At 44.2% G+C, this 53,614-nt stretch carries 59 protein-coding genes, 5 tRNA genes and 1 pseudogene; 10 read left to right on the top strand and 55 right to left on the bottom strand.

All coding sequences use genetic code 11. From position 1 onward, the window contains the following. The 3 genes and pseudogenes from NG821_RS12725 to NG821_RS06540 all read left to right on the top strand — a co-directional run. Positions 1 to 101 (top strand): annotated as a pseudogene (locus NG821_RS12725) (IS30 family transposase); the annotation flags it as partial. Positions 102 to 275: 174 nt separating this feature from the next. Further along, on the top strand, positions 276 to 1,142 hold the full coding sequence (locus tag NG821_RS06535) for a GLPGLI family protein (protein WP_252760860.1): 867 nt from the start codon (positions 276 to 278) through the stop codon (positions 1,140 to 1,142). A 79-nt stretch (positions 1,143 to 1,221) separates the two neighbouring features. After that, the gene (locus tag NG821_RS06540; protein ID WP_252760861.1) at positions 1,222 to 3,714 is read left to right on the top strand and encodes a TonB-dependent receptor; all 2,493 of its coding nucleotides are present in this window, start codon (positions 1,222 to 1,224) and stop codon (positions 3,712 to 3,714) included. Positions 3,715 to 4,151: 437 nt separating this feature from the next. Here NG821_RS06540 and rplQ read toward each other — a convergent pair whose 3' ends face one another. The 53 genes from rplQ to NG821_RS06805 all read right to left on the bottom strand — a co-directional run bounded on the left by rplQ (position 4,152) and on the right by NG821_RS06805 (position 43,248). Further along, positions 4,152 to 4,739, bottom strand: coding sequence for a 50S ribosomal protein L17 (gene rplQ / locus NG821_RS06545; RefSeq protein WP_252760862.1), 588 nt, complete (start codon positions 4,737 to 4,739; stop codon positions 4,152 to 4,154). Positions 4,740 to 4,805: 66 nt separating this feature from the next. Then, positions 4,806 to 5,798: a DNA-directed RNA polymerase subunit alpha gene (locus NG821_RS06550; RefSeq protein ID WP_252760863.1), complete on the bottom strand. Its 993-nt coding sequence runs from the start codon at positions 5,796 to 5,798 to the stop codon at positions 4,806 to 4,808. A gap of 16 nt (positions 5,799 to 5,814) precedes the next feature. Next, positions 5,815 to 6,420 carry a 30S ribosomal protein S4 gene (rpsD, locus tag NG821_RS06555; protein WP_252760864.1) on the bottom strand — a complete coding sequence of 202 codons (606 nt, stop codon included), beginning with the start codon at positions 6,418 to 6,420 and terminating at the stop codon, positions 5,815 to 5,817. Between the two features lie 40 nt (positions 6,421 to 6,460). After that, positions 6,461 to 6,850, bottom strand: a complete 390-nt coding sequence (rpsK, locus tag NG821_RS06560; RefSeq protein WP_252760865.1) for a 30S ribosomal protein S11 — start codon at positions 6,848 to 6,850, stop codon at positions 6,461 to 6,463. An 80-nt stretch (positions 6,851 to 6,930) separates the two neighbouring features. Continuing rightward, positions 6,931 to 7,311, bottom strand: a complete 381-nt coding sequence (gene rpsM, locus NG821_RS06565) for a 30S ribosomal protein S13 (RefSeq protein ID WP_252760866.1) — start codon at positions 7,309 to 7,311, stop codon at positions 6,931 to 6,933. Between the two features lie 95 nt (positions 7,312 to 7,406). Next, the gene (rpmJ, locus tag NG821_RS06570) at positions 7,407 to 7,523 is read right to left on the bottom strand and encodes a 50S ribosomal protein L36 (protein ID WP_252760867.1); all 117 of its coding nucleotides are present in this window, start codon (positions 7,521 to 7,523) and stop codon (positions 7,407 to 7,409) included. A gap of 22 nt (positions 7,524 to 7,545) precedes the next feature. Continuing rightward, positions 7,546 to 7,764 carry a translation initiation factor IF-1 gene (infA, locus tag NG821_RS06575; RefSeq protein ID WP_252760868.1) on the bottom strand — a complete coding sequence of 73 codons (219 nt, stop codon included), beginning with the start codon at positions 7,762 to 7,764 and terminating at the stop codon, positions 7,546 to 7,548. A gap of 101 nt (positions 7,765 to 7,865) precedes the next feature. After that, complete coding sequence (gene map, locus NG821_RS06580) at positions 7,866 to 8,690, bottom strand: type I methionyl aminopeptidase (RefSeq protein ID WP_252760869.1); 825 nt, start codon at positions 8,688 to 8,690, stop codon at positions 7,866 to 7,868. 8 nt (positions 8,691 to 8,698) lie between these two features. Further along, positions 8,699 to 10,036, bottom strand: a complete 1,338-nt coding sequence (secY, locus tag NG821_RS06585; protein ID WP_252760870.1) for a preprotein translocase subunit SecY — start codon at positions 10,034 to 10,036, stop codon at positions 8,699 to 8,701. Between the two features lie 4 nt (positions 10,037 to 10,040). After that, positions 10,041 to 10,487 (bottom strand): 50S ribosomal protein L15, encoded by a 447-nt coding sequence (rplO, locus tag NG821_RS06590; protein ID WP_252760918.1) that lies wholly within the window; start codon positions 10,485 to 10,487, stop codon positions 10,041 to 10,043. A 26-nt stretch (positions 10,488 to 10,513) separates the two neighbouring features. Beyond that, complete coding sequence (gene rpmD / locus NG821_RS06595) at positions 10,514 to 10,690, bottom strand: 50S ribosomal protein L30 (protein WP_252760871.1); 177 nt, start codon at positions 10,688 to 10,690, stop codon at positions 10,514 to 10,516. A gap of 15 nt (positions 10,691 to 10,705) precedes the next feature. Continuing rightward, the gene (rpsE, locus tag NG821_RS06600) at positions 10,706 to 11,218 is read right to left on the bottom strand and encodes a 30S ribosomal protein S5 (protein ID WP_252760872.1); all 513 of its coding nucleotides are present in this window, start codon (positions 11,216 to 11,218) and stop codon (positions 10,706 to 10,708) included. 6 nt (positions 11,219 to 11,224) lie between these two features. Further along, on the bottom strand, positions 11,225 to 11,569 hold the full coding sequence (rplR, locus tag NG821_RS06605; protein ID WP_252760873.1) for a 50S ribosomal protein L18: 345 nt from the start codon (positions 11,567 to 11,569) through the stop codon (positions 11,225 to 11,227). Between the two features lie 18 nt (positions 11,570 to 11,587). Further along, on the bottom strand, positions 11,588 to 12,160 hold the full coding sequence (gene rplF, locus NG821_RS06610; protein WP_252760874.1) for a 50S ribosomal protein L6: 573 nt from the start codon (positions 12,158 to 12,160) through the stop codon (positions 11,588 to 11,590). Positions 12,161 to 12,174: 14 nt separating this feature from the next. After that, entirely contained in the window at positions 12,175 to 12,570 is a 396-nt protein-coding gene (gene rpsH / locus NG821_RS06615; protein WP_252760875.1) for a 30S ribosomal protein S8, read from the bottom strand. Positions 12,571 to 12,639: 69 nt separating this feature from the next. Then, positions 12,640 to 12,942: a 30S ribosomal protein S14 gene (gene rpsN, locus NG821_RS06620; protein ID WP_252760876.1), complete on the bottom strand. Its 303-nt coding sequence runs from the start codon at positions 12,940 to 12,942 to the stop codon at positions 12,640 to 12,642. Between the two features lie 6 nt (positions 12,943 to 12,948). Further along, on the bottom strand, positions 12,949 to 13,503 hold the full coding sequence (gene rplE / locus NG821_RS06625) for a 50S ribosomal protein L5 (protein ID WP_252760877.1): 555 nt from the start codon (positions 13,501 to 13,503) through the stop codon (positions 12,949 to 12,951). After that, on the bottom strand, positions 13,503 to 13,820 hold the full coding sequence (gene rplX / locus NG821_RS06630; RefSeq protein WP_252760878.1) for a 50S ribosomal protein L24: 318 nt from the start codon (positions 13,818 to 13,820) through the stop codon (positions 13,503 to 13,505). The genes rplE and rplX overlap by 1 nt, the downstream gene beginning before the upstream one ends. Before the next feature lie 21 nt (positions 13,821 to 13,841). Beyond that, on the bottom strand, positions 13,842 to 14,207 hold the full coding sequence (gene rplN / locus NG821_RS06635; RefSeq protein ID WP_252760879.1) for a 50S ribosomal protein L14: 366 nt from the start codon (positions 14,205 to 14,207) through the stop codon (positions 13,842 to 13,844). Positions 14,208 to 14,209: 2 nt separating this feature from the next. Continuing rightward, the gene (gene rpsQ / locus NG821_RS06640) at positions 14,210 to 14,467 is read right to left on the bottom strand and encodes a 30S ribosomal protein S17 (protein WP_252760880.1); all 258 of its coding nucleotides are present in this window, start codon (positions 14,465 to 14,467) and stop codon (positions 14,210 to 14,212) included. Between the two features lie 8 nt (positions 14,468 to 14,475). Then, positions 14,476 to 14,673 (bottom strand): 50S ribosomal protein L29, encoded by a 198-nt coding sequence (gene rpmC, locus NG821_RS06645; RefSeq protein WP_252760881.1) that lies wholly within the window; start codon positions 14,671 to 14,673, stop codon positions 14,476 to 14,478. A 3-nt stretch (positions 14,674 to 14,676) separates the two neighbouring features. Beyond that, entirely contained in the window at positions 14,677 to 15,105 is a 429-nt protein-coding gene (gene rplP, locus NG821_RS06650) for a 50S ribosomal protein L16 (protein WP_252760882.1), read from the bottom strand. 15 nt (positions 15,106 to 15,120) lie between these two features. After that, the gene (gene rpsC / locus NG821_RS06655) at positions 15,121 to 15,852 is read right to left on the bottom strand and encodes a 30S ribosomal protein S3 (RefSeq protein ID WP_252760883.1); all 732 of its coding nucleotides are present in this window, start codon (positions 15,850 to 15,852) and stop codon (positions 15,121 to 15,123) included. A 5-nt stretch (positions 15,853 to 15,857) separates the two neighbouring features. After that, positions 15,858 to 16,265, bottom strand: a complete 408-nt coding sequence (gene rplV, locus NG821_RS06660; protein ID WP_252760884.1) for a 50S ribosomal protein L22 — start codon at positions 16,263 to 16,265, stop codon at positions 15,858 to 15,860. 37 nt (positions 16,266 to 16,302) lie between these two features. Beyond that, positions 16,303 to 16,572 (bottom strand): 30S ribosomal protein S19, encoded by a 270-nt coding sequence (gene rpsS / locus NG821_RS06665; RefSeq protein WP_252760885.1) that lies wholly within the window; start codon positions 16,570 to 16,572, stop codon positions 16,303 to 16,305. Between the two features lie 9 nt (positions 16,573 to 16,581). Further along, positions 16,582 to 17,409: a 50S ribosomal protein L2 gene (gene rplB, locus NG821_RS06670; RefSeq protein WP_252760886.1), complete on the bottom strand. Its 828-nt coding sequence runs from the start codon at positions 17,407 to 17,409 to the stop codon at positions 16,582 to 16,584. 7 nt (positions 17,410 to 17,416) lie between these two features. Beyond that, on the bottom strand, positions 17,417 to 17,710 hold the full coding sequence (gene rplW / locus NG821_RS06675; RefSeq protein ID WP_252760887.1) for a 50S ribosomal protein L23: 294 nt from the start codon (positions 17,708 to 17,710) through the stop codon (positions 17,417 to 17,419). A gap of 13 nt (positions 17,711 to 17,723) precedes the next feature. Beyond that, on the bottom strand, positions 17,724 to 18,353 hold the full coding sequence (rplD, locus tag NG821_RS06680) for a 50S ribosomal protein L4 (RefSeq protein ID WP_252760888.1): 630 nt from the start codon (positions 18,351 to 18,353) through the stop codon (positions 17,724 to 17,726). Further along, a complete protein-coding gene (rplC, locus tag NG821_RS06685; RefSeq protein ID WP_252760889.1) occupies positions 18,353 to 18,967 on the bottom strand; it encodes a 50S ribosomal protein L3 in 615 nt (204 codons plus the stop codon). Before rplC ends, rplD begins: the two co-directional genes overlap by 1 nt. Before the next feature lie 43 nt (positions 18,968 to 19,010). Beyond that, a complete protein-coding gene (rpsJ, locus tag NG821_RS06690) occupies positions 19,011 to 19,316 on the bottom strand; it encodes a 30S ribosomal protein S10 (RefSeq protein WP_252760890.1) in 306 nt (101 codons plus the stop codon). Between the two features lie 85 nt (positions 19,317 to 19,401). Continuing rightward, the gene (gene fusA, locus NG821_RS06695; protein WP_252760891.1) at positions 19,402 to 21,516 is read right to left on the bottom strand and encodes an elongation factor G; all 2,115 of its coding nucleotides are present in this window, start codon (positions 21,514 to 21,516) and stop codon (positions 19,402 to 19,404) included. Between the two features lie 24 nt (positions 21,517 to 21,540). Then, a complete protein-coding gene (gene rpsG, locus NG821_RS06700) occupies positions 21,541 to 22,020 on the bottom strand; it encodes a 30S ribosomal protein S7 (RefSeq protein ID WP_252760892.1) in 480 nt (159 codons plus the stop codon). 183 nt (positions 22,021 to 22,203) lie between these two features. Further along, positions 22,204 to 22,584, bottom strand: a complete 381-nt coding sequence (gene rpsL / locus NG821_RS06705; RefSeq protein ID WP_252760893.1) for a 30S ribosomal protein S12 — start codon at positions 22,582 to 22,584, stop codon at positions 22,204 to 22,206. A 707-nt stretch (positions 22,585 to 23,291) separates the two neighbouring features. Continuing rightward, the gene (locus tag NG821_RS06710; RefSeq protein WP_252760894.1) at positions 23,292 to 23,621 is read right to left on the bottom strand and encodes a DUF3467 domain-containing protein; all 330 of its coding nucleotides are present in this window, start codon (positions 23,619 to 23,621) and stop codon (positions 23,292 to 23,294) included. A 136-nt stretch (positions 23,622 to 23,757) separates the two neighbouring features. After that, entirely contained in the window at positions 23,758 to 28,092 is a 4,335-nt protein-coding gene (gene rpoC / locus NG821_RS06715) for a DNA-directed RNA polymerase subunit beta' (protein WP_252760895.1), read from the bottom strand. Between the two features lie 25 nt (positions 28,093 to 28,117). Beyond that, positions 28,118 to 31,927 carry a DNA-directed RNA polymerase subunit beta gene (rpoB, locus tag NG821_RS06720; RefSeq protein WP_252760896.1) on the bottom strand — a complete coding sequence of 1,270 codons (3,810 nt, stop codon included), beginning with the start codon at positions 31,925 to 31,927 and terminating at the stop codon, positions 28,118 to 28,120. A gap of 289 nt (positions 31,928 to 32,216) precedes the next feature. Further along, positions 32,217 to 32,594 (bottom strand): 50S ribosomal protein L7/L12, encoded by a 378-nt coding sequence (rplL, locus tag NG821_RS06725; protein ID WP_252760897.1) that lies wholly within the window; start codon positions 32,592 to 32,594, stop codon positions 32,217 to 32,219. A gap of 47 nt (positions 32,595 to 32,641) precedes the next feature. Then, positions 32,642 to 33,163 (bottom strand): 50S ribosomal protein L10, encoded by a 522-nt coding sequence (rplJ, locus tag NG821_RS06730; protein ID WP_252760898.1) that lies wholly within the window; start codon positions 33,161 to 33,163, stop codon positions 32,642 to 32,644. A gap of 12 nt (positions 33,164 to 33,175) precedes the next feature. Further along, the gene (gene rplA / locus NG821_RS06735; protein ID WP_252760899.1) at positions 33,176 to 33,874 is read right to left on the bottom strand and encodes a 50S ribosomal protein L1; all 699 of its coding nucleotides are present in this window, start codon (positions 33,872 to 33,874) and stop codon (positions 33,176 to 33,178) included. Between the two features lie 13 nt (positions 33,875 to 33,887). Further along, the gene (gene rplK, locus NG821_RS06740) at positions 33,888 to 34,334 is read right to left on the bottom strand and encodes a 50S ribosomal protein L11 (RefSeq protein WP_252760900.1); all 447 of its coding nucleotides are present in this window, start codon (positions 34,332 to 34,334) and stop codon (positions 33,888 to 33,890) included. Positions 34,335 to 34,444: 110 nt separating this feature from the next. Continuing rightward, positions 34,445 to 34,993, bottom strand: coding sequence for a transcription termination/antitermination protein NusG (gene nusG / locus NG821_RS06745; RefSeq protein WP_252760901.1), 549 nt, complete (start codon positions 34,991 to 34,993; stop codon positions 34,445 to 34,447). A gap of 15 nt (positions 34,994 to 35,008) precedes the next feature. Next, positions 35,009 to 35,200 (bottom strand): preprotein translocase subunit SecE, encoded by a 192-nt coding sequence (gene secE / locus NG821_RS06750; RefSeq protein ID WP_252760902.1) that lies wholly within the window; start codon positions 35,198 to 35,200, stop codon positions 35,009 to 35,011. Between the two features lie 12 nt (positions 35,201 to 35,212). Beyond that, positions 35,213 to 35,288, bottom strand: a tRNA-Trp gene (locus NG821_RS06755). A 60-nt stretch (positions 35,289 to 35,348) separates the two neighbouring features. Beyond that, on the bottom strand, positions 35,349 to 36,554 hold the full coding sequence (gene tuf / locus NG821_RS06760) for an elongation factor Tu (RefSeq protein ID WP_252760903.1): 1,206 nt from the start codon (positions 36,552 to 36,554) through the stop codon (positions 35,349 to 35,351). An 87-nt stretch (positions 36,555 to 36,641) separates the two neighbouring features. Beyond that, a tRNA-Thr gene (locus tag NG821_RS06765) sits at positions 36,642 to 36,713 on the bottom strand. A gap of 11 nt (positions 36,714 to 36,724) precedes the next feature. Next, positions 36,725 to 36,797: transfer RNA gene (locus NG821_RS06770), tRNA-Gly, on the bottom strand. 17 nt (positions 36,798 to 36,814) lie between these two features. Next, positions 36,815 to 36,897 (bottom strand) — tRNA-Tyr (locus NG821_RS06775). A gap of 41 nt (positions 36,898 to 36,938) precedes the next feature. Further along, a tRNA-Thr gene (locus NG821_RS06780) sits at positions 36,939 to 37,012 on the bottom strand. 97 nt (positions 37,013 to 37,109) lie between these two features. After that, positions 37,110 to 37,409: a ribosome hibernation-promoting factor, HPF/YfiA family gene (hpf, locus tag NG821_RS06785; protein ID WP_252760904.1), complete on the bottom strand. Its 300-nt coding sequence runs from the start codon at positions 37,407 to 37,409 to the stop codon at positions 37,110 to 37,112. Between the two features lie 26 nt (positions 37,410 to 37,435). Beyond that, entirely contained in the window at positions 37,436 to 38,314 is an 879-nt protein-coding gene (locus NG821_RS06790) for a tyrosine-type recombinase/integrase (protein WP_252760905.1), read from the bottom strand. Positions 38,315 to 38,442: 128 nt separating this feature from the next. Beyond that, entirely contained in the window at positions 38,443 to 38,634 is a 192-nt protein-coding gene (gene rpsU / locus NG821_RS06795) for a 30S ribosomal protein S21 (protein ID WP_252760906.1), read from the bottom strand. A 256-nt stretch (positions 38,635 to 38,890) separates the two neighbouring features. Then, the gene (locus NG821_RS06800; RefSeq protein WP_252760907.1) at positions 38,891 to 40,423 is read right to left on the bottom strand and encodes a hypothetical protein; all 1,533 of its coding nucleotides are present in this window, start codon (positions 40,421 to 40,423) and stop codon (positions 38,891 to 38,893) included. 26 nt (positions 40,424 to 40,449) lie between these two features. Further along, positions 40,450 to 43,248: a TonB-dependent receptor gene (locus NG821_RS06805; RefSeq protein ID WP_252760908.1), complete on the bottom strand. Its 2,799-nt coding sequence runs from the start codon at positions 43,246 to 43,248 to the stop codon at positions 40,450 to 40,452. Positions 43,249 to 44,049: 801 nt separating this feature from the next. Between NG821_RS06805 and NG821_RS06810 the strand changes: the two genes are divergently transcribed. Next, positions 44,050 to 44,748, top strand: a complete 699-nt coding sequence (locus NG821_RS06810) for an AzlC family ABC transporter permease (RefSeq protein ID WP_252760909.1) — start codon at positions 44,050 to 44,052, stop codon at positions 44,746 to 44,748. Then, positions 44,745 to 45,065, top strand: coding sequence for a branched-chain amino acid transporter permease (locus tag NG821_RS06815; RefSeq protein ID WP_252760910.1), 321 nt, complete (start codon positions 44,745 to 44,747; stop codon positions 45,063 to 45,065). Before NG821_RS06810 ends, NG821_RS06815 begins: the two co-directional genes overlap by 4 nt. 86 nt (positions 45,066 to 45,151) lie before the next feature. On the opposite strand, the gene NG821_RS06820 is transcribed toward NG821_RS06815, so the two are convergent. After that, positions 45,152 to 46,105, bottom strand: coding sequence for a PstS family phosphate ABC transporter substrate-binding protein (locus tag NG821_RS06820; protein ID WP_252760911.1), 954 nt, complete (start codon positions 46,103 to 46,105; stop codon positions 45,152 to 45,154). 558 nt (positions 46,106 to 46,663) lie between these two features. On the opposite strand from NG821_RS06820, the gene NG821_RS06825 reads away from it, so the two are divergent. From NG821_RS06825 to NG821_RS06835, 3 genes are all read left to right on the top strand, one after another. Then, complete coding sequence (locus NG821_RS06825; protein WP_252760912.1) at positions 46,664 to 47,533, top strand: phosphate ABC transporter ATP-binding protein; 870 nt, start codon at positions 46,664 to 46,666, stop codon at positions 47,531 to 47,533. Positions 47,534 to 47,599: 66 nt separating this feature from the next. Continuing rightward, the gene (locus NG821_RS06830; RefSeq protein ID WP_252760913.1) at positions 47,600 to 48,787 is read left to right on the top strand and encodes an ABC transporter substrate-binding protein; all 1,188 of its coding nucleotides are present in this window, start codon (positions 47,600 to 47,602) and stop codon (positions 48,785 to 48,787) included. Beyond that, a complete protein-coding gene (locus NG821_RS06835; protein WP_252760914.1) occupies positions 48,784 to 49,836 on the top strand; it encodes an iron ABC transporter permease in 1,053 nt (350 codons plus the stop codon). The genes NG821_RS06830 and NG821_RS06835 overlap by 4 nt, the downstream gene beginning before the upstream one ends. Before the next feature lie 12 nt (positions 49,837 to 49,848). On the opposite strand, the gene NG821_RS06840 is transcribed toward NG821_RS06835, so the two are convergent. After that, on the bottom strand, positions 49,849 to 51,903 hold the full coding sequence (locus tag NG821_RS06840) for a TonB-dependent receptor plug domain-containing protein (protein WP_252760915.1): 2,055 nt from the start codon (positions 51,901 to 51,903) through the stop codon (positions 49,849 to 49,851). A 445-nt stretch (positions 51,904 to 52,348) separates the two neighbouring features. Here NG821_RS06840 and thiS point away from each other — a divergent pair, with 445 nt between their 5' ends. Further along, entirely contained in the window at positions 52,349 to 52,561 is a 213-nt protein-coding gene (gene thiS, locus NG821_RS06845; RefSeq protein ID WP_252760916.1) for a sulfur carrier protein ThiS, read from the top strand. A 32-nt stretch (positions 52,562 to 52,593) separates the two neighbouring features. Continuing rightward, the gene (locus tag NG821_RS06850) at positions 52,594 to 53,403 is read left to right on the top strand and encodes a molybdopterin-synthase adenylyltransferase MoeB (RefSeq protein ID WP_252760917.1); all 810 of its coding nucleotides are present in this window, start codon (positions 52,594 to 52,596) and stop codon (positions 53,401 to 53,403) included. Positions 53,404 to 53,614: the final 211 nt, after the last annotated feature.

Genomic DNA, 53,614 nt, shown 5'->3' on the forward strand with positions numbered 1-53,614 from the left:
GGGGATACATTAAACAAATCATTCAAAAATTGAATAACAGACCAAGAAAGAAAAATGATTTTTCAAAGCCTGTTGATATCATTAAGCAATTAATTCCGTAACTTTGCACTTGCTTATGGAATCCACCATATTATAATTTACGTTAAACATATGATATATATATGCTATAATATATAATTTTTATATAACTTTGTATATATATATTAAAAATAGTACCAAAGTGATGGTATTCTTCCTGTTACATCATACATTTCTTATATAAAACAAATTATAATATGAAAAAATTCATTCTCTTTATGTTTATCCTCAGCGGTGCACTAACCGCATCTGCCCAAACTATAGACTTCTCACAAGCACAGACGCAAAAGACAGATACTTCAAAGAAGGTCGTACTGGAGCAACCCCAATATAGGGCTACTTACACTTACCGCTATGCCCGGAATGCTAAGCGCCCGAACGAAAAGAGGCAAGGAATAGTGCTACTCCAGATAGGAGAACACTATAATCGCTTTTCTGATTACTATAAGTTCCGATTTGATTCCTTGTTTAGTGTAAACGCAAAGCAACAGCTTTCTGCTGCACAGACCATGCCGGAAGCACTCCTACTACTCCGTAAGGCTCAATTCGAGCAAGATATTGTCACAGACAAGAAAAAGAATGAGAATACCATTCAGAGTACAATCATCGGATCGGTCCAAATCTATCAGTATCAAGAAAAGTGTCCTGATCTGAAATGGGAGTTGGAAGAGGGGGATTCCACCATCGCAGGATACGCCTGCAAGAAAGCCAAGACAAGTCTCTTCGGCAGGGATTACATTGCATGGTACGCTCCTGAGGTGAATCTCCCCTATGGACCATATAAGTTTAATGGTCTGCCGGGATTAGTTTTTCAGGTCAAGGATACGAATGACAACTTTGAATTCGTTCTCACTGGTTTGGAGAAGGTCTCCCGATATTGCCCGATTGAGTTGGCGGACAAGGATCAAGTTACCAAGACAAACCGGCAGACTTTGCGCAAGATAGAAAAGAATTCTTATGCAAACCCGGCACAGGCATTAATGAGCGGCGGCGATGTAAAAATCCCTAAAGAGACCTTAGCTACAGTGAATGCCAAACCTTACAACCCGATAGAACTTGAATAAGCAGAAATGCATTTTCTTCCTTTTATTCCTTTGTATCTGGGATACACTATCCTGTTCGGCCCAGACACAAGGGAATGCCATGAACCTAACTTTCAAAATCAGGAATGCAAAGACTCATGAACCGATGACCAGTGTCACTTGTCAAGTATCTACATCTACCGGAAAGAGAACGGCATACAGCATTTCTGATCCAAACGGACAGTTATCCGTGAACGCGAATCCGAATGACGATCTGGAGTTCTCGCTGATGGGCTATGAAAAAAAGAAGATAAGAGCCAATGATTGCTCGACAACGAAGGTTAACAATATCGAGTTGAATCCTCAAGCTGTCTTACTCAGGGAAGTCCGCATAAAAGCTCCTGCAATCCGCTCAAAAAGTGACACCCTCATTTATCATGTAGCTCCTTTTGCTAAAGCTGGAGACAGGCATCTGGAAGATGTCCTCAAAAAACTTCCGGGAATCAAGGTCGCGGAGAACGGTACTGTTTCCTATCAGGGTAAGGCTATCAACAAATTCTATATCGAAGGTGAGGATCTTATGGGTAACAGCTACAATCAGGCTACAAGAAATATGCCAGTGGACGCAGTAGCTGACGTGGAAGTTCTGGAAAATCATCAACCCGTGAAGATGCTTAAGGATAAGCAGTTTTCTGATCATGCTGCACTGAATATCAAACTAAATAAGAATTATCAATCACGTCCTTTCGGGGAAGCTGAGGGAGGTATAGGCTCCTCGAAGACTTGGGACAACAGGATATTCCTCACGCAAATTTTGGGTCAGAGTCAACTACTGGTTTCAGGAAAGATGAATAATATAGGAGCAGATTTATCGGATGAGACCAAAGAGCATATCGACATTACGGATCTCAATGCATACGAGCCTCTCATGCATTCTTTATTGTCCGTGGACCTGGGGAATGAAGATCTCCCCCAAGAACGATATCTGCACAATCATTCTTATTCGTTGGGGATCAACTATCTTACAGGAATTTCAAAAGACGCTACTTTCCGCAGTAATGTTCTTTTTTATGATGACCATTCCACCTACAACAACAATCTGGAGAACCACTATGGGGGACCTACTAATGTAGATATTTCGGAGAATAACCGGAAGGACAAAAAGACTGTCATCGTGATACCTATACTCCGATATGAGTTGAATTCAAGTAAGACATTCATCTCCAATGAACTCCGTTATTCTTTCGAAAAAACGACTTCGGGCAGTTCTATCGAAACCGATGGAGCGAAAGTACAAGAAGATATATCCAGTCGGCCATCCTACCTGCAAAACTATCTGAATACTGCTTTTTCCGTGGGCGACATCACCTTACAGGGCAAGTCCCTGATCCGTTATTTTGACCGTAGGGAAACGCTCCATAGTGCCTCTGACTCCAGCGCATACAACGATGCCGAAGCTTATGTGGAAAAATCATTCGTTGCCAAAAACATTCTGTCGACGACGCTGCCTCTTTTTCATCAGGATCTTAACATGGGCGTCAAGATGTATTATAGTAACCAATTGTATGATTTCAACGGGAATATGCGGCATCAGGACCTGCAACTATCCTATGAACCAAGTTACTATATCAAATACCGGTATAACGGCCGATTATCCATAGAACTCCCTCTGACTTGGTCGCATACGGTCCTTTCTTCCTCTACCATAAAAGACAAGAGCAGGAGCTTTTTTGCTTTCTCTCCGGGTATATCTCTAAGACAACTATTGGCTGACAAGTTCACATTTGTTCTGTCGGCCAATACAAGCACTTACAGTGCTTCACCGGATTTCTATTCGCTATACCCTTTAAGACAGAACTATCGAACCCTATACCACCCTTCGAACGAACTTTTCAAAAATCGCGACTACAGATTATCTCTCCTGATCAACTATAAGAATCTGGCAGAAATGTTTTTCTCCAATCTCTCTATAGCTTATTCAAGTGAGAAGAGAGAAAGCTATGAAAATGATGACTATACGAATACGTATAATGAGATTACCGAACTTAAAGGCATTAACCATCGTAAAGTATTCATGGTTGACGTGTCTGCTGACAAGACCTTCACAGATGCCGGAGTCTCTTTGAAAACGGAATTGACTTATAACCACGACCAATATTTACTTTCACAATCATCCGTACAGACCTTCAACCATTCGCACATCCTGTCTGCCCAGATTAACACCAGCTTTCAAAAATTCAATTGGATAAGAATATCTTTTGACGCAAAGGGGAATCTTTATTGGGAAAAGAATCAACTTTACCATTCTGATCACCTTTCATCACTCGAAACCAACTATTTCCTTTCTCTGTTCCCAACTAAGAAACTGGAAATCAAATTTACATATCAGAATCTGACGAACGAGATTTCTCAATCTCACTATAAGACTATCGGTTTGATGGATATCCGTTCTCATTACACGATCAATAAGTTATGGGAGATCGGTGTATCAGTTTCTAATTTACTGAACATACGCTCCTATACGATCACGCAAGCCTCCGGCTTCAACACCTATTCTTCAAGTCTTCCACTCCGCGGTAGAGAAGCTATGCTGCATCTTCTATTGAGAATATGATCTGAAGGATGAAATAATAAGAAGAGAGTAGTCCGATGCTGATTGCAGGGCTACAATAGTTTGAATTGTTGCGGGAACACCAATTCAAGTTATTCGGTCTAATCGAAAGATCACCAATAAGGTTTATTCTGCAGAAAGGTATTGTTTGTACATACGGCATCAGATCCCAGTTTCATCAGTATTTCTTATCTTCATTCTGGTACATGGCTTTCTCCTCTGACTTTTTAATTATCAGAAGGATCCCACAACGAATGAGAATACTGCTTCCCCTATCATTTCTGACAAATAGGTACAAAAAGAAAAACAAAAGTCTAGAGATCGAGAAATACAAGGTGCCTAAAACGAAAGAAGGTGTATCAAAAGTTTCCTCTTGATACACCCTCTTATACGAATTACGAGTATTCTGATTCCCTGAAATCAGAAAATCAGAATTATATTTACTCAGCCTTTGGAGCTTCTTTCTTTGCTTCCGGCTTTGCTTTCTCTTTGGTAGCCTGAGCTGCAGGTTGAGCAGTTTCCTCAGCCTTCGGTGCAGCAGCAGCTTCAGCCTTTGGTGCAGCTTCCTGCTCAGCAGCAGCTACAGGTTCAGCAGCAGTTTCTTCTGCCTTTTTATGTCCGCCACGACGAGTACGCTTAGCACCGCTCTTAGCCGTTTTAGCCATATTATCATCAAAGTCTACAAGTTCAATAAAAGCTTGTTCTGAAGCATCCCCAAGACGAGAACCGAGTTTGATAACACGTGTATAACCTCCGGGACGATTACCTATCTTTGCAGCTACAGTACTGAATAATTCCTTCAGAGCCTCTTTATTCTGCAGATAACGGAACACGACACGACGAGAAGAGGTCGTATCATTCTTAGAACGCGTGATCAACGGTTCTACATATTTTTTCAGTGCCTTAGCCTTAGCGACAGTCGTAGTGATTCTTTTGTGCATGATCAGGCTCACTGACAGATTAGCCAGCAAAGATGCCCGGTGAGATGCAGTACGACTGAGATGGTTGAATTTTTTGTTATGTCTCATTTTGTTTTTTATTTGGACCAGGGTTTGAACAAAAGACCACTTTATGAAAAAGCCGGTCTGCTAATCCTATTCCTTATCCAGTTTATACTTTGAAATATCAGTTCCAAACGATAGATTCAGACTCTCGAGCAAATCATCAAGCTCAGAAAGCGATTTCTTACCGAAATTACGGAACTTTAAAAGATCAGTTTTGTTATACTGTACCAAATCACCCAAAGTCTCAACATTAGCTGCCTTCAAGCAATTGAGTGCGCGGACACTCAGATTCAAGTCCACAAGACGAGTCTTCAGCAACTGACGCATGTGGAGAACCTCTTCGTCAAATTCCTGATTGTTATCCTTATCAGGATTCTCTAGTGTAATCTTCTCGTCCGAGAAGAGCATGAAATGATAGATAAGGATTTTTGCTGCTTCTTTCAAAGCATCTTTCGGACTGATTGAACCATCCGTAGTGACCTCGATAACCAACTTGTCATAGTCAGTCTTCTGCTCCACACGATACGGCTCCACCGAATATTTCACATTGCGAATAGGTGTGTAAATTGAATCTATCGGAAGCACATTCACATCCGTGCAAAATTGCCTGTTCTCCTCAGAAGGGACATAGCCCCTCCCTTTGTTGATAGTAAGATCAATCTGCATCGAAGCTTTGGGGTCCAAATGGCAAATCACCAAATCAGGGTTTAACACTTCAAATCCAGTCAGATACTTACCTATATCACCGGCTTTGAATTCAGTGGAATTCTCTACAGTGATACTAACTTTCTCGTTCTCGAATTCTTCTACTACTTGCTTGAACCGAACTTGTTTGAGATTCAAGATAATGTTGGTAACATCTTCCTTGACACCAGGGACTGTTGAAAATTCATGCTCAACACCAGCTATACGGACAGTATTGATAGCATAACCTTCAAGCGATGAAAGAAGCATGCGGCGAAGAGCGTTACCAATTGTAACACCAAAGCCAGGCTCGAGAGGACGGAACTCAAATTTTCCGTAGTGGTCGTTAGCCTCCAGCATTACGACTTTATCAGGTTTTTGAAATGCTAATATCGCCATTAATTTAATGATTTTATTATTTAGAGTACAACTCAACGATTAACTGTTCCTTGATATTCTCAGGAATATCAGCACGATCTGGCTTGTGAAGATATTTGCCGCTCTTGGAATTGTCATCCCATTCCAACCAAGGATACTTGCTATGGTTGAAACCTGCTAGAGAAGCATCAATAACTTCCAGAGATTTTGCTTTTTCCCGTACTCCAACGACTTGACCTGGTTTTACGGAATATGAAGGAATATTAACGACTTGACCATCTACTACAATGTGACGGTGGCCAACTAACTGACGAGCAGCTGCACGCGTAGGTGCGATGCCCAAGCGAAAAACGATATTATCCAACCTGCTTTCGAGATTCTGAAGAAGCACCTCACCGGTGATTCCCTCAGCCTTCTGAGCTTTGTTGAACATATTATGGAACTGACGTTCCAGCACGCCATAGGTATATTTTGCCTTCTGCTTTTCTGCAAGCTGTGCACCATACTCAGACTGTTTACGACGGCGGTCGTTGCCATGCTGCCCGGGAGGGAAATTTCTCTTTGAGAGCACTTTATCAGCACCAAAGATGGGTTCACCAAAACGGCGTGCAATTCTAGATTTAGGACCTATGTATCTTGCCATAATGAAATAAATTCTTTAAAATATTGATGTTAAGATGAAATTATACACGACGGCGCTTTGGAGGACGGCAACCATTATGTGGTAATGGTGTTACGTCGACGATTTCAGTTACTTCAATGCCTGCGCCATGTACGGCACGGATAGCAGACTCACGTCCGTTGCCCGGTCCCTTAACATATGCTTTCACTTTACGCAGTCCAAGTTCATAGGCTACTTTAGCACAGTCCTCAGCTGCCATTTGAGCGGCGTATGGGGTATTCTTTTTAGAACCTCTGAACCCCATCTTACCAGCAGAAGACCAGGAAATGGTCTGTCCCTCATTGTTGGCGAGAGATACGATGATATTATTGAAAGAACTGTGAATATGGAGTTGACCAATTGCATCAACCCTTACATTTCTTTTCTTAGATGTTGCTTTTGTCTTTGCCATGATTTTTGAATTTATAGCATGAAATCTTTTCCTACTTTGACCTGACGATCATAAGCAGGAGATAAGAAATCAACTAAATTTTACTTAGTAGCCTTCTTCTTGTTAGCAACAGTCTTTTTCTTACCCTTACGGGTGCGAGCATTATTCTTAGTACTCTGACCGCGGACCGGAAGACCATTACGATGTCTGACACCACGATAGCAACCTATATCCATAAGGCGCTTGATGTTCATTTGGATCTCTGAACGGAGATCACCTTCTACTTTGTATCCAGCGCCGATAATTTCACGGATTTTGGCTGCCTGATCATCAGTCCAATCACTGACCTTCAGGGCACGGTTAACTCCGGCCTCATCCAATATCTTTGCTGAACTACTTCGACCTATACCATAAATATAAGTCAATGCGATTTCGCCACGCTTATTCTGGGGCAAATCTACTCCAACAATTCTTATTGCCATTTGTTATTAATAAAATAATAGTTACATACTCGCGAAATAGTGTGCAAAGATACAACAAATATACCACCGATGCACATATTTACGTTTTTTTAACTCTATCCCTGACGCATTTTAAACTTAGGGTTCTTCTTGTTGATTACGAACAAGCGACCCTTGCGACGTACGATCTTGCATTCGGGAGTGCGTTTCTTTATTGATGTTCTTGTCTTCATATTTTTAATTCTTTGAATTCCATTATTTATATCTGAAAACGATTCTGCCCTTGGTCAGATCATAAGGGCTCATCTCTACTTTGACCTTATCACCAGGCAAGATCTTGATATAATGCATTCGCATTTTACCTGAAATATGAGCAATTATCTGAACTCCATTTTCAAGTTCTACCCGGAACATTGCATTTGACAAACTCTCTACAATTGTCCCGTCTTGTTCAATAGCCGGCTGCTTTGCCATAATTATTTGTAAACTCCTTTAAATATTAAATACTTCCAAACCGTCAATGAAAACCATAACTTCAAATTCCAGTGAAACAATCAAGGTAACCCTTTTCAAGGCTAGTCTTTCAATCCTCTAGAGGGTTTACATTCGACCTGATCGTCTATATCGGAAAATGTCGATAAAATCTCCGCTTTTCCTCTTCGTATCGCTATCGTATGTTCAAAGTGAGCAGCAGGACTGTGATCAAACGTTGCAATGCTCCACTTGTCAGGGAGCAATACCAATTTCCGGTTTCCCATGATAATCATCGGTTCTATCGCAATACACATACCGCTCTTCAGCAGTATGCCATCACCTCGTTTACCGTAGTTAGGAATGGGAGGATCTTCATGCATTTGTCGCCCGATGCCATGGCCTGTCAGTTCTCTGACAACCGAATAGCCTTCTGCTTCACAATACTGTTGGACCGCATAACCTATGTCTCCGACATGATTACCTGCCACCGCCTGTTCAATGCCCCTATAAAGAGCAGCTTTTGTTGTTTTGAGGAGCTTCTTCTTTTCAGGAGCAACTTCCCCGACACAGAAAGTATAACAACTGTCGCCATTATAACCATTCAACAATGTGCCGCAATCTACAGAAACGATATCACCTTCTTTCAAGACCGTCGAGTCACTTGGTATGCCATGGACAACGACGTCATTGACAGAGGTGCAGATAGAACCAGGAAAAGGCAAATCAACTCCAAAAGGATTCGGAACACCCTTGAACGTAGGTTCAGCCCCATGATCTCGGATAAATTCCTCAGCTATTCGATCGAGTTGAAGGGTGGTAACACCCGGTTTTATATGTTTTCCAACCTCTGCGAGAGTAGCGCCAACAAGTTGGTTAGCCTCACGCATCAGTCGGATTTCATCTTCTGTCTTCAGAAATATTTTCATCACCTCACTCAATAGGCTGAAAGCCCTCCGTGCCGCGTATGACCGGAACTGAGTAATCCGTCATAATGGCGCATCAACAGATAACTCTCGATCTGCTGCAAGGTATCGATGACGACACCTACAAGAATCAAGAGAGAAGTTCCTCCGAAAAACTGGGAGAAAGACTGTTGAACATTGAGCAGGCCAGCCAAAGCGGGCATAATAGCAATGAAAGCTATGAACAAGGAACCCGGAAAAGTAATACGAGACATGACTGTATCGATGTAATCCGCAGTATCCTTACCCGGTTTGACACCAGGAATAAATCCATTATTACGCTTCAAATCATCAGCCATCTGAGTCGGATTCAAGGTGATTGCCGTATAAAAATATGTAAATGCGATCACGAGGACAACATAGACAATATTATAGAGCAAACTCCGTGTATTCATCAGATCCTGAACCCACCAAGCTGAGTTAGCCGTATTATAGCGCACGATAGCCAGAGGTATAAACATCAGAGCCTGTGCAAAGATAATAGGCATCACGTTAGCGGCAAACAACTTCAGAGGGATGTACTGACGTGCACCACCATACTGCTTGTTGCCGACCACACGGCGGGCATATTGTACCGGAACCTTACGGGTACCCTGTACAAGGACTATTGAAGCACAAACGACTGCATAAAGGATGATGATTTCAACAATGAACATGATAAGACCACCACCTGTAATAGCCTGCAGGCGAGAAGTGACTTCCTGGATGAAAGACTGAGGCAGACGGGCAATAATTCCGATCATAATGATCAGAGAGATACCGTTGCCGACACCTTTGTCAGTAATACGTTCACCCAACCAAAGGATGAACATACTTCCACCGGCGAGGATGATCGTAGCAGGCACCATGAATACCGTCCAGCTCACTCCGGTTGCAAGAGCTTGCGAAGCCTGCATCTTCAGGTTGATCAGATAAGACGGTGCCTGGAACAGCAAGATTGCTATAGTCAGCCATCTTGTATACCAGTCGATCTTCTTACGTCCACTCTCACCTTCACGCTGCATTTTCTGGAAATAAGGTACAGCAACAGCAAGCAGCTGCATGACGATTGAGGCAGAGATATAGGGCATGATTCCCAAAGCGAAGATTGACGCATTGGAGAACGCACCACCGGAGAACATATCCAGCAAAGACATCAGTCCACCTGCTGTTTGTGACTGCAAATGTGCCAACTGCCCGGGATCAATACCCGGAAGAACGACAAATGATCCAAAACGGTATATTGCCACAAACAGAAGGGTGATGAGGAGCCGCTGACGCAGATCCTCAACCTTCCAACAGTTCTTTAGTGTCTCAATAAACTTTTTCATTCACTTAGATTATTGTTGCCTTACCACCTAATGTCGTAATTGCCTGTTCTGCTGATTTAGAAAAAGCATTGGCCTCTACATCGACCTTTGCCTTCAATTCACCATTCCCAAGTATTTTGATAAGTTTGTTGCCACTAAAAATGCCACCATCTTTCATCTCCTTCAATCCGATTTTAGTGAGGTTCTTTTCCTCAGCCAGTTTTTGGATAGAAGAAAGATTAACGGCCAAGTACTCTTTGTGGTTGACATTCTTGAAGCCGACTTTAGGGAGACGACGCTGCAAAGGCATCTGACCACCCTCAAATCCGATCTTTCTCTTATAACCAGAACGAGACTTAGCACCCTTGGAACCACGGGTAGAAGTACCACCAAGTCCGGAACCTGTTCCGCGGCCGATACGACGACGAGTGTGCGTTGAACCAAGTGCTGGTTTCAAATTATTTAATCTAATCATTGCGTCAAATTTTAAAAAACCTGTTATTTAATAACCTCAATCAGATGGTGAACCTTCTGGATCATGCCACGGACACTAGGATTATCTTGTAACTCCACTACCTGACCGATCTTATGGAGGCCCAGATAGATAAGAGTATTCTTCTGATCAATAGGAGCACCTACTCTACTCTTGATCTGCTTGATTTTAATAGTTGCCATTATTCATCCTCCTGATTAACCATTAAACACTTTATCCATACCGATACCACGCTCTGCTGCGATCTGATAAGGATCACGCATCTTGGAAAGAGCGATAAGAGTAGCCTTAACAAGATTATGAGCATTGGAAGAGCCCAGAGACTTAGCGATGACATCGCTGATGCCAGCACTCTCCAGGACGGCACGCATAGCACCTCCGGCCTTAAGACCTGTACCAGCAGCAGCCGGCTTCAGAAGTATTTTGGCACCTTCATAGCAAACTTCCATTTCATGTGGAACAGTTCCTCTGATGACGGAAACCTTCATCAAGTTCTTTTTGGCAGCCTCAGTACCTTTAGATATTGCAGCTGTAACTTCCCCAGCTTTGCCGAGGCCATAACCTATGACTCCTTTGCCATCACCTACCACGACGATAGCAGCGAATGTAAAGGTCCGGCCGCCTTTGGTAACTTTCGTTACACGGTTAATAGCAACAAGCCGGTCTTTTAATTCAACGTCACTATTTGCTTTTACTCTATTCATTGCCATAATCGATTAAAATTTAAGGCCCCCTTCACGAGCTGCGTCAGCAAGAGCCTGAACACGGCCATGATAGAGATAACCATTACGGTCAAAAACTACAGACTCAACACCGGCAGCCTTTGCTTTTTCAGCAACGATTGTACCGACTTTCTTTGCCTGCTCTACCTTTGGAAGTTTCTCCATACCTAAAGAGGAAGCAGAAGCGACAGTATTGCCTGTCAAATCATTGATTACCTGAGCATAGATCTGCTTATTTGAACGAAACACGCTAAGGCGCGGACGCTCGGCAGTTCCTTTGATATGCTTACGGATACGGAACTTTATTTTAATTCGTCTTTCAACTTTTTTTGTTGTCATTGTCGTAAAAAATTAAAATTACTTAGCTGCAGCCGTCTTACCAGACTTCCTGCGGATGACCTCACCTTTAAAGAGAATACCCTTGCCCTTATAAGGTTCAGGCATACGGAAAGAACGAATTTTTGCACAGATGAGTCCCAGTAATGCTTTATCGCAAGACTCCAATGTTATAATCGGATTCTGATTCCTTTCAGTTTTTGTCAATACCTTCACCTCTTTGGGAAGTTGCATAAAAATGGGGTGAGTATAACCCAAAGTGAGTTCAATAATATTCCCCTGATTCGTAACACGATAACCTACTCCGACAAGTTCCATGGTCTTGGAATAGCCTTCACTGACTCCGACAACCATATTATGAACCAAAGAGCGGTAAAGTCCATGGAAAGCTTGTTTCTGCTTCTCATCTACAAGACTCTTCTCGTCAACTTCAAAAGTGATTGTATCTTTACTAATGGCCAATTTGATAGAAGGATCAATCTTCTGAGAGAGTTCACCCTTAGGGCCTTTTACATTGATGACACCAGCCTTTTCATCAAAATTGACTGTAACACCTGCCGGTATATTAACTGGTAATTTTCCTATTCTTGACATTTCAAATCCTCCAATTAATATATGAAACAAAGGACCTCACCGCCGATCTTCTGTTCGGCAGCCTCTTTGTTGGTCATTACACCTTTAGACGTAGATATAATTGCAACACCCAGTCCGTTAATTACTCTCGGCATCTCTCTGTAACCCGTATAACGGCGAAGACCCGGAGTTGAAATACGCTTCAAACTCTTGATGGCATTTTGCTTCGTCTTAGGATCATACTTCAATGCGACCTTGATCGTACCTTGAGGACCATCCTCAACAAACTTGTAATTCAGAATATATCCCTTATCGAAGAGGATCTTGGTGATCTCTTTCTTCAAGTTAGACGCAGGAACATCTACAACACGGTGATGAGCCATGATTGCATTTCTGAGCCTCGTCAGATAATCTGCTATAGGATCTGTCATAAAAATAAATATTAATTAATCGGGACACCCCGACAATATTAAAAAATGTATACTCTCCGAATGATAAGATTACCAACTTGCCTTCTTCACTCCCGGGATCAAGCCTTGAGAGGCCATCTCACGGAACTGGATACGAGAGAGGCTGAATTGTCTCATATAGCCTCTTGGACGTCCCGTCATCTCACAACGGTTATGCAACCGAATAGGATCTGCATTCTTAGGAATAGACTGCAGTTTGCGTGCAGCTTCATAAGCTTCAGCGGGATCTTTGCTCGTAGCAACAATCTTCTTTAGAGCTGCGCGTTTCTTTGCGTAACGTGCCACTAATTTTGCACGCTTAACTTCGCGAGCTTTCATTGATTCTTTTGCCATATCTCTTTAATCTTTTTTTGCATTCTTAAATGGGAACCCAAAACCTTTGAGCAAAGCATAGCCTTCTTCATCTGTAGTAGCAGAAGTCACGAAGGTAATGTTCATACCCTGGACACGGTCAACCTTGTCGATATTGATTTCCGGGAAGATAATCTGCTCAGAAATACCCATCGTATAATTGCCATGGCCATCCAATCTGGAATCGATACCTTTGAAGTCACGGATACGAGGCAAAGCGACGCGGATGAGTCTTTCCAAGAATTCATACATCCGTTCACGACGCAGGGTAACCATCACGCCAATGGGCATGTGCTTTCTCAGTTTAAAGTTTGCGATATCCTTCTTGGAATAAGTGGCAACCGCTTTCTGACCTGCGATAGAGGTCAATTCGTTCATTGCTACATCAACAATTTTCTTATCCTGAGTAGCGTCACCGAGACCCTCATTGATTACGATCTTCTTCAAGACCGGAACCTGCATCACAGAAGAATAATTAAACTGTTCCTTGAGCGCTGGTACAATTGTATCCTTGTATACTTGTTTTAATCGTGCTGTCTCCATTATTTAATTTCCTCCCCTGATTTTTTAGCGACGCGAATGACATTCTTTCCCTCATGCTTGATAGAAACACGGGTAGCTTTACCACTTTTCGGGTCAATCAGACTTAAATTAGAAATATGAATTGGGGCCTCCATCTTAACAATACCTCCTTGAGGATTCTTTGCTGAAGGCTTGGTGCTCTTAGTAACCATATTTATCCCTTCCACAATGGCACGGCATTCTTTGGCCATTATCTTGAGCACCTTACCGGACTTGCCCTTATCTCTACCAGCGAGTACAAGAACGGTATCGTCTTTTTTAATATGTAATTTACTCATTACTTTCTTAAATTTTAAACATTAAAGAACCTCAGGTGCCAAAGAAACGACCTTCATATTCACGGTACGCAGCTCACGAGCTACCGGACCGAAGATACGACTTCCGCGCAATTCTCCGGCACTGTTCAGCAGGACACAGGCGTTGTCGTCAAAGCGGATATAAGAACCATCCTTGCGACGGATCTCTTTTCTTGTACGAACGATCAAGGCCTTAGATACAGCCCCTTTCTTCAAATCACTTGAAGGGATGACATTCTCAACAGCTACGACGATCACATCGCCGACACTTGCATAACGACGGCCCGTTCCACCAAGTACGCGAATGCACTTTGCTGTCCGGGCACCGCTGTTATCACACACTGTAAGTTTTGATTCAGTTTGTATCATAATTACTTAGCCTTTTCAACGATTCTTACTAATCTCCACCTCTTAGTTTTAGAAAGAGGCCGAGTTTCCATAATCAGCACAGTATCTCCAACATTAGCCTCATTCTTCTCATCATGGACATAATATTTCTTGGTATGCTGGACGAACTTACCATAAATAGGGTGTTTCTCCTTAAACTTTGAAGCGATGACGATGGTTTTGTCCATCTTATCACTAACCACGACACCCTGTCTTACTTTTCTTAAATTTCTTGTTTCCATCTGAACCTTTATTTTTTATTAAGTTCTCTTTGACGGAGTTCCGTCTTCATACGTGCTATATCGCGACGTGCTACCTTAATCTGTGATGGATTCTCTAACGGAGTAATCTTATGGTTCAGCATCATCTGGTGAAGACTGGCTTCGGATGTTTCCAACTTTTCAACCAAATCCTTGGTCTCAAGTCCTTTTACTTCTTTCATCTTCATAGCTTAAGCATTTTTATCGTAATCACGTCTAACGACGAACTTAGTTTTTACCGGCAGTTTTTGGGCTGCAAGTCGAAGAGCCTCCTTAGCGGATTCAAGGCTTACGCCTTCAACTTCGAACAAGATACGTCCCGGTGTCACGGGAGCTACCCAACCTGCGGGATCACCTTTACCTTTACCCATACGCACATCAGCAGGCTTACGAGTGATAGGATGATCCGGGAAAATGCGAATCCACACTTGGCCTTCGCGGTTCATATAGCGATTGACTGCTACACGAGCAGCCTCTATCTGACGGCTGTCGAGCCATTTGGATTCAAGAGTCTTGATGCCAAATGAACCGAATGCCAATTCTGTCCCTCTGTGGGCATTGCCTTTATTGCCGCGCCCATCCTGAGGTCTTCTATATTTTACTCTTTTTGGCTGTAACATAATAGATTCTTAACTTTAACGGTTACTGTTTCTCTTGCGATTGCCGCGTCCGGAACGTCTCTCACCGTTATTACGATTTGAGTTTTTGTTGTCCTGCTGGAAGTTCGGAGTAAGATCAACTTTTCCGTAGATCATACCACGACAGATCCAAACTTTGACGCCGATTGTACCGACTTTCGTAATTGCCTTTGTAGAGCAATAGTCGATATCAGCACGCAGTGTATGGAGAGGGGTACGTCCTTCCTTGAACATTTCTTTACGAGCCATTTCAGCTCCGTTCAGACGACCCGAGACCTGAATCTTAATGCCTTCAGCACCTGCACGCATCGTATTGGCGATAGCCATCTTGACAGCGCGACGGTAAGCAATCTTACCCTCGAGTTGGCGAGCGATATTGTCAGCTACGATATTTGCATCCAATTCCGGTCTTTTCACTTCGAAGATATTGATCTGAATCTCTTCCTTGAAGATATTCTTCAACTCTTCTCTCAACTTATCAACATCCTGACCACCTTTACCAATGACAATGCCCGGGCGAGCTGTGCAAATAGTAATGGTAACTAGTTTTAAGGTACGCTCGATGATAATACGAGCAACATTTGCCCTTGCCAGGCGCTCGTTAATGTAATTCCGGATTTTTTTGTCCTCTAAGAGGTTGTTACCGAAAGACCTACCACCAAACCAATTAGAATCCCAACCACGGATTACACCTAAACGGTTACTTATTGGATTAACTTTCTGTCCCATTCTATTTACTTATTATCGTCATTAGTTTTAGCATCAACAAAAAGCGTAACGTGATTAGAACGCTTACGGATTCTGAAGCCACGTCCTTGTGGGGCCGGTCTCATGCGTTTCATTGTAACACCAGGATCAACGAAAGCTCTACTGATATAGAGTTCGCCTTCTTCTGCTTTACGGTCATTTTTCTGTTCCCAATTAGCTATAGCTGAGCGTACCAGTTTTTCAACGTCAGCAGCAGCGTGCTTATTAGAGAACTTAAGTACTCCAAGTGCCTTATTAACTTCCATCCCACGAACCATGTCTACGACATAGCGCATCTTACGTGGTGAAGAAGGAACCCCTTTGAGTTTGGCGAAGTACTGATTTCTGCGGGCCTCTTTCATCTTTTCAGCCGCAATATGTTTTCTTGCTCCCATTATTGTATCTTCATTTAAATGGTTTCACCCCGCCTACTTAATTCTTGTTATTACCGGTATGACCGCCAAAGCGACGAGTGAGAGAGAACTCTCCAAGTCTGTGGCCTACCATATTTTCGGTAATATAAACAGGGATAAATTTATTTCCGTTATGAACTGCAATGGTATGTCCCACAAAATCAGGAGATATCATGCAAGCCCTGGCCCATGTTTTGACAACACTTTTCTTGCCACTCTTATTCATCTCAAGGATTTTCTTCTCGAGAGAAACATTGATGTATGGACCCTTCTTAAGTGAACGACTCATAATTACTCTTTATTTTTTATTAGCTCTTTCGATTATATACTTGCTGGAAAGCTTCTTCGGTGCACGAGTCTTAAGACCTTTAGCACTCAAGCCTTTCCGAGAACGAGGATGACCACCAGACTGACGGCCTTCACCACCACCCATTGGGTGATCAACAGGATTCATTACCACACCACGGTTATGAGGACGATGGCCTTGCCAACGTGAGCGACCGGCCTTACCGGAACGTTCAAGAGCATGGTCCGAATTTCCCACACTACCGATAGTAGCTTTACAAGCACTCAATATCTGGCGAGTTTCACCAGAAGGGAGCTTAATAACACAATAACTGCCCTCACGAGAAGTCAACTGAGCGAAATTACCAGCCGAACGGACAAGGCGGGCACCCTCTCCAGGACGCAATTCAATGTTATGAATCACTGTACCTACAGGGATGTTTTCCAATGGAAGTGCATTTCCTATCTCAGGAGCTGCATTGGCACCGGAAAGCAAAGTAGCGCCTACTTGCAAACCATTTGGAGCAATAATGTAACGTTTTTCACCATCTGCATAATAAAGCAAAGCGATACGAGCCGAACGGTTCGGGTCATATTCAATACTTTTTACTACAGCTGGAACACCATCTTTCTCTCGCTTGAAATCGATAAAACGTAGCTTGCGTTTATGACCACCACCCATGTAACGGACTGTCATCTTACCGGTGTTGTTTCGACCGCCGGTAGAACGCTTGCCATACACGAGAGACTTCTCTGGCACGGATGCAGTAATCTCCTCGAACGTGCCAATAATCTTGTGTCTTTGTCCCGGTGTAACCGGGTTAAATTTACGTACTGCCATTTTTTATTTAGATATTGCTGTAAAAATCAATTGTATCGCCATCCTTCAGGGTAACGATAGCCTTTTTGAATGCATTTTTCTGGCCTTTTACCATCCCTGCTTTTGTATAGCGGGACTGCCTTTTGCCTGCATAGCGCATCGTATTTACATCTATTACCGTCACCTTATAGAGTTTTTCAACTTCGCTCTTGATCTGGAGTTTGTTGGCCTCAGGCTCCACGATGAAGCCATATCGGTTAGGGTACTTATCTGTAACCTTGGTTTGCTTCTCAGTAACCAGGGGTTTAATTATAAATGCCATGTCTTAGTCTCCTTTATTTAACGAAGAGTTCATGAAGTGAATTCAATGCACCTTCTGTCATTACAACAGCATCAGCCCTCAACACCGCATAGGTATTGATTGCATTTGCCATAATTACTTTAGCACTTTTTAAGTTTCGAGCGGACAAATATACATTTTTATCTGCTTCCGGCAAAACCAAAAGGATCTTCTTGCTATCAACTTTAAGATTTTTAGCAATGTTTACAAATTCTTTAGTTTTCGGTGCATCAAACTTGAAGTCTTCAACCACGATAATCTGGTTTTCCTTAGCTGCCTGAGACAATGCAGACTTACGGGCAAGGAGACTTGTTTTCTTATTCAATTTAAAACTGTAGTCACGCGGTTTAGGTCCGAAGACACGTCCACCACCTACGAGCAAAGGAGAATTAATATCACCACGACGAGCTCCGCCGCCACCCTTCTGGCGTCCAAGTTTACGAGTAGAACCTCTATGTTCACTTCTTTCCTTGGACTTAGCCGTACCTTGACGCTGATTAGCGAGGTATTGCTTTACAGCAAGCCAGAGAACGTGTTCGTTAGGCTCAATTCCAAAGATGCTCTCATCGAGAGTCACCTTTTTACCGGTCTCCTGACCGTTGATATTCAAAACGCTAACTTCCATTATTTCTCAATTAATACAGTTGAACCTATACATCCAGCGAAAGAGCCTTTTACAACGAGCAGATTCTGTTCTGGAATCACCTTTAATACCTGAAGGTTCTGGGCAGTAACCCTGTCGCCTCCCATTTGGCCACCCATGCGCATACCTTTGAAGACCTCAGCCGGGTAAGAGCAGGCACCGATGGAACCTGGTTTACGCAAGCGGTCATCCTGTCCATGAGTAGACTGGCCTACACCACCGAAATTATAACGTTTAACAACGCCCTGGAAGCCTTTACCTTTCGAGGTACCGACTACGTCTACAAATTTAGTATCCTTAAAGATATCAACTGTAATGGTATCACCGAGGTTATGTTCCTCGTCAAACTTGAACTCGGCCAAGTGCTTTTTTGGTGTTGTGCCTGCTTTCTTGAAGATTCCTTTTAAGGCATTGCAGCATCTTTTCTCTTTTGCCTCGCCGAAACCTAACTGAACAGCTTCGTAACCATCTTTGTCTGCGGTTTTCACCTGCGTTACGACACAAGGACCAGCTTCGATAACAGTGCACGGCATATTTTTACCGTCGGCACTGAACACGGATGTCATTCCGATTTTTCTTCCAATTAATCCTGGCATTTCAATAAAACTTAAAATAAAAATTTCCTGTTCTCTTAATCCTTTAGACCTTGATCTCTACCTCAACACCACTTGGCAATTCAAGTTTCATCAAAGCGTCCACGGTCTTGGCTGTAGAACTGTAAATATCGATCAGACGCTTGTAGTCTGACAACTGGAACTGCTCACGGGACTTCTTGTTGACGAAAGTTGAGCGGTTGACCGTATAAATACGTTTGTGAGTTGGCAATGGAATAGGACCACTCACGATTGCTCCGGTTGCCTTTACGGCCTTCACGATTTTCTCTGCTGACTTATCGACCAGTTGATGGTCATAAGATTTCAGCTTGATTCTGATTTTCTGACTCATTTCTTTATAATTAAATTAATATATGAGGAGAAGACATCCTGCTTAAGAGTCATTCGCTAAGCAGTTGTCCTCTGCCTCTAAACATTTACAAAAGTTCTGAATGACCTTTGATATCGTCAAGCACAGCTTTAGCAATGCCCTTTGATACCGGTGCATGGTGATCATACTCCATAGAAGATGTCGCACGACCTGAAGTGATGGTACGCAAAGCAGTCACATATCCGAACATTTCTGCAAGCGGAACCATTGCCTTGACGATGCGGGCACCACTACGTGTCTCGTCCATTCCCTGGACCATGCCACGACGCTTGTTCAAGTCACCGATGACATCACCCATATTCTCTTCAGGAGTAACGACTTCCACCTTCATGATCGGCTCCATCAGCACAGGTCCTGCCTTAGGACACATTTCACGAAAGGCCTGGTGTGCTACCAACTCGAATGAGATCTGATCGGAATCGACAGGGTGGAAACTACCATCTACCAAGGTCACTTTCAAACCTGTCATCGGGAAGCCACCGAGAACACCGTTGTTCAGGCATTCCTGGAAACCTTTCTGTACAGACGGGATGAATTCCTTAGGCACATTACCACCTTTGACCTGATTCACGAATTGCAAGTCACCCTCAGTATAGTCTTCGTCCTTAGGGCCTATGGTAACTTCAATACAAGCGAACTTACCACGACCACCGGTCTGCTTCTTATAAGTTTGACGGTCATGAACTTCCTTCGTGATAGCTTCCTTATAGTTGACCTGAGGTTTACCTTCAGTACATTCAACTTTGAATTCACGGCGGAGACGCTCGAGGATGATATCCAGGTGCAACTCACCCATACCGGAAATAATCGTCTGCCCACTCTGCTCGTCAGTACGTACAGTGAAGGTCGGATCCTCTTCAGCCAACTTAGACAAGCCATTGTCCAACTTAGCCACATCAGCCTGAGATTTAGGTTCTACAGCAACAGAGATCACAGGATCAGGGAAAGTCATAGACTCCAACACAATAGGATGATTTTCATCACAAAGTGTGTCACCAGTATGAATATCCTTAAAACCTACACCTGCGCCGATGTCACCTGCGTCGATTGAATCCATAGGAATTTCCTGTTTGGAATTCATCTGGAACAAGCGGCTGATTCTCTCGCGCTTTCCGGAACGAGGGTTATAGACATAAGAGCCTGCAGCCACGCTACCAGAATACACTCTGAAGAACACCAAGCGTCCCATAAACGGGTCAGTGGCGATCTTGAATGCCAGGGCAGCGAGCGGTTCTGACTCAATAGGTTTACGGTCTTCCTCTTCCCCTGTATCAGGATTAGTACCCTTGATGTTAGGTGTATCCACAGGTGAAGGCAAGAACATACAAACATAATCCAATAGAGGTTGAACACCCTTATTCTTATAAGAAGAACCCAGACATACCGGGCAGCATTCCAATTTGGTCGTACCTTTGCGGATAGCGGCGATGATCATATCCTCAGGTACATCCTTGCCGTCGAGGTAAAGTTCCATCAAGTTGTCATCATAGTTAGATGCAGCCTCAAGCAACTTATCACGGTATTCCTTAGCCTCATCTACGAGATCTGCAGGAATATCTTCTACGTCATATTCAGCTCCCAGCGTCTCGTCATGCCAGAGAATAGCCTTCATCTTTATCAAATCAACTACTCCGAGGAATTTCTCTTCAGCGCCGATAGGGATCTGCAGGATAATAGGATTAGCGCCCAAGATCGTCTTCATCTGCTTGACAGTCTCGAAGAAATCTGCGCCAGAGCGGTCCATCTTATTGACATAGCCAATTCGAGGAACGTTGTATTTGTCAGCCTGGCGCCATACCGTCTCAGACTGTGGTTGAACACCGTCAGCTGCAGAGTAAGTAGCGATAGTGCCATCAAGTACACGGAGAGAGCGCTCTACCTCAGCCGTAAAGTCTACGTGACCCGGGGTATCAATCAAATTGATTTTATATTCTTTCCCGTTCCATGTCCAATTACAAGTAGTAGCAGCAGAAGTGATGGTGATACCTCTCTCCTGCTCCTCGGCCATCCAGTCCATGACAGCTTCGCCATCATGCACCTCACCAATCTTATGGGTCTTGCCTGTATAATAAAGAATACGTTCTGACGTCGTTGTCTTACCCGCATCGATGTGAGCCATAATGCCGATGTTTCGCGTCAAATGTAAATCACGGTTTGCCATTTTTCTTTTTACCTGTTAAATGAATTAGAATCTGAAATGTGCGAAAGCACGGTTAGCTTCAGCCATACGGTGGATATCTTCCTTACGCTTATAGGCACCGCCCTGATTGTTGTATGCATCCAGGATCTCGGCTGCAAGTTTTTCAGCCATTGACTTGCCGCTACGTTTACGAGCGAAAGTGATAAGGTTCTTCATGGCAATACTCTCTTTGCGGTCAGGACGGATTTCCGTCGGAACCTGAAAAGTAGCACCGCCTACACGACGACTCGTCACCTCCACCTGAGGAGTAACATTGTCCAAAGCCTGTTTCCAGATTTCAAGAGAAGATTTCTCCTCTGTCTTCGGAGCTTTTTCTTTGACGGTATCCAGAGCTTTGTAGAAGATTGCATAGGATGTATTCTTCTTACCGTCAAGCATCAAATGGTTTACGAATTTAGAGACCTTCTGGTCATTGAAGACGGGATCCGGAAGGACGACCCTCTTCTTTGGTTTTGCTTTTCTCATTTTTACTTAAAATATTATTCTGCGGAGGCTGCACTTTTATGCGTTCTTCAATATCCACACCTGGATATTTACTCAACCCTTATAGTTCTTTCTCCAGCAAAACGAACGATAACTGATTTTTCTTGGTAAAGCCATAGCTTCTCAGTCTGTTACGACCTCAAACCTATGGCATTATGACTTAGCTTATTTCTTCGCCTTAGGACGCTTAGCTCCATACTTGGAACGGCGCTGTGTGCGATTGGCAACACCGGCTGTATCAAGCGTGCCGCGTACGATATGATACCGGACACCTGGCAGGTCCTTGACACGACCGCCTCTCACGAGGACGATACTATGCTCCTGAAGGTTGTGACCCTCTCCAGGAATGTATGAGTTGACTTCTTTCTGATTGGTCAAACGTACACGGGCAACTTTACGCATTGCCGAATTAGGCTTTTTCGGGGTAGTCGTATAAACACGGACACACACACCACGGCGCTGAGGACAATTATCCAAAGCCGGTGACTTGCTCTTGTCTGCTGCCACCTTTCTGCCTTTTCTTACTAACTGTGAAATAGTAGGCATAATTAATTTTTATTTATATATTATTGTTATTGTCAATTGATGATACGGGCAGCATAAAATCCACCCATACTAAGCCATTTCGGGCTGCAAAGGTACAAATAATCTTTGGTAATACCTAATTTATAACTTTTCCACAACTCATTAGAATACCAAATTATACATATATATATTATATTAACCTATTTTATATTATCAGAAACATTGGTTACCATATACTAGTGATAATCAACTCACAATATGAATCTGATTGTTTACTCATTCAGCCCATCAACTTGGCCCCTATCGGAAGTTAATACTGTCCAGTCATAGAAAACGCCTTCCGCCCTATCTTTTTATTGTAAAAAATAAATGACAGGAAAACAGGAATATGAGTTGCAGGTTATGCTCATTTATTTAGAATTATAATATTGGTAATTTATCGCGAAATAATAGATATATACATCTTAAAAATAGAAGTCCGTAGTTTCTCGAAAGAGAGGCTCGCCTTTCGAAAGACAAGACGCCGACTTTCTCGAAACTAAAGAGCATACTTTCGAAAGACCAAGAGTTGTGCTTATTCAATACTTCCATCATCTGATTTTCAGAAGTCAAGATTTAAGAAAGAAGACGTGATTTTAGAACCAGTAAGTATGAGGAAATGCACAAAAAAATAGTCCCGCAGATTTCAGAAAGGAATCTGCGGGACTATTCAAATAAAAGGTTTTCCGTCAAGCTTCACCACGATCCGTGCCAAAAGGCGCAATGGTGCGAGGAGCCTGTTCAGGGATCTCTATCTTTCCGAATTGCCGTTCATAGGTCTGGATATTTTCCTGAAGGGCCCTCAAAAGACGTTTAGCGTGTTCAGGAGCCAAGATTACACGGCTTCTGACCTGAGCTTTGGGCACACCGGGCATAATACGGGCGAAATCAAGAACGAAATCACTGCTTGAATGGGTAATAATGGCGAAATTCGCATATTCACCCTCAGCAACTTCAGGACGCAGTTCCAACTGCAACTGTCCGTTTTGGTTTTGATCAACATTATTATTATCAGCCATAGTATTAATGAATTTAATGACCCGTTTCAAGTACCTGTCATTACTATCATTCAGCACTTAAAACGGGTCATAAGAAAATTAAACAAGTTCAAGATTCAGATAAAAGGTCACGGAAAGATCCATGGCCTTTCATCATTTATTTAGAAACGACATCTTGGTCTGAGAAATCGAGAACGTTCTTTTTGTTAGCTTCCATCCGCTCATATTCTTCCTTGGAGCCGACTACCAATTTGTTCCATTGGCGCAATCCGGTTCCTGCAGGAATCAAATGACCGCAGATGACATTCTCTTTCATTCCCTCAAGATAATCCGTCTTACCACGGATTGCAGCCTCATTCAAGACCTTAGTCGTCTCCTGGAAGGAAGCAGCACTCATGAAACTCTTGGTTCCCAAAGCTGCCCGGGTAATTCCCTGCAGAATCTGAGTAGAGGTAGCAGCAACGGCATCCCTCACCTGAACGATTCTCAAGTCCTTACGCTTGAGGATAGAATTCTCATCGCGCAACTTGCGAGCTGAGATAATCTGTCCGGCTTTGAAATTCTCGGAATCTCCGGCGTCTGTGACCACTTTCTTTCCCCAGATACGATCATTCTCAGCAGCGAAATCGAGTTTGTCCACCAGTTCCTGCTCCAGGAAAGTTGTATCACCCGGATCATCTATGCGGACTTTACGCATCATCTGACGGACAATGATCTCAAAGTGCTTATCATTGATCTTCACACCCTGCAACCGGTACACATTCTGTACTTCGTTCACGATATACTCCTGAACGGCAGTCGGTCCCATGACAGCCAGAATATCACTTGGAGTAATCTGACCGTCGGAAAGCGGCGTACCTGCACGTACAGCGTCATGTTCCTGAACCAGAATCTGCTTGCTCAGGCTGACCATGTACTTCTTTTGCTCTCCGGTCTTAGAGGTGATGATGATCTCACGGTTACCACGTTTGACCTTACCCATCGTCACTTCACCATCGATTTCACTGACTACAGCAGGATTCGACGGATTACGGGCCTCGAAAAGTTCAGTGACACGAGGCAGACCACCGGTGATATCACCGGCACCACCTACGGCACGCGGTATCTTGACAAGTGTCGTACCGGTAGAGATGGTCTGGCCGTCATCCACAGCGATATGACCCCCTACAGGGAAGTTATAAGTGGCCAGGATCTTCCCGCCTGTTCCAATCACATCTACAGTAGGCACCTTGCTCTTATCCTTCGAGTCTGTGATGATACGGTCAGTCATACCAGTCGTCTCATCAGTCTCACCACGGAAAGTGACGCCTTCGATGACGTCATGGAACTTCAGGGTACCGGCATATTCACTCACGATGAGTGCATTGAACGGATCCCATTTAGCGACCTTGTCACCCTTCTTCACTACATCACCATCCTTGAAGTACAAGGATGAGCCATAAGGCACGTTGAGAGTAGAAAGAGATATATTCGTATTCGGATCGATAAACTGGACTTCAGCCAGACGACTGACGACCATTCGGCACTTGACGTCTTTGCCATCCTCGCCTTCTTCTACGAAGGGGACGGTCCTGAGTTCCTCGAACACCAGTTTACTGTCATTCTTGGCTACGATGCTGGCATTGGCTGCAGCATTACCAGCCACACCACCGGCGTGGAAGGTTCTCAGCGTCAACTGTGTACCAGGTTCACCGATAGCCTGTGCAGCGATCACACCAACAGCTTCACCCAACTGTACCATTCGGCCTGTAGCCAAGTTTCTGCCATAGCATTTCGCGCATACACCATGCTTGCTCTCGCAAGTCAGCACTGAACGGATCTCCACACTTTCGATAGGACTGTCCTCTATTGCCTGAGCCTTTTCTTCGGTGATCTCCTCACCGGCAGAAACGATCAACTCACCCGTAGTAGGATTGATGACATCGTGTACGGAAACTCTTCCCAATATACGTTCATATAATGACGATATGATCTCATCACCATCTTTCAAAGCTGTGCAAACCAAGCCACGAAGTGTACCGCAATCCTCCTCTGTGATGATGACATCATGAGAGACGTCTACCAGACGACGGGTAAGGTATCCGGCATCTGCTGTCTTCATAGCCGTATCAGCCAGTCCTTTACGAGCACCATGAGAAGCGATGAAGTATTCCTGAACGGACATACCCTCCTTGAAATTGGAGAGGATCGGGTTCTCAATGATCTGATTGCCACCTGCACCGGCCTTCTGAGGTTTAGCCATCAAGCCACGCATACCTGCCAACTGTGCAATCTGGTCTGCAGAACCACGGGCACCTGAGTCAAGCATCATAAACACGGCGTTGAAACCTTGGTCAGCCTCTGTCATGTGCTTCATAACAGACTTCTTCAAGTTGCTGTTCACATGGGTCCAGGCATCGATCACCTGATTATAGCGTTCCTTATCGGTTATCAAACCGGTATCGTAGTTCATTGTAATATTGTCGACCTCTTCCTGACCTTTCTTGACGATATCGGGTTTCTCTTGTGGAACGATAATATCATCCAAATTAAAGGAAAGACCGGCGACATAAGACATGTGGTAACCCAAGCTCTTGATACCATCCAGGAAAGTACAAGCCCTTGCCATACCTACAACATGAATGACATTTGCAATAATGCCGCGAAGGGTCTTCTTGGAAATGATATCGTTGAAATAGCCTACTTCATCAGGTATGATCTGATTCACAATGACGCGACCCACTGAGGTCTCACGCATGACTTTCTGAATCTTACCATCAACGACGTCCTTGACAAGGACTTTGATCTTGGCATGCAAATCACATTTATGATCATTATTGGCGATGATTGCTTCTTCAGGGCCGTAGAAGGTCAAGCCTTCTCCCTTGGCTCCCGGACGATACTTGGTAATATAGTACAATCCCAATACCATATCCTGAGTAGGAACAGTTGTCGGGGCACCATTTGCAGGATTCAGGATATTATGACTTTGAAGCATCAATATCTGTGACTCCAAAACTGCCTCATTGCTCAACGGCAAATGAACAGCCATCTGGTCACCATCGAAATCCGCATTGAACGGTGTACAAGCCAGAGGATGCAACTGAATAGCTTCACCTTCAATCAAAATTGGTTGGAAGGCTTCGATACTCAGACGGTGTAAGGTCGGAGCGCGGTTCAGCAATACAGGATGTCCCTTCATGACATTCTCAAGAATATCCCAAATCACCGGTTCACGGCGATCAACGATTCTCTTGGCACTCTTCACTGTTTTCACGATGCCGCGCTCAATCAGTTTTCTGATGATAAACGGTTTGTAGAGTTCGGCAGCCATCAGTTTAGGCAGACCGCACTGTCCCATCTTCAGTTCAGGTCCGACAACGATAACCGAACGAGCAGAATAGTCGACACGCTTACCCAGCAAATTCTGGCGGAAGCGTCCCTGCTTACCTTTCAAAGAATCTGACAAAGACTTTAGCGGCCGGTTGCTTTCACTCTTTACGGCAGAACTCTTACGGGAGTTATCAAAAAGACTGTCTACAGCCTCTTGCAGCATTCTCTTCTCATTCCTCAAGATCACCTCAGGAGCCTTGATTTCGACAAGTCTCTTCAGGCGGTTGTTACGAATGATGACACGGCGGTAAAGGTCGTTCAAGTCTGATGTCGCAAAACGACCACCGTCCAGAGGAACCAAAGGTCTCAGGTCAGGCGGAATGACAGGAATGATCTTCATGATCATCCATTCAGGTTTATTGATTCCTACACTGGACCGGAAAGCTTCTACGACCTGCAAGCGTTTCAGGGCCTCTGTCCTGCGTTGCTGACTGGAATCATTATTGGCCTGATCACGCAATTGATAGGAGAGAGAATCGAGGTCCAAGCCGCACAGGAGATCATAAATGGCCTCTGCGCCCATCTTGGCGATAAACTTCTTAGGATCGGAATCTTCAAGATGATCATTGTTCTGATCGATCTGATTATCCACGATATCAATATATTCATCCTCAGTGAGCAAGTCAAACTTATGAGAACCGTTTACTTCGATTCCGTCGGCATCTTTCTTTCCATCCATATCGCCAGGTTGAATGACGATATATTTTTCATAATAGATGACGGCTTCAAGTTTCTTTGTAGGCAAACCCAAGAGGTAGCCGATCTTATTAGGAAGAGAACGGAAATACCAGATGTGAGCTACAGGCACCACCAATTCGATGTGCCCGCAACGCTCACGGCGAACCTTCTTTTCCGTAACTTCTACACCGCAACGGTCGCAGACAATGCCTTTATAGCGAATCCGCTTATACTTACCACAGGCACATTCATAATCCTTGGTAGGACCGAAAATGCGCTCACAGAACAGTCCGTCACGCTCCGGCTTATAGGTACGATAATTGATGGTTTCAGGTTTGGTAACCTCACCGTACGAATTTTCAAGTATCTCCTCAGGAGAGGCGAGACTGATTGTAATTTTCGAGAAATTATTCTTTACCTTAGTATCTTTTTTAAAAGCCATATTTACTTTCTGTTAAGGGGTTGAATTATTCAAGTTTGATACTCAGTCCAAGACCACGAAGTTCATGAATCAACACATTCAGAGATTCAGGGATACCCGGTGTTGGCATCGGGTCTCCTTTGACAATAGCCTCATAAGCCTTACTACGGCCTGTCACATCATCACTCTTGACAGTCAGCATTTCCTGAAGCGTATGTGCAGCTCCGAAACCTTCCAGAGCCCATACCTCCATCTCTCCAAAACGCTGTCCGCCAAACTGTGCTTTACCACCCAATGGCTGCTGTGTAATCAAACTGTAAGGTCCGATAGAGCGTGCATGCATCTTATCTTCTACCATATGTCCCAATTTCAGGAAGTAAGTGATACCAATGGTAGCTGGCTGGTCAAACCGTTCACCGGTCTCACCGTCATAGATATAAGTTGAGCATAACCGTGGAAGACCGGCTTTATCTGTCCATTCAGACAGGTCACCCAATTTCGCACCATCGAAAATGGGAGTGGCGAATTTAAGTCCCAATTTCTTCCCGGCTGCACCAAGAATAGCTTCGAAGATCTGTCCGAGGTTCATACGTGAAGGTACACCCATCGGGTTCAACACCAAGTCTACCGGGCGACCGTCTGCAAGGAACGGCATGTCCTCAGTACGTACGATCTTAGAAACAATACCTTTGTTACCATGCCGACCGGCAAGTTTATCTCCGACTTGGATCTTACGCTTCTTTGCCACGTAGACCTTAGCCATCTGCAGAACACCGGCAGGGAGTTCATCCCCGATAGTGATAGCAAACTTCCGGCGCTTCATTTCAGCATCCAGTTGCTTGAATTTCCGCAGGTAATTCATAATGAGTCTCTGGATCAACTTGTTTGTATGGTCATCTTCTGTCCATCCGTTGCTCTGGATACCGTCATACTCGATGTTTGCCAATGCAGCTGCAGAAAACTTGCTGCCTTTGGTAATGATCTCGGCATCCGTATAATCCTTGACACCTTGAGAGGTCTTGCCTTTCGTCAATGTCAGCAATTTGTCGACCAAGATATCTTTCAGATCTTTGTCCTTCTGAGCGAACTCATCATCAATCTTGGCAAGTGTAACCTTGTCCTGTTTCTTAGACTCACGGGTCTTGACAGCCCTAGAGAACAATTTCTTGTCAATGACAACACCACTCAGAGAAGGATTGGCTTTCAGAGAAGAATCCTTTACATCGCCAGCCTTATCGCCGAAGATCGCACGAAGGAGTTTTTCCTCAGGTGAAGGATCGCTTTCGCCTTTAGGAGAAATCTTGCCTATCAGGATATCGCCAGGTTCTACACGAGCCCCGACACGAATAATACCGTTGTCGTCAAGGTCTTTCGTCGCCTCTTCACTGACATTAGGAATATCACTGGTGAATTCCTCAACACCACGCTTGGTCTCACGCACGTCAAGAGAATACTCATCGACATGGACAGAGGTCAGGATATCTTCCCGGACCATACGTTCGGAGATCACCACGGCATCCTCATAGTTGTAGCCCTTCCAAGGAATGTATGCCACCAGAAGATTACGGCCCAAAGCCAACTCTCCCTGATCGGTAGCATAGCCTTCCGTCAGGATATCACCCTTCTTGACGCGCTGACCTTTACTGCAAATCGGCCGTAAGTCAATGGTCATGTTCTGATTGGTCCGACGGAACTTAGGAATACGGTATTCCTTCAATGCCGGTTCGAAACTGACGAACTCATCTTCTTCCGTGCGGTCGTACAAGATACGGATCAGTGTTGCATCAACATATTCAACGACACCGTCACCTTCAGCAGTGATCTGAGTGCGACTGTCCTCACAAACTTTCTTTTCCAAGCCTGTACCTACTATCGGCGCTTCATTATGAAGTAACGGAACGGCCTGACGCATCATGTTACAACCCATCAGTGCACGGTGACCGTCATCATGCTCCAAGAAAGGAATCAAACCTGCAGAAACAGAAGCGATCTGCTGAGGAGAGACATCCATCAAGTTGACCTCTTCAGGAGCGACAACTGGGAAGTCTGCTGCCTGCCGAGTATGTACGGTCTTGTTCTTAAACGTACCATCTTCATTGAGCGGTGCATTACCCTGAGCAATCAGTTTGCCTTCCTCTTCTTCAGCCGTGAGGAACTCCACATGACCATTGTCCATATCTACCTTGCCGTCCTTTACATGACGATAAGGAGTTTCTATAAAGCCGAGGTCATTGATCGTCGCATACACGCACAAAGAAGAAATCAGGCCGATGTTAGGTCCTTCAGGGGATTCAATAGGACAAAGACGTCCATAGTGCGTATAGTGCACATCACGTACTTCAAATCCTGCACGATCACGAGACAAGCCCCCAGGTCCTAATGCGGACAGACGACGCTTATGCGTCACCTCTGCCAAAGGATTGGTCTGGTCCATAAACTGGCTCAGCGGGTTAGTTCCGAAGAAGGAGTTGATCACGCTGGAAATTGTCTTGGCATTGATCAGGTCGGTAGGCGTGAACACCTCGTTGTCACGGACATTCATACGCTCCCGGATCGTCCGGTTCATTCGAGCCAGACCGATAGAGAACTGGTTAGCCAATTGCTCGCCTACTGTTCTGACACGACGGTTGGAAAGGTGGTCAATATCATCCACAGTTGCATTTGAATTGATCAACTGGATCAGATATTTGATAATTTCGATAATATCTTCCTTCGTCAAAACCCGCGTATCCATATCAATGTTCAGTCCTAACTTCTTATTGATACGATAGCGTCCGACTTCTCCTAAATCATAACGCTTGTCAGAGAAGAACAGATTCTGGAAAACTTCCTTTGCACTAGCATCATCAGCAGGGTCAGCATTGCGGAGTTGTCTATAAATATAGTTGACAGCTTCCTTTTCTGAGTTGCAGGGATCCTTGGCCAAAGTATTGAAGATGATAGCGAACTTGTTAGCAGCTTCCTCATCTTTATGTAACAGGATCGTGGAAGTGCCTGAATCCAGAATTTCCTGAATATTGTCCTCAGTCAATTCGGTTTCACGTTCCATGATCACCTCGTTACGCTCGATAGAGACAACTTCGCCCGTATCCTCATCGACGAAGTCCTCATTCCAACTCTTCAGCACACGGGCAGCCAATTTCCGGCCAATTGCAGCCTTCATATTCTTCTTGTTCACCTTCACTTCTTCGGCAAGGTCAAATATTTGAAGAATATCCTTATCTGCTTCGTAGCCGATTGCACGCAGCAAAGTGGTTACAGGCAATTTCTTTTTCCGGTCAATGTAAGCATACATCACATTATTGATGTCTGTAGCAAACTCGATCCAACTACCCTTGAAAGGAATGATACGTGCCGAGTAAAGCACTGTACCGTTGGCATGGACGCCCTGACTGAAGAATACACCCGGTGAACGATGCAACTGGGCTACTACGACACGTTCAGCACCATTGATAACAAAGGTACCATTAGGGGTCATATAAGGAATAGTACCCAGGAAAACATCCTGAATGAATGTACCGAAATCCTCGTGATCGGGATCTGTACAGTACAGTTTCAACTTAGCCTTTAAAGGTACGCTATAAGTCAATCCACGTTCCAAGCATTCCTCAATGGAATAACGAGGCGGATCGATATAGTAGTCCAAGAACTCAAGAACGAAATTGTTCCGTGTATCGGTGATAGGGAAGTTCTCTTGGAACACCTTATACAAGCCGTCATTCTTACGTTCCTCAGGCGGAGTGTCCAACTGCAGGAAATCCTTGAAAGACTTCAGCTGCACATCCAAGAAATCCGGATACGGATATGGATTGTGTACCTTCGCAAAATTAATTCTGTTATCTACGGTTTTTGTCATCAGAAGAAATAAAACAGTGTTATCTAATTCTATCTTTAATCGGTCATTATACTTCTTTTTTATACTTCGTTGTCTACTCTCCCTGCGAGAAGCAAGAAGTGAAACAGAGTTTGAAAGAAATAATGGCCACTTATCATCAACATCCTATTTCTATAGCTTTATGAGTGCCATAGAAAATAGTTCTAAAAGACACAAAATGGTTAGGACTCACCTACCAGGTAAATCCTAACCAAAATATTTTCTAAGTAGAGAAAGCAGGTAAAACCTGCTTTTCAAATTGCAGACTCGATTACTTGAGTTCTACCTTAGCACCTTCAGCTTCGATGGCTTTCTTCAAGTTTTCAGCGTCTTCCTTAGCTACACCCTCTTTGAGTTTGCAAGGAGCACCGTCTACCAAGTCCTTAGCTTCCTTCAGACCTAAGCCACAAGCTTCCTTAACAGCCTTAACGACCTTCAGTTTGGTAGGACCAACATCTGTCAGGACAACATCAAAACTGGTCTTCTCAGCAGCAGCGGCTGCACCGCCGGCAGCAGGACCTGCAGCTACAGCTACAGCAGCTGCAGCAGGTTCAATTCCATAATCGTCCTTCAGGACCTTTGCCAATTCATTAACATCTTTTACAGTAAGATTTACTAATTCTTCTGCAATAGCTTTTACGTCTGCCATTTTATTTAAATTTTAATTTTGTTTATACTTTTATTAATGACATTAATTTATTTTTCAGGACGATTGCCTAATGTCTTAAGCACACCTTGTAGGGTGTTCTCGCCTGATTTAAGTGCAGATACAACATTCTTGACAGGAGACTGCAACAATGTTATAACCTCGCCAATCAATTCTTCCTTGCTCTTCAGAGAGGCCAACTCATCAAGTTTGTCGGCACCAATATAGAAACTCTCTTCAACATAGGCAGCACGAAGTGAAGGCTTTTCGTCATCTTTAAACTCTTTCAGGAGTTTACCCGGGACATTGGCAGTATTTGTCAACATCAAGGCAGTTGTTCCCTTCAAACTCTCGTATAAAGGCGAATAATCAATATCTGAAGCTTCGAAAGCACGATGGAGAAGTGAGTTCTTCACAACGACCATCTTCACTTCTTTAGCAAAGCACTTACGGCGAAGACTGCTTGTATCTTCAGCATTCAAACCCGTCACGTCCACAAGATAAAGATGTGGATATGCTGTGAGTTTCTCGCCCAGAGCCTTAATAATAGTATCTTTTTGTTCTTTCTTCATTTTACGAATGCTTTAGAGTGTTTCAACTGATTTAGGATCAATATTGATACCCTTACTCATTGTGCTTGAAAGATAGATACTCTTCAGATACGTACCCTTAGATGCAGCAGGTTTCAACTTGATAACGGTAGCGAGAAATGCCTGAGCATTCCCGTAGATCTGATCTTCCGTCATACTTACCTTACCAATGGAAGTATGAATGATACCAGCTTTGTCAACCTTGAAATCAATCTTACCCTGCTTAACTTCCTTCACAGCTTTGGCTACATCCATAGTAACCGTGCCGCTCTTAGGGTTAGGCATCAAACCCCGGGGACCGAGAAAACGGCCTAAAGGTCCTACCTTACCCATGCAAGAAGGCATAGTAATGATGACATCGACATCTAGCCAGCCACCTTTGATCTTATCAATATATTCATCCAGTCCTGCATAGTCAGCACCTGCTGCCTTAGCAGCTTCCTCCTGATCAGGAGTGCAGAGTGCAAGCACACGTACTTTCTTACCTGTCCCATTGGGCAGAGACACAACGCCGCGAACCATCTGATTAGCTTTACGTGGGTCAACGCCTAAGCGGACATCCAAATCAAGAGAAGCATCAAACTTAGTTGTGGTTATTTCCTTAACCAGTTTGCTTGCCTCTTTCAATGTGTATGCCTTCCCTGCTTCAACCTTATCAGCTACTGATTTTTGATTTTTTGTCAGTTTACTCATTTTTCAATTGAAGTTATTTATTAGTTTCAGGGAAGTCCCCTTTTACAGTGATACCCATACTACGAGCAGTTCCGGCAACCATTCTCATTGCAGATTCTACCGTGAAACAGTTCAAGTCTTTCATCTTATCCTCTGCAATCGTCTTGACCTGATCCCAGGAGACGCTTGCTACTTTCTGACGATTCGGCTGACCTGAGCCACCTTTAATCTTAGCAGCCTCCACCAATTGCACAGCAGCTGGAGGAGTCTTGACAACGAATTCGAATGACTTGTCGGTATAGTAAGTGATAACGACAGGCAATACTTTGCCTTTCTTATCCTGGGTACGGGCATTAAACGCCTTGCAGAATCCCATAATATTGATTCCCTTGGAACCCAAAGCAGGACCCACGGGAGGAGAAGGATTCGCAGCGCCACCCTTAATCTGTAATTTGATTAATCCAGCAACTTCTTTAGCCATTTCTTGTTAATAATTTATTGATTTGCATTTAGGTCTACAGAGTGGAAGCCTCTAAAACCTAATAAGAACGAGCGTATCGTAACACTATACTACCCATTCTTTTTTATCTGTTATTCTTTTTCAACTTGATTAAACCCAAGTTCCAGTGGTGTTTTCCTTCCGAAGATCTTCACCATCACCTTCAACTTATGTTGACCGGCATTGACCTCGTCAATCACACCGCTAAAGCCACTAAATGGGCCATCTACGACTTTGACAGTTTCATCAACAGTGAACAAACTCTCGTCACTGTCTTCGAATTCTGCGTTTTCAGCAGTCCCTAGCATCCGGTTGATCTCAGACTGAGACACAGGAGAAGGATGATCAAGTCCTCCTAAAATTCCAAGCACATTCGGCATGAACCGCAATGCAGATGCCACTTCATCATTAGTCCCCAAATCAGCCTGTACAAAGGCATACCCTGGCATAGAAATTTTCTCTTTTACGACACGCTTACCCGCACGGATAGAAGCATGTTTTTCCATTGGTATCATCACTTGAGCCACATGATCTGACAACAAAGTATTATGCTTCATCTCAGAGTCAAGATACTCTTTTACCTTAGCTTCTTTACCGCTAACGACTTTGAGTACATACCAATTATTCTTAGATTCTGCCATTTCCTAATAAAGAATTTAACCAGGATAAATTACGCCCATAATCCATTGGAAAATGAAATCCATACAAAAGACAATAAGCGCAATGATCAGGGAAGCGAGTAATACGACATATGCACTGTGGACCAACTCATCACGAGTCGGCCATGTTGTTTTATGCGCAAGCTCGTCATAACAAGCCTTACAGTAATTTACCACTTTCTTAAACATCTTGTTTCGTTTTGGCACGGGTTGAAAGACTCGAACTCTCGACACCTGGTTTTGGAGACCAGTGCTCTACCAACTGAGCTAAACCCGTAAATAAGTCTTCGCCACGAACTGTAACGAAGACTTGTATTTCAAATCCTCAACGGTTTGATTAACCTTGTTCCTTCACATCGTCAAGGATCTCAGTAATCTGACCAGAGCCTACTGTACGACCACCTTCACGAATAGCGAAGCGAAGTCCTACGTTCAAAGCTACTTTGTAAATCAAGGTTACTTCAATCTCAGTATTGTCACCAGGCATTACCATTTCAACTCCCTCAGGAAGTTTGATTTCACCTGTGCAATCCATTGTACGAAGATAGAACTGAGGACGATAGTGATTTCCGAATGGCGTATGACGGCCACCCTCTTCCTTCTTCAAGACATAGATAGAAGCCTTGAAGTGATCATGAGGAGTAATAGTACCCGGGTGTGTTACGACCATACCACGTTTACATTCTTCCTTATCGATACCACGGAGAAGCAGACCGACGTTATCACCGGCTTCACCTTCTGCCAAGGTCTTACGGAACATTTCAACACCTGTAATGACAGATTTCTTATTTTCACCAAGACCAAGGAGTTCGACTTCATCGCCTACCTTGCACTCACCTGTCTCAATACGGCCTGTAGCTACAGTACCACGACCTGTGATAGAGAACACATCCTCAACAGGCATCAAGAAAGGTTTGTCCAAATCACGCTTAGGAGTCTGGATCCATGTATCAACAGTATCCATCAACTTCTTGACAGAGTCAACCCACTTTGGAACGCCGTTCAAAGCACCTAAAGCAGATCCCCGAATAATAGGAGTATCCTCTTCATAGCCATACTGCTCGAGGATCTCGCGGGTTTCCATCTCAACCAATTCAAGCATTTCCTCATCATCAACGAGGTCACACTTATTGAGGAAAACGACCAGACGAGGTACATTTACCTGACGAGCCAACAGGACGTGCTCACGTGTCTGAGGCATAGGACCATCAGTAGCAGCAACAACCAAAATAGCGCCGTCCATCTGAGCAGCACCAGTTACCATGTTCTTTACATAGTCGGCGTGACCCGGGCAGTCAACGTGTGCATAGTGACGTGCCTTAGTCTCATACTCAATATGTGCAGTGTTAATTGTAATACCACGCTCTTTCTCTTCAGGGGCATTATCAATCTGATCGAATGATTTCACTTCCTCTTGAGAACCGAGCTCATCGTGCAGCACCTTGGAGATGGCAGCAGTCAAAGTAGTCTTACCGTGGTCAACATGACCAATCGTACCAATGTTAACATGTGGTTTGGTACGTACGAATTCTTCCTTAGCCATAGCTTAATATTCTTTATTTATAAATGATTAATCCAAATAACTTTGGTTTTTCTTCAAGGCGACCATCATCAAACAGCACCGAAGTAGAGCTGTAACTGAGAGTTGAACTCAGGACCTCTTCCTTACCAAGGAAGTGCTCTACCACTGAGCTATTACAGCGTGGAGATTAGAGCGGAAAACGGGACTCAAACCCGCGACCCCCAGCTTGGAAGGCTAGTGCTCTATCAACTGAGCTATTTCCGCAATATTAGTTACAGAAGTGGGTAGTGATGGATTCGAACCACCGAAGGCGAAAGCCAGCAGATTTACAGTCTGCCCCATTTGGCCACTCTGGTAACTACCCGATTTAGAAAAAACAGCCTTTAATTGGCATCCACTTTTTCGAGCCTCTTGTCGGATTCGAACCAACGACCCCGAGATTACAAATCACGTGCTCTGGCCAACTGAGCTAAAGAGGCATTCTTTGCAGCCGTTAAACGGCTTGGTTCCACTTTTCGTAAACGGCTGCAAAGATACGACTTATTTTTTTATCTTCCAAATATTTTATGCGTTTTTTTACCGTCCGCGCATCTTTTCCTTGAATTTAGTCAACTGTATTTTCAAAGAATCCACAGCTTGGTCTACGCTCTCCTCAAAAGTATTACATACTTTCTCCACATGCATCTGAGTGCCGGGGACAGTAACGGTAATATCGGCTTCCTTATTCAAGGTTGTAGCAGGTTTAACGACTTTCAACTGGATTTCAACTTTCTGTATGCTCTCATAAGTTTTCTCCAATTTAGCAGCTTTTTTTTGGATAAAATCCTGTAGCTTTTCTGTCGCATCGAAATGAATCGACTGAATCTTAATTTCCATAGTAGCCTCCAATTTTTATTTAAGGGTTAAGCCCTGGGATGGGCATTTTTATATACTTTTCTCAACTGCTCAAAAGTGGTATGTGTATATATTTCAGTTGTAGAGAGAGAAGCATGCCCAAGCAGTTTTCTCAGGCTTTCAAGTCCGGCATCATGGTTCAGCATTGCAGTTGCAAAAGTATGGCGAAGCACATGAGGCGTCCGTTCTTTCAAAACACAAACCTTAGAAAGGTTTTTCCTGACATCATAGCGCACTTTATCATTTCTCATCCGTTCTCCTGTATCCGACAGAAAGAAAGCATCAGACTGTTTCGGCACTTGGGCACGGGAAGCAACGTATTTTTCAAGAGTCGCATAGAGTTCGTCACCAAAAGGTATAATACGCTGCTTATTCCGCTTGCCAGTCACCTTCAGCTGCCGGTTGAGGAAATCGACATCTTTATCGTCAAGTCCCGTCAACTCGGATAGTCGGATTCCGGTCTCATAGAACGTCATAATAATTGTCCGCGTACGCACGTCATTATAATCATCCATCCTCCACATCTTCGGATCCAGTATCCTATCCATCTCGCTTTCTTTGAGAAACTGAGGTAAAGGCCTGCTCTTTTTAGGGCCTTGGATACAATGTGAAGGATCAGTTGAGACCATTTTTCTGGATAATGCAAAACGAAAAAAGGAACGCAGTGCACTCAATCTTCTATTAATTGACGATGCAGAGTTTCCTTTATCCATCATATCCTCCATCCATTCTCGGATGATATCAGAGTCTATCGACTCCCAAGAGAGATGTGTATCTAGATTCTTAAAGAATACTTCAAAAGCCCGAAGGTCATCACCATAGCCGGTGATTGTCAGATCAGAACGGTTAAGTTCAAACTTCAGATAGTCCAAAAATTCTTCTATCATACGCTGTAACCTTTATCAGCTTCCCGTCCATTCTCTTCGGACTCTTTGCCGACAGATATCAAAATCTCAAGTAATGACAGCGAATTTAAGAAGAATACTTCAAACTTCCAAATTTTCCTTAAGATTTTTTATTCTTCTTCGGCGCGCAACTTCTGTACATAGATGGCGTGTTCCAACTTCAGTCGCTTCTTCACAGAAGGCTTGTCATACTGCTGACGTGTGCGAAGTTCTTTAACTACACCTGTTTTCTCGAATTTTCTCTTGAATTTCTTCAAAGCTCTTTCGATGTTTTCACCATCTTTAACCGGTACAATGATCATGCTTTTTTGTTTTAAATTTTAATGATTTTACTTATCTACTTTTACCGCAGAGGACCCTTTCTCTCCATTTCGGGGATAAGGATCTTGCTTCAATGTATCCTTTCTGATACAATGCGAGCGCAAAATTACAGTTTATTTGTCAATTATCCAAAACTTTAGAGAAATATTTAACTCTTTTAGACAAAAAACCATTTGTAAAATCCTTTTCCATCGGGTAGAAGTTCTGTAAGAAGCGGATTCTTACAGAACTTACAACTCAATAGTCTGTGTTTTCAGGGTCAAAATTAGTCCATCCTGTCATCCAGTTATCACCGCTAGCGAAGGCACCTATATAACTCACTTGAGAGAACCAAGATCCAAGCCCGTCAAAAGATGCTGCTGTCAAGACAGGACTGTTTGAAGACGGCATATAACCGTTAGTGAGACTTAAGGAAGTATAGTCACTCAGCGTCTGATTACCTGTCTGTTTAACAAACCATGTACTTGAGAAACTCTTTTGAGATGCATTATAAATAGGTTGGGAGTTGCTGTCATACCCGGTCACGAGTTGATCCACATAACTCTTATTGGCATCAGACCCGTTCACGTCCATATCAGCGAATACGTCATGTTGCAATTTGAGCAAACCACTGGTAGCAGCGCCCTGTGTGTCACCCTTCTCATTATCCAGGATCAAACCTATAGGCCATCCGATGGCGATAGAATTATAGCAGTTCAATCTGGAATTACGGCGTATCTGCATAGCAGACTGGAACTTACCCAGGGAAGAACCATTGTTGGGGTTCATTTCTCCACCAGTGATATAACCGGCATCATTCTTGAAATCAGGATTATTGTATTTCGGGCCGACAAAGGTCATATTTGAGAAAGTTGCCGTAGTGTAAGGAGATACAGGAGAGCCGTCTGCGCAATTATCACTTTCGAAGCCATTGCTTTGAGAGACATCAGCTATTTTCGGATCCCGAATAGACAAACCGAACTGGACATTACCAGAGAAACCGTCATCCGTATCGAAGTCATCATCCCAACCATGATAGGCAATAAGATATTTGCAATTGACCTTTCCCCCGAACCACTCAAAGGAATCATCATTCGAATAGGACACCTGGACATGATCGATGGTCGTACCACTGCCCACAGAGCCGAAGGTCAAACCGTTAATCTCTTTATCCGGTTCAAAGGGGAAACCGGCGAATTCAATGCGCACATAACTCAACGCTCCGGAATTATCAGCATCATCAGTTCCGCCGTGCTTGGTACGTGGACCACCCTCTATCTGCATTTCCGTCTGATTGTTCTTAGCTTTACCGCAGAGGATAATGCCACCCCAATCACCCGGTTTACGACTACCTTTAGATTGTGCGGAAGTGAAGACAATCGGTGAAGTCGCAGTCCCCTGAGCATAAAGTTTTCCACCCCGTTCAGCGATGAGCGCCGCCTTAGAGGCTTTATCACCCTTGATGATCGTACCCGGCTCAATTGTCAACGTTGCGCCATTGGCGATATAGACCCATCCCTTCAAGTTATAGGTTCCTTTTTTCAAAGTCTGTTTACCGGTAAAGACAAATTCCTGATCGCCGTTACCTATATCCGTACCCGAAGGATCTTCTTTACCATTAGTAAAGAGGATATGGTCGCAAGCTTTCAGCCCGCCATCAGTAGACCAAACATAAGAAGATCCAGCCTCCGGTTTAGTGCCGTCAGTAGAATCATCACTACTACTGCATGCCGCCAGTGCAGCTGCCAGCACAACGATACCAAAACATCTGAAAACATTCATTCTTTTCATACTCTTGTCTTATTAAATCGTATTTACTAAAATTGATATATAATCGTTAGACCAATATTCCTGCCAGGTTTATAACTACGGGTGATCTCTTCCACAGTTTTCTTACTTCCATCTGTACCCGTCACCTTTGCAAACTGTTTGTAATACACTTTCTGATCCAGAAGATCACGGATATTGAATTTCAATTCCAAGTGAGAGCCGAACCTTTTTGAAGCCGTCAGGTCAATGACATCACGAGGCATCTCATAACTGTCCGGAACCCGGGCGTTGCTGTCATCACCTGTAGAACCCTCACTGCGTCCCACACCGATCAGCCGCTTCCCTATTCGATTATAGAACAAGGCGAGATCCATTTTCAGCCGGTCATATTTATAGAAGAGACCAGTATTGATTAGATAAGGCGACTGCCCCTGCATAGGTCTGTTTTGCTCCCGATCCCCGGCGGCAAACTGTACCCGACTTTTGATCAAAGCGCCGTTGAAAGACCAACTGAGTCCGGGTAGTCCGATAAAAGAAAGGTCTTTCCTCAAATCCAGTTCCAACCCATAACTATTTGCACTCTTCGCATTCTTGTAAGAATAGATCAGATCTGTACCACCAGACACGGTATACGTCCACTCTATCGGAGAATCGAAATGCTTATAAAAGGCTGCCAAAGAGATCACTTCACCTTTGGCGGGATAAAACTCGTAGCGCAAATCCAGATTATGCACAAAGCAATTTTTCAATTCTGTATTCCCTTGGACGCTTGACGCCAGATCGAAATCATAGTACACGGAAGAAGAGACTTCCCTGAATTCAGGCCGGTTGACAGTTTTACCATAAGAGAAGCGCAACTGGTTTTTCTCATTAAACTCGTAAGTAGCATTAAGGGAAGGGAATAAATCATTGTCCCTGTAGTGGCGGCTAGTCTCACTGACTTCATTATCTTTGGTATTGGAGATCAACTCCATGTCATTATGTTCAAAGCGGACACCGAGATAGGCATTCAGTTTGCCAAAAGGGAGAGACATGGCCATATAGCCTGCGCCTTGAGTGTTGTGTCCGCGGTAGTTATTGCGCATTTGAGATTGTTCCAGCAGATAGAGTTTGTCCGCGCCATAATTCCCTTCGTCACTGAGCAGTTTTGTGATGTCACTATAGCGGAAGCCCGAAGGCAAGTCATTGTCATCGGCATTCCAACTGTAGATAAACTCCCGAGTATAATATTTTCTCGTCCGGTACTCCCCATAAGCCCCTACCTTCAGGAAAGGATTCCATGAGCCGAAATGAAAATCATGTCGTTCATTGACGTTAGCAGAAAAGATATGCTCATCCAACTGTGTCCATTCCCGAGAGACATCATTGCCGTTGTTCAGTGCATAGACGCCACTTTCCATAGCATCATCGAGAAGATATCTACGCCGATCCGGCAGATGGCGATTGGCATAAGAATAGCCTGCGCTCCAATCCAACACATTATCTTCAAAGGTATGTTTTCCCGTCAACTGACCATTATAAGTCATCCGGCTACGGTAATAATACTCAGCAGATTTCTCCAAATTAGATTGGGCTGAAACCCCTTCACGCCACGTATAACGGTCATTGGCAAGTTGATTGAAGATATTTTTCAGTTCATACTTATTGTTTCCGCTTTTGGAAAGCAATGTAAAATTGACCATCGCGCCCAAACGGACATTATGGTTATACTGATCATCCACTGAATGACGAAGATAATTGGATTTGTCGTTCGCCACATCGTATACACCGAAAAGGTTATTCTGCATATCCGTATAAGTTCGGTATTCATTCGTGTAATTAACAGCAGCGATCATTCCCAGTTGTTGCCCACCCAAAGTCCAGTGGTGATTTAAACTGGCGCCAAGTTTAAGGTCTCCCCAGGGATGCATGGCCTTCGTTATCCAATCATTATTCAGTCCATTTCCAAGTAAGTCAGTCCCCCCTTCTTCACCGATACCTTTCAGGACAGCCCTGATGCCACCGGATAGAGAGCGCAGCCCGTTGTCGAATCCCAGGAAATCAGTTCCAGAGCCTTTAGAATACACGAATCTCTTGAAAACAGAAGCATCATTCCAATTTCCGCCCACAGAGACAGAAGCATTGTTATCAGAAGGAATACCTTTAGTTGAAATAAGGATAAAGCCCCCGGAGTAATCTGCCGGATATTCAGCCGCAGGAGTTTTCACGATCGTAAGATTATCGATCTGGCTGCTCGGAATGATATCGAAAGAGAAGGCGCGAGAATCAGCTTCAGAACTCGGTACCGCTCCCCCATTGATCCACACATTATTATATCTTTGAGAAAGGCCTCTAACCATGATGAATTTATCGTCGATCAAACTCACGCCCGGTATCCGTCGGATCACTTCTCCAGCATTTGTATCCTGAGTCCTGCTGATTTCCTGTGCCGACACATTGCTCATGATGACAGAACTGTTTTTCATCTGTTGGATCGCTGCCGTCTCAGTGTTCTTCCTCGCGACACCCGTCACTACGACACCATTCAACTGTTGTTCATCGGCTTTCATCTTGATAACCACCCCACTTTTTGAGGATGATGACTCCGCATGAACACCTTTTATCTCTTTGTTCTGATAGCCCACATACCTGACAAGAAGATTATAATTACGGTTTCCTAAATCTCCCAGCACGAAATGCCCATCCACATCTGTCACGGTCCTCTTGCCTTCACCCTGAAGTTCTACCACCGCGCCTGTCAAAGGTTCATTACTGGTTTCATCCACCACTTGCCCGGTTATGTGCTGAGCGTTCACTCTCAGAATTGTCATCACGAGCAGTCCAAATACTATTATTCTTTGTTTCATCTTAGCACCGTATTCTTCTATTGAGGTTATTATTTATTTCTATCCGTTATTCCGATTCTTTTAATTCCGTTATTCCGATTCTTTTAATAAGGTTCACAGAAAACATTCATTTTCATCATTATCTATTTCATATTATTCGCAAAGATAACTGTGTCATATTACAAGAACATGAAGGAGAAAATAGGAAATCAATACAAAAATATGTCAATTCCGTTAAGACAGATACGGCGCGACATGGACAACCGGCGGTCTGCCCTTTAGACAAGCCACTTTCAGCAATATGGCTTAAGGAACAAACCGTCTTTCAAGGAGTTGATGTATTATGGATAAGATGACTGGAAAGATAAAGATTCTATTTACCAGTTTGAATCCTTTCAAATTGAACGGATTTTCATCTCATCACTAAAATGCTTTTCTTATCACCTGAAAATCAAAAAATATCGTAAGGGCTTGCCCGGGCATTACGGCAGGAAATACCCTATGAATTCAAATATGAATTGAAAGACACCTTATATTAATAAGGTGAATTCGGGTAAAACCTTCTTTCGGTAAGAGGATTGATGTACAGAAACTTTCCACACATCAACATCAAAAAAGACAAAGTCCTTGTTATAAAAAACAGTAAGACGTAACATAGTACTAGTGAAACACTTTCACCTAGTCATCGGCAAAGATATCACCCACTTCTGTCATCTCTTTTGATTTACCATACTTATGGGATTGCATGAAAGCAAAAAAATTCATACATTTGCAGTTCAACAAAAGAGTGGCTATACATCCTGATATAAACAATTTGAAGATATGGGGAAAAAACGGGAAGCGCTGAAAGCAGCTTTTCCAAATTCTTTGCCGGTGATGTCAGGATATGTTTTCCTGAGTCTCACCTATGGTATTTATATGCATGCCATCGGTTTCAGTTTCATCTATCCCATGCTGATGGCATTAATCGTCTATACGGGATCAGTAGAGTTTCTTTTAGGCAATTTGTTATTAGGCAGTTTCAATCCCATGCAGACTTTTCTGATGGCTTTGATGGTCAGCGTCCGCCACCTGTTCTACGGTCTTTCCATGCTGACACGTTACAAAGAATTGGGATGGAAGAAGTTTTTTCTGATCTTCGGGTTGTCAGACGAGACATTTGCAGTTGCAAATTTCAGAGAACCACCGGCCCATGTTGACCGGGGATGGTATTATCTCTGGATCACTTGGCTCGACGAAACCTCCTGGGTGATCGGAGCAACGGCAGGCGGTCTTCTTGCCCCTTTAATACACTTTGATCTGAAAGGACTTGACTTTGTACTCACGGCCATGTTCGTAGCAATTTTTACAGACAACTGGATCAGAGAGAAAGACCATACCAGTTCTATCTCAGGTCTGATCATTCCCATAGGATGCCTATTATGTTTCGGGAATCACAACTTCATGATCCCCAGTATAGCACTGATTCTATTAGTGGTCATGCTATTCCGAAAAAGGCTTGAGGAAGGAGAAAAACGATGACGATTCCACAACAGATCATTACTATCGGGGTAGCCGTAGCAGCTATCGTCTTCACCCGTTTTCTGCCTTTTACCCTCTTTCGCTCCGGCAGAAAGACCCCTTCATGGGTACTTTATTTAGGCAAGTCCCTTCCTCCGGCCATCTTTGCCCTCCTAGTCATTTACTGTCTCCGGGACATCAGTTTCAGCATAGGTGGACACGGGGTGATACAACTTATCTCTGTTTTGGTCACCTTCATCCTCCATATCCGTCATCGTAATATGATTCTATCAATTGCAGGGGGCACACTCTGCTATATGATTTTAATCAGGATTTAGAGTTTCCGCATAAAAGTTGCCGATACCCGGCATCATACTTATTGGTAAAAAGACACCTCTCCTCACTTCAAAAGGCTCAGTTCCCCTTACAGCTTCTTATTATTCAAAGCGATATAACCTGCAGGAATGTTATACTTCTGACCTTTGCCGAGAATAAATTTCAGGAAAGCGATAACGATAGGATTTGTAGGTTTACCTTTTGCCACAAGATAAAGATACCTTGCCGGAGGAGAAGGGTACTTGCCCTCAGCAATAGCCTTGATCAACTGGTCCTTATTCCCATAGAACTTTTCATTTTCATCGAGTTTGCCATTGCCGTTTACATCTATAGGCGCTATCGCCAGTCCAGGATTCAGTTTGTGCGTCTTGTCATCATAGGCATATCCTATATTATTGAAGCCGATTCCATTAGGATCCTTAGCCAACTGTTGCGCTACGCCCGGGTCACCGAAGACGCCGGTACCTTTCAAGTCCTCTTGTTTCTTACCCATCCATTTAGCGAAAGTCTCAGCTGCACCACAGGCATCACTGCGGGTATAGACATCCACTTTAGCAGCATTGGCAGAGCCGACCACCTGTCCCCATGTTTTCACAGAACCTGTCACCCACAGACCTTTCGCCGCTTCGATAGAAAGGCCTTTTGCCAACAATTCTTTATAAACGGGATTGTGGGCGTTAATCGTAGGAACCACTGCATCTTTGGCAACAGCAATGGCCAGTGCACCTTGATGGACCTCGGCTGCCTTCAGGTCACGGGACACCATTCCCAAGTCGACCTGACCTGCGAGCACATCAGTAATGCCCTTGCCTGCTCCACCGGCCGAGAGGTCTATAGTCACATCAGGGTACATTTTCTCAAATTCAGCCGCCCATTTTACTGCCAGCGGATACAAGGCAAAGGCGCCTGATAGGGCTATCGTCCCACTCAACTCTTTTCCATTGCCTCCCTTCTGTGTCCCTTTACTACTGCAAGAACCGAGGCTAAAGGTTGAAGACACCAGAACCAAAACCACCAAGATCAACAAACTCGACTTTTTCATAATCTGTTTTTTTAAACTTCCAATGCCTGCTCTAAAGTCTCTCTTACATATATATACTAAGCTCAAGTAACAGTTTTCGGCAAGCCCATTTTTAAAAGAGCAGAAGCATCGGAAGATATAATATAAATTTTCTGACAAAGTTACATCGTTTTCTACGATAAAAGTATCCTAAAACTACGGTATTTCGTATACCACGATTATGGTAAGTTTCATTCATTATATCCGTTGGTGAAATTATCACGGAGCGTATTAACTCTCCCCAAGCCGTCTTTTATTCATAGAAGTGACAGATGGAAAAACAGTAAAAGCACAACTCTTCGCGATGAACCCAGAAAACAGCCTTGCAGTTTATTTTGCATCATTACAGAAAGCCATGAATTGAAATATTTTAGGCCGTCAATTCTGCCAATTGGTTCATCATCCCATTAAAATACCATACATTTGGTATGCAATTACTAACAAGATGGTATTTTTTGACCTTATATTTAGCCGTATCTTTGTTTCCAGTAATCCACATCTGCTGAACTGATTGCAAAAGAAATATATAAGGAGAGCAATATGAATGCAATAACAACTATTTTCAACCATGCTTGGGTAGGCCTTACCCAGAAAGAGTTCACTTTTTCCAAGCCGGAATCATTCGCGATAGATGCAAAGTTTGCACATCCCAAAAATGCAAGTTTGAGCACCAAGGACTTGAACGTGTCTATTAATGGAAATCCGATCCTGAAGCACGTCAATGTCAACATCCCGAAGAACAAGATCACTTGTATTATCGGGCCTTCAGGATGTGGCAAGAGTACCCTGCTGCGCACATTCAACCGATTGAACGATAATGTAGAGGGACTGAAGATGAAAGGCGAGGTGAACTTAGGCGGGGCCAATATCCTGTCAGCCAACAACAGCAGACTGTCTGAACTCAGGCGCAACATCGGACTAGTACCACAACGTCCCTGCCCTCTGCCAATGAGCATTTACGACAACATCGCTTACGGATGCCGTATTCATGGCATACGTAATCATAAGAAACTGAGTGCCATCGTCAAGCATTATCTGCAGGCGGTAGGGTTGTGGGAGGAAGTGAAAGACCGCCTGAAGTCACCCGCAGCCAAACTCAGTGGCGGACAGCAGCAACGCCTGTGCCTTGCCCGTAGCCTTGCGGTCGAACCCAGTTTTCTATTGGCCGATGAGAGCACAAGTGCATTGGATCCTATTAGCAGCAAGAAAGTAGAACAACTCTTTACAAACCTGAAACAAGACTACTCCATCGTAATGGTCACCCATACTTTACGACAGGCGCTCCGGGTTGCGGATTACGTCATTTTCATGTACCTCGGAGAGGTCATTGAGGCCGGAAGTGCCACGCAAGTATTCAAGCAACCGCAGAACGAACTGACCAAGCGGTATCTGGACGGCACCTTCAGTTGAACGGCGAATCAACACTTTTCCCCTATGTTGATTTCCCACATTCTCAGGATAATTACAAATTCAATTATGAAGAAATCATTCGTGAGTTTCTCATGCCAATTGACCATTATACTCTCATGTATCATTCTGAGCGCATGTCAGTTACGTTCCAGAGAAGGAATATCCAATGACAAAGCCGACCTGAAGACTATCCTCAGTGACAGTGCGCATATCAGTCCGCAATATGCCAAATGCTTTAAAGTGAAATACCTCAAGAATGGTATCCGCCTTGTCGACATCTACAGTGATGACCCTTCACAGGCTCACAGTCACCATAAAGCATACCATATAGCCCTGATCCCCCGTGGGGTAAAGGCAGAAAACATCCCCGGAGACTATCAGGATCAAGTCGAAGTCCCTATAAGAAGTTGCATTCCCATGGGAACAGAATATCTGTCCTCCTTTATAGCCCTCAATGCGCTGGACAAAGTATCCGGCATTGCCAGCACCCACTATCTGCAAAACAAGACCGTCAAGCAACTTGTCAAGGAAGGCAAAATCGTCAGGATCGGTTATGAAGGGAGTTTCGACCCGGAAGTTGTCATGGAGGCTCACCCTGACATCATCTTCATATCCCCCTTCAAGCGCGGCGGTTATGACGTGTTGAAGCAAACAGGCATTACTCTGGTCCCATATCTCGGATTCAAGGAGCCTACAGCGCTTGGACAGGCAGAATGGATCAAATTCTTTGCGATGTTCATCGGGAAGGAAAAGGCAGCCAACGACTACTTCCGGCAAGTCGTCTCAAGATACAATAAGTTAAAGGCCTTGGCTGCCAAAGCCACGACAAGACCTACTGTGTTCAGTGGGGAGAATAAAGACGGAGAATGGTTTGTCATGGGCGGAAAGAGTTTTCTGGCAGGACTGTTCAGAGATGCCGGAGCCACCTATATACCGGAGAATGACCATCACACGGGCGGTTATCCTTCCGATTTTGAAGAGATGTACGACATGGCAGCGAATGCCGATTACTGGAGGATCATGAACAACTATCCCGGCTCCTTCAGTTATAAAGCCTTGCAGGCTGCCGACATAAGAAACACGAAGTTCAAGGCATTCAAGGAAAAACACGTAGTCTACTGCAATATGCGAACTTCAGCCTACCACGAACTGGCACCTCTACACCCGGATCAACTCCTGGCCGACTTCGTCTACGCTTTTCATCCCGAATTGATGAAGAACTATCATCCTAAGTTTTACGCTATCCTGAAATGAAGAGGAATCCTACGGTTTTGATGATTCTGCTCATCGCAATAGTCATCATCCTTTTCCTGACCAACCTTTTGATCGGATCTGTCAGTATTCCTTTTCACGAAATCTTTCAGATTCTCACAGGTTCTCCGTCAGGGACAGATGAAAATCTCAGAATCATCCACAGCAACATCATCTGGTATTCACGTATACCGCAAGCCCTGACTGCGATGGCAGCAGGTGCAGGACTATCTGTTGCCGGACTCCAGATGCAGACCGTCTTCCACAATCCGCTTGCAGGTCCCTCCATTCTGGGCATTTCCAGTGGAGCGGCTCTGGGTGTAGCATTGGTTGTCCTATTGTCAGGCACAATCGGCGGAAAGGCACTCAGTAATATGGGGTATCTGGGAGATGCGGCACTGTCCATAGCAGCCGTCATAGGTGCATTGTCCGTCATGGCGCTCATCGCTTTCATTGCTCAGAAGGTCAGAGGGAAAGTCACATTGCTTATCATCGGTGTCATGATCGGCTATATGACCAGTGCCGTCATCGGCGTCTTGAAATACTTCAGCGATGAAGATGATGTCAGGGCATACATGGTATGGGGACTGGGGAGTTTTTCTCGTGTCTCCGGCAATAATGTCCTCCTGTTCGTTATCCTTATGGCCGTCCTCCTCCCCCTGTCTTTCTTACTGGTCAAACCCATGAACCTCCTACTGCTCGGAGAGAGTTATGCCCGTAACCTGGGATTGGATATCCGCAGGGCAAGACTGCAGATCATTCTCTGCAGTGGCATTATCGTTGCCATTGTCACAGCTTATTGCGGACCTATCCTCTTCATCGGTTTAGCTGTCCCCCATCTTTGCCGAAGCCTCTTCAGGACGAACAACCAACGACTCCTGCTCCCTGCATCCCTCTTTACGGGTACCGTCTTAGCCTTACTCTGCAATCTGATAGCCCGGATGCCAGGTTTTGAAGGTGTACTGCCAGTCAATTCCGTCACAGCGCTTATCGGGGCACCCGTTGTCATGAGTGTCCTTTTCAAGAGACGTAAAGATGTGAGCAGTTATTAAGGCCCTACATCCTCAATCTAATTCTAACCGCAATCCTATCACGATCATCCTTCCAGGTGAGAAATTGGCATATCGGCGGATACTGCTGCCGATGCGCCGGTCTTTCGTATTGAAGATATTGTCTATGCCTAAACTGGGTTGGATCGACCATTTTCTGAGCCAACGCAACGTATGTACAGTATTCAAATTCCAGATGCCATATCCGGGCGCATTTTCGTATGCCGAAGGATAATAGGTCCGACTTTGGAGGCGTCCATCCAAATGAACATCCAAGGTATATTTCTGCCAGTCATGGTGATAATCAGCCAGCAGCGTAAAGGTATTTCTGATACTCCTTTCCAGATTGTCCCACACGCCATTTGTCTGTTGCCGTCCATAGATCCAGGCATAGTCTGCAGACAAATTCAAACCATCCAAAGGGCTCACACCGGCATTGACCTGCAAGCCATATACCCGGCCCTTATCACTATTGACATAGAGGTTATAATGGTCCGTTTTTGCGGCCTGCGCATCCGTTATCTCAGGGAATTCTTTCCGCAGTTGGGCCATCTTCTCAGCATCCACAGGAATGACATCTTCCACGATCATATCTTTTATGCCATTGACAAAACCCGTTATGCCGAATCCGGCATGACGCATCTGATACTCTGCGCTCAACGAGAAATAATTGCTCTTCTCGGGTTTCAGGTTTTTGTTGCCAATGGTGATCGTCGAGAAATCCCTGACAAAACTGACATAGCGATAATAGAGTTCATCAAGTCCGGGTGCACGAAAGCCACGAGAATAAGCTGCCCTCAAGACAAACTTCCCCGGAGCATACCAAAGAGCTGCCTTAGGTGTGAAATTACTCCCGAAAAGTTGGTGATGGTTGTAACGTGCTCCAAGAGTCAGTTTCAGATTGTTCAGCAGTTGCATCTCATGCTGGAGGTAGGCCGCTTGGGTGTACACATGATTGTCGACCTGTCCGGTGACCGCATTCATGAAATCATTGCGCCAGTCCAATCCCAGGATAGTGACGGAATGACGATACAGGCTGAATATGCCTTTGATTTCAGCCTCGTACATTCGCTGTGTCTTTTTTCTGATGTAGTCCCCCACATGATAAGGCTGCGTAGCTACATCATACTCATTGCCATAACTATAGTCATCGCCGTTCAGACGAAGTTGAAGACTGTTGGACTGATTCAACCGGTAAGTCCCGCCTGCATCCCATCTCCATGACTCCGAGCGCAATTCGTAGTCGAATCCGCCCGTCGTCTCAGCACTCGTATTGGGGCGGAAAGTCTTGTGCCAACCATAGTTTCCCTCCATAAAAAGACTCAAGCGATCTGTCGGCCGGAAAGAGAAGCGCTGAGAAAACAGATTGTTCCGGAAACCGGAAGTAAGAGGAGCCAAAGAGCGTTGGGTCGTTCCTGAATTACCCTTTACATATTCATAGTCGTTATTACGAAAATATCCCGCCTGATCATGACCGAAAGAAGTATAACTGCCGATCCTTTTTCCGGAAATATCAATATCCACAGCTTGATGGAATTGCCCTTTACCGGATACTCGGGTCTCCGAACGGACTGACAGAGGACGGTGATCTGACGGAGTCGTAATAATATTGATCACCCCTCCTATGGCGTCACTGCCATAAAGCGTAGAAGCAGCCCCATCGAGAACTTCTATACGGTCGATATGAGACAAGTCAATGCGGTTCAGGTCAATATTCCCTGAGATATCCCCGATCATTTTCTTGCCATTGACCAGAACCAGGACATACTTGTTGCCCAGGCCATTAAGATGGAGATAGGAGCCGGTAGAATTAGGAGATACCGACACCTGAGGCACCAGTGTCGTAATGGCGTCAGTAAAATTTCCGACCCCACTCTTCCGGATATCCTGCGCCGTCACCACCTTGACAGGCGTAACGGATGAATGCAAGAACTGTTGATGACCGTCACCGGTCACGACGACAGGTCCAAGGTTGACTACCCGCGACAGATCCAGACTGTCTGTTTGAGCATTGGTCGTCACTGTGATAAAACTCCCTAAAATCCCTAATAACAAATTTTTCTTTTTCATTCAAATCAATTCTGGTTGAATAAATATTTCTTGAGCATTTTCATAAGAGAATACCTCCCTGAAAATAAAGACCACGAAGGTATGGCCTCAACTGTGATACAGCATGCGAAGAGCCAGAAGACATCTCCTCCCATACACACATGATGAGTGTATTTTCCAGTTGGCTTTAAGGTCTATCCAAGTCATTCCCCTGAAGCCATGATTCTTTCTTTCGGATGCGGACAGACACGATACCGCTTTCATCGTCTTTAAGCATTTTGTTCTCTGATTATAAATTCCTTAAAACCAGATACAAAGGTCGGCACATTCTACTATTCTCACAATACCACAAGATAAGTATTCGCATAACAAAAGTTTGTGAGGCAAAATACCCTAAGGGTGGTATTACATACCTGACTAAAAGTTGCGACCTTTGCGTCTACAACCAAACAAAAAACTAAAAGATATGGCACAAATCATTGTAAATGACGAAAAACAAGAAGTCAAACTTCCCCTGACAGTAAGAGAACTGTTAAAACTGGACAAGGTCTTACAACCGGATATGGTCACTGTGCAGATCAATGAGAAGTTTATAGAGAAAGAGGATTATGACTCCACCCAACTGAAAGACGGTGACAAGATCGATTTTCTTTATTTCATGGGAGGCGGGAGTCTCTGAGCAACCTATTTTCTATAACAAAAAGTCATATCATGATCGAATTAACGGAACAACAAATAGAACGGTACAGCCGGCATATCCTTCTTCAGGAAGTCGGACTTGAAGGTCAAGAAAAACTCCTCAACGCCAAGGTGCTCATCATCGGTGCAGGCGGACTGGGTGCACCGGCAGCCTTGTATTTGGCTGCAGCCGGTATAGGGCATATCGGTATCGTGGATGCAGATGCCGTCGATCTCAGTAATCTGCAACGCCAGATCATTCATTTCACCAAAGATGTCAGCAGACCTAAAGTGGAAAGCGCCAAAGAGAAAATGATAGCCATCAATCCGGATGTCAAGGTGACCACCTACCATGAGTACCTCTATTCTTCCAATGCGAAAGAAATCATTGCGCCTTGGGATTTCATCATTGACGGGACAGATAATTTCCCGGTCAAGTTCCTTATCAATGACGCTTGTGTCATGCTCAACAAACCCTTTTCTCACGGAGGTATACTGAGGTTTCGAGGCCAGACCTTCACGCACGTTCCAGGCTCAGCCTGCTACCGCTGCTTTTTCAAAGAACCGCCTCCCGTAGGTGCCGTTCCGACATGCAGTCAGGCCGGTGTGCTGGGTGCCATAGCAGGTATGTTGGGAACCATACAGGCAGCAGAGGCCTTGAAGTATTTCCTCGGCATCGGCGAGTTGCTCACTGATCGCCTGTTGACTTTCGATGCCAAGACCATGAATTTCCGCACCATTCACGTCAAGAAGAGGGAGAACTGCGAGATCTGCGGCGCTCACCCCACCATCGACCACCTCATCGATTATGATCAGGCTGCCTGCGACTTGAAAAATCATTAAGAGACCCATCAACTGAACTCACCTAAAAGACCGTGAGACCGGATAACAACTGACAGGACTTATATCCTGCAAAAAATCAATTCTAATATGAAACGTACATGATCGTCTTTCGCCAAAGGGAATGAAAAGGGATTTTTTGTATCTTTGCCACAGTATAAACCCTTTAATCCTTTAGATATGTCGAATCAGAAGCAAGAAGTCTCCTTTTCAG

The sequence above is a fragment of the Segatella cerevisiae genome (assembly GCF_024054555.1).
Lineage (GTDB): Bacteria > Bacteroidota > Bacteroidia > Bacteroidales > Bacteroidaceae > Prevotella > Prevotella cerevisiae.

What these genes read in the sequence shown, in the direction of transcription:
- NG821_RS06815 (WP_252760910.1), top strand. Translation starts at nt 44,745, where the DNA reads ATGACGATTCCACAACAGATCATTACTATCGGGGTAGCCGTAGCAGCT.
- hpf (WP_252760904.1), bottom strand. Translation starts at nt 37,409, where the DNA reads ATGGAAATTAAGATTCAGTCGATTCATTTCGATGCGACAGAAAAGCTA.
- rplN (WP_252760879.1), bottom strand. Translation starts at nt 14,207, where the DNA reads ATGATACAAACTGAATCAAAACTTACAGTGTGTGATAACAGCGGTGCC.
- NG821_RS06850 (WP_252760917.1), top strand. Translation starts at nt 52,594, where the DNA reads ATGATCGAATTAACGGAACAACAAATAGAACGGTACAGCCGGCATATC.
- infA (WP_252760868.1), bottom strand. Translation starts at nt 7,764, where the DNA reads ATGGCAAAGCAGCCGGCTATTGAACAAGACGGGACAATTGTAGAGAGT.
- NG821_RS06830 (WP_252760913.1), top strand. Translation starts at nt 47,600, where the DNA reads ATGAAGAAATCATTCGTGAGTTTCTCATGCCAATTGACCATTATACTC.
- secE (WP_252760902.1), bottom strand. Translation starts at nt 35,200, where the DNA reads ATGTTTAAGAAAGTGGTAAATTACTGTAAGGCTTGTTATGACGAGCTT.
- NG821_RS06710 (WP_252760894.1), bottom strand. Translation starts at nt 23,621, where the DNA reads ATGGCTGATAATAATAATGTTGATCAAAACCAAAACGGACAGTTGCAG.
- secY (WP_252760870.1), bottom strand. Translation starts at nt 10,036, where the DNA reads ATGAAAAAGTTTATTGAGACACTAAAGAACTGTTGGAAGGTTGAGGAT.
- rplK (WP_252760900.1), bottom strand. Translation starts at nt 34,334, where the DNA reads ATGGCTAAAGAAGTTGCTGGATTAATCAAATTACAGATTAAGGGTGGC.
- rpsN (WP_252760876.1), bottom strand. Translation starts at nt 12,942, where the DNA reads ATGGCAAAAGAATCAATGAAAGCTCGCGAAGTTAAGCGTGCAAAATTA.
- rpsG (WP_252760892.1), bottom strand. Translation starts at nt 22,020, where the DNA reads ATGAGAAAAGCAAAACCAAAGAAGAGGGTCGTCCTTCCGGATCCCGTC.
- NG821_RS06540 (WP_252760861.1), top strand. Translation starts at nt 1,222, where the DNA reads ATGAACCTAACTTTCAAAATCAGGAATGCAAAGACTCATGAACCGATG.
- NG821_RS06810 (WP_252760909.1), top strand. Translation starts at nt 44,050, where the DNA reads ATGGGGAAAAAACGGGAAGCGCTGAAAGCAGCTTTTCCAAATTCTTTG.
- NG821_RS06550 (WP_252760863.1), bottom strand. Translation starts at nt 5,798, where the DNA reads ATGGCGATATTAGCATTTCAAAAACCTGATAAAGTCGTAATGCTGGAG.
- NG821_RS06790 (WP_252760905.1), bottom strand. Translation starts at nt 38,314, where the DNA reads ATGATAGAAGAATTTTTGGACTATCTGAAGTTTGAACTTAACCGTTCT.
- nusG (WP_252760901.1), bottom strand. Translation starts at nt 34,993, where the DNA reads ATGGCAGAATCTAAGAATAATTGGTATGTACTCAAAGTCGTTAGCGGT.
- rpsK (WP_252760865.1), bottom strand. Translation starts at nt 6,850, where the DNA reads ATGGCAAAGACAAAAGCAACATCTAAGAAAAGAAATGTAAGGGTTGAT.
- rpsL (WP_252760893.1), bottom strand. Translation starts at nt 22,584, where the DNA reads ATGCCTACTATTTCACAGTTAGTAAGAAAAGGCAGAAAGGTGGCAGCA.
- rpmD (WP_252760871.1), bottom strand. Translation starts at nt 10,690, where the DNA reads ATGGCAACTATTAAAATCAAGCAGATCAAGAGTAGAGTAGGTGCTCCT.
- rplE (WP_252760877.1), bottom strand. Translation starts at nt 13,503, where the DNA reads ATGGAGACAGCACGATTAAAACAAGTATACAAGGATACAATTGTACCA.
- rpmJ (WP_252760867.1), bottom strand. Translation starts at nt 7,523, where the DNA reads ATGAAGACAAGAACATCAATAAAGAAACGCACTCCCGAATGCAAGATC.
- tuf (WP_252760903.1), bottom strand. Translation starts at nt 36,554, where the DNA reads ATGGCTAAGGAAGAATTCGTACGTACCAAACCACATGTTAACATTGGT.
- rpsU (WP_252760906.1), bottom strand. Translation starts at nt 38,634, where the DNA reads ATGATCATTGTACCGGTTAAAGATGGTGAAAACATCGAAAGAGCTTTG.
- map (WP_252760869.1), bottom strand. Translation starts at nt 8,690, where the DNA reads ATGAAAATATTTCTGAAGACAGAAGATGAAATCCGACTGATGCGTGAG.
- NG821_RS06840 (WP_252760915.1), bottom strand. Translation starts at nt 51,903, where the DNA reads ATGAAAAAGAAAAATTTGTTATTAGGGATTTTAGGGAGTTTTATCACA.
- rplJ (WP_252760898.1), bottom strand. Translation starts at nt 33,163, where the DNA reads ATGAAGAAAGAACAAAAAGATACTATTATTAAGGCTCTGGGCGAGAAA.
- NG821_RS06805 (WP_252760908.1), bottom strand. Translation starts at nt 43,248, where the DNA reads ATGAAACAAAGAATAATAGTATTTGGACTGCTCGTGATGACAATTCTG.
- fusA (WP_252760891.1), bottom strand. Translation starts at nt 21,516, where the DNA reads ATGGCAAACCGTGATTTACATTTGACGCGAAACATCGGCATTATGGCT.
- rplC (WP_252760889.1), bottom strand. Translation starts at nt 18,967, where the DNA reads ATGCCAGGATTAATTGGAAGAAAAATCGGAATGACATCCGTGTTCAGT.
- rplX (WP_252760878.1), bottom strand. Translation starts at nt 13,820, where the DNA reads ATGAGTAAATTACATATTAAAAAAGACGATACCGTTCTTGTACTCGCT.
- rpmC (WP_252760881.1), bottom strand. Translation starts at nt 14,673, where the DNA reads ATGAAGATGAAAGAAGTAAAAGGACTTGAGACCAAGGATTTGGTTGAA.
- rpsE (WP_252760872.1), bottom strand. Translation starts at nt 11,218, where the DNA reads ATGGCAATGAATAGAGTAAAAGCAAATAGTGACGTTGAATTAAAAGAC.
- rplV (WP_252760884.1), bottom strand. Translation starts at nt 16,265, where the DNA reads ATGGGAGCAAGAAAACATATTGCGGCTGAAAAGATGAAAGAGGCCCGC.
- rplL (WP_252760897.1), bottom strand. Translation starts at nt 32,594, where the DNA reads ATGGCAGACGTAAAAGCTATTGCAGAAGAATTAGTAAATCTTACTGTA.
- rpsM (WP_252760866.1), bottom strand. Translation starts at nt 7,311, where the DNA reads ATGGCAATAAGAATTGTTGGAGTAGATTTGCCCCAGAATAAGCGTGGC.
- rplQ (WP_252760862.1), bottom strand. Translation starts at nt 4,739, where the DNA reads ATGAGACATAACAAAAAATTCAACCATCTCAGTCGTACTGCATCTCAC.
- NG821_RS06820 (WP_252760911.1), bottom strand. Translation starts at nt 46,105, where the DNA reads ATGAAAAAGTCGAGTTTGTTGATCTTGGTGGTTTTGGTTCTGGTGTCT.
- rplW (WP_252760887.1), bottom strand. Translation starts at nt 17,710, where the DNA reads ATGGCATTTATAATTAAACCCCTGGTTACTGAGAAGCAAACCAAGGTT.
- rplR (WP_252760873.1), bottom strand. Translation starts at nt 11,569, where the DNA reads ATGACAACAAAAAAAGTTGAAAGACGAATTAAAATAAAGTTCCGTATC.
- rplB (WP_252760886.1), bottom strand. Translation starts at nt 17,409, where the DNA reads ATGGCAGTACGTAAATTTAACCCGGTTACACCGGGACAAAGACACAAG.
- rpsQ (WP_252760880.1), bottom strand. Translation starts at nt 14,467, where the DNA reads ATGGAAACAAGAAATTTAAGAAAAGTAAGACAGGGTGTCGTGGTTAGT.
- thiS (WP_252760916.1), top strand. Translation starts at nt 52,349, where the DNA reads ATGGCACAAATCATTGTAAATGACGAAAAACAAGAAGTCAAACTTCCC.
- rpsC (WP_252760883.1), bottom strand. Translation starts at nt 15,852, where the DNA reads ATGGGACAGAAAGTTAATCCAATAAGTAACCGTTTAGGTGTAATCCGT.
- NG821_RS06535 (WP_252760860.1), top strand. Translation starts at nt 276, where the DNA reads ATGAAAAAATTCATTCTCTTTATGTTTATCCTCAGCGGTGCACTAACC.
- NG821_RS06825 (WP_252760912.1), top strand. Translation starts at nt 46,664, where the DNA reads ATGAATGCAATAACAACTATTTTCAACCATGCTTGGGTAGGCCTTACC.
- rpoC (WP_252760895.1), bottom strand. Translation starts at nt 28,092, where the DNA reads ATGGCTTTTAAAAAAGATACTAAGGTAAAGAATAATTTCTCGAAAATT.
- rplA (WP_252760899.1), bottom strand. Translation starts at nt 33,874, where the DNA reads ATGAGTAAACTGACAAAAAATCAAAAATCAGTAGCTGATAAGGTTGAA.
- rplF (WP_252760874.1), bottom strand. Translation starts at nt 12,160, where the DNA reads ATGTCAAGAATAGGAAAATTACCAGTTAATATACCGGCAGGTGTTACA.
- NG821_RS06800 (WP_252760907.1), bottom strand. Translation starts at nt 40,423, where the DNA reads ATGAAAAGAATGAATGTTTTCAGATGTTTTGGTATCGTTGTGCTGGCA.
- NG821_RS06835 (WP_252760914.1), top strand. Translation starts at nt 48,784, where the DNA reads ATGAAGAGGAATCCTACGGTTTTGATGATTCTGCTCATCGCAATAGTC.
- rpsH (WP_252760875.1), bottom strand. Translation starts at nt 12,570, where the DNA reads ATGACAGATCCTATAGCAGATTATCTGACGAGGCTCAGAAATGCAATC.
- rpoB (WP_252760896.1), bottom strand. Translation starts at nt 31,927, where the DNA reads ATGACAAAAACCGTAGATAACAGAATTAATTTTGCGAAGGTACACAAT.
- rpsD (WP_252760864.1), bottom strand. Translation starts at nt 6,420, where the DNA reads ATGGCAAGATACATAGGTCCTAAATCTAGAATTGCACGCCGTTTTGGT.
- rplD (WP_252760888.1), bottom strand. Translation starts at nt 18,353, where the DNA reads ATGGAAGTTAGCGTTTTGAATATCAACGGTCAGGAGACCGGTAAAAAG.
- rpsS (WP_252760885.1), bottom strand. Translation starts at nt 16,572, where the DNA reads ATGAGTCGTTCACTTAAGAAGGGTCCATACATCAATGTTTCTCTCGAG.
- rpsJ (WP_252760890.1), bottom strand. Translation starts at nt 19,316, where the DNA reads ATGAGTCAGAAAATCAGAATCAAGCTGAAATCTTATGACCATCAACTG.
- rplP (WP_252760882.1), bottom strand. Translation starts at nt 15,105, where the DNA reads ATGTTACAGCCAAAAAGAGTAAAATATAGAAGACCTCAGGATGGGCGC.